At 47.3% G+C, this 57,671-nt stretch carries 51 protein-coding genes, 1 rRNA gene and 1 riboswitch (1 of these 53 running past the window's edge); of the genes, 43 read left to right on the forward strand and 9 right to left on the reverse strand.

The window, feature by feature from the left end; translation table 11 throughout:
- From rrf to purF, 17 genes are all read left to right on the forward strand, one after another.
- Positions 1–93: ribosomal RNA gene (gene rrf / locus ACFVRY_RS24680) — 5S ribosomal RNA — on the forward strand; the annotation flags it as partial.
- A gap of 271 nt (positions 94–364) precedes the next feature.
- A complete protein-coding gene (locus ACFVRY_RS24685) occupies positions 365–1,120 on the forward strand; it encodes an acyl-[acyl-carrier-protein] thioesterase (protein ID WP_387502932.1) in 756 nt (251 codons plus the stop codon).
- Positions 1,121–1,279: 159 nt separating this feature from the next.
- Entirely contained in the window at positions 1,280–3,418 is a 2,139-nt protein-coding gene (locus tag ACFVRY_RS24690) for a DNA topoisomerase III (RefSeq protein ID WP_387502933.1), read from the forward strand.
- A gap of 445 nt (positions 3,419–3,863) precedes the next feature.
- A complete protein-coding gene (locus ACFVRY_RS24695) occupies positions 3,864–4,298 on the forward strand; it encodes a MerR family transcriptional regulator (protein ID WP_387502934.1) in 435 nt (144 codons plus the stop codon).
- 257 nt (positions 4,299–4,555) lie between these two features.
- Positions 4,556–5,758, forward strand: coding sequence for an MFS transporter (locus ACFVRY_RS24700; RefSeq protein ID WP_387502935.1), 1,203 nt, complete (start codon positions 4,556–4,558; stop codon positions 5,756–5,758).
- Between the two features lie 240 nt (positions 5,759–5,998).
- A complete protein-coding gene (locus ACFVRY_RS24705) occupies positions 5,999–6,184 on the forward strand; it encodes a hypothetical protein (RefSeq protein ID WP_387502936.1) in 186 nt (61 codons plus the stop codon).
- Between the two features lie 39 nt (positions 6,185–6,223).
- Positions 6,224–6,409: a hypothetical protein gene (locus ACFVRY_RS24710; protein ID WP_387502937.1), complete on the forward strand. Its 186-nt coding sequence runs from the start codon at positions 6,224–6,226 to the stop codon at positions 6,407–6,409.
- A gap of 301 nt (positions 6,410–6,710) precedes the next feature.
- A complete protein-coding gene (locus ACFVRY_RS24715) occupies positions 6,711–6,974 on the forward strand; it encodes a DUF1294 domain-containing protein (RefSeq protein ID WP_387502938.1) in 264 nt (87 codons plus the stop codon).
- A gap of 53 nt (positions 6,975–7,027) precedes the next feature.
- The gene (locus ACFVRY_RS24720) at positions 7,028–7,462 is read left to right on the forward strand and encodes a universal stress protein (protein ID WP_387502939.1); all 435 of its coding nucleotides are present in this window, start codon (positions 7,028–7,030) and stop codon (positions 7,460–7,462) included.
- 245 nt (positions 7,463–7,707) lie between these two features.
- Positions 7,708–7,809: riboswitch (purine riboswitch) on the forward strand.
- A 218-nt stretch (positions 7,810–8,027) separates the two neighbouring features.
- Positions 8,028–8,513 (forward strand): 5-(carboxyamino)imidazole ribonucleotide mutase, encoded by a 486-nt coding sequence (gene purE / locus ACFVRY_RS24725; protein ID WP_387502940.1) that lies wholly within the window; start codon positions 8,028–8,030, stop codon positions 8,511–8,513.
- Complete coding sequence (gene purK / locus ACFVRY_RS24730; RefSeq protein ID WP_387502941.1) at positions 8,510–9,976, forward strand: 5-(carboxyamino)imidazole ribonucleotide synthase; 1,467 nt, start codon at positions 8,510–8,512, stop codon at positions 9,974–9,976. The genes purE and purK overlap by 4 nt, the downstream gene beginning before the upstream one ends.
- Before the next feature lie 5 nt (positions 9,977–9,981).
- Positions 9,982–11,277 carry an adenylosuccinate lyase gene (gene purB / locus ACFVRY_RS24735; RefSeq protein ID WP_387502942.1) on the forward strand — a complete coding sequence of 432 codons (1,296 nt, stop codon included), beginning with the start codon at positions 9,982–9,984 and terminating at the stop codon, positions 11,275–11,277.
- Positions 11,278–12,137: 860 nt separating this feature from the next.
- On the forward strand, positions 12,138–13,028 hold the full coding sequence (locus ACFVRY_RS24740) for a phosphoribosylaminoimidazolesuccinocarboxamide synthase (RefSeq protein ID WP_387502943.1): 891 nt from the start codon (positions 12,138–12,140) through the stop codon (positions 13,026–13,028).
- Between the two features lie 46 nt (positions 13,029–13,074).
- Entirely contained in the window at positions 13,075–13,320 is a 246-nt protein-coding gene (gene purS, locus ACFVRY_RS24745) for a phosphoribosylformylglycinamidine synthase subunit PurS (RefSeq protein ID WP_066379412.1), read from the forward strand.
- 5 nt (positions 13,321–13,325) lie between these two features.
- Positions 13,326–14,015, forward strand: coding sequence for a phosphoribosylformylglycinamidine synthase subunit PurQ (gene purQ / locus ACFVRY_RS24750; protein ID WP_387502944.1), 690 nt, complete (start codon positions 13,326–13,328; stop codon positions 14,013–14,015).
- Positions 13,993–16,239: a phosphoribosylformylglycinamidine synthase subunit PurL gene (purL, locus tag ACFVRY_RS24755; protein WP_066379417.1), complete on the forward strand. Its 2,247-nt coding sequence runs from the start codon at positions 13,993–13,995 to the stop codon at positions 16,237–16,239. The genes purQ and purL overlap by 23 nt, the downstream gene beginning before the upstream one ends.
- Positions 16,224–17,720 (forward strand): amidophosphoribosyltransferase, encoded by a 1,497-nt coding sequence (gene purF, locus ACFVRY_RS24760; protein ID WP_387502945.1) that lies wholly within the window; start codon positions 16,224–16,226, stop codon positions 17,718–17,720. The genes purL and purF overlap by 16 nt, the downstream gene beginning before the upstream one ends.
- Positions 17,721–17,887: 167 nt before the next feature.
- On the opposite strand, the gene ACFVRY_RS24765 is transcribed toward purF, so the two are convergent.
- Positions 17,888–18,085, reverse strand: a complete 198-nt coding sequence (locus ACFVRY_RS24765) for a hypothetical protein (RefSeq protein WP_387502946.1) — start codon at positions 18,083–18,085, stop codon at positions 17,888–17,890.
- Here ACFVRY_RS24765 and ACFVRY_RS24770 point away from each other — a divergent pair, their 5' ends adjacent.
- The 3 genes from ACFVRY_RS24770 (at position 18,086) to purN (ending at position 20,065) form a co-directional block, all read left to right on the forward strand.
- Complete coding sequence (locus ACFVRY_RS24770) at positions 18,086–18,238, forward strand: hypothetical protein (RefSeq protein WP_387502947.1); 153 nt, start codon at positions 18,086–18,088, stop codon at positions 18,236–18,238. It abuts the gene before it with no gap.
- 169 nt (positions 18,239–18,407) lie between these two features.
- Positions 18,408–19,448, forward strand: coding sequence for a phosphoribosylformylglycinamidine cyclo-ligase (gene purM / locus ACFVRY_RS24775; protein WP_387431510.1), 1,041 nt, complete (start codon positions 18,408–18,410; stop codon positions 19,446–19,448).
- Positions 19,448–20,065, forward strand: coding sequence for a phosphoribosylglycinamide formyltransferase (purN, locus tag ACFVRY_RS24780; RefSeq protein WP_387502948.1), 618 nt, complete (start codon positions 19,448–19,450; stop codon positions 20,063–20,065). The genes purM and purN overlap by 1 nt, the downstream gene beginning before the upstream one ends.
- Before the next feature lie 568 nt (positions 20,066–20,633).
- Here purN and ACFVRY_RS24785 read toward each other — a convergent pair.
- On the reverse strand, positions 20,634–20,765 hold the full coding sequence (locus ACFVRY_RS24785) for a hypothetical protein (protein WP_387502949.1): 132 nt from the start codon (positions 20,763–20,765) through the stop codon (positions 20,634–20,636).
- Between the two features lie 295 nt (positions 20,766–21,060).
- On the opposite strand from ACFVRY_RS24785, the gene purH reads away from it, so the two are divergent.
- From purH to ilvA, 4 genes are all read left to right on the forward strand, one after another.
- A complete protein-coding gene (purH, locus tag ACFVRY_RS24790; protein ID WP_387502950.1) occupies positions 21,061–22,608 on the forward strand; it encodes a bifunctional phosphoribosylaminoimidazolecarboxamide formyltransferase/IMP cyclohydrolase in 1,548 nt (515 codons plus the stop codon).
- A 26-nt stretch (positions 22,609–22,634) separates the two neighbouring features.
- Positions 22,635–23,900: a phosphoribosylamine--glycine ligase gene (gene purD / locus ACFVRY_RS24795; protein WP_387502951.1), complete on the forward strand. Its 1,266-nt coding sequence runs from the start codon at positions 22,635–22,637 to the stop codon at positions 23,898–23,900.
- 322 nt (positions 23,901–24,222) lie between these two features.
- Positions 24,223–25,539: an SEC-C metal-binding domain-containing protein gene (locus tag ACFVRY_RS24800; protein ID WP_387502952.1), complete on the forward strand. Its 1,317-nt coding sequence runs from the start codon at positions 24,223–24,225 to the stop codon at positions 25,537–25,539.
- 200 nt (positions 25,540–25,739) lie between these two features.
- Positions 25,740–27,002, forward strand: coding sequence for a threonine ammonia-lyase IlvA (ilvA, locus tag ACFVRY_RS24805; RefSeq protein ID WP_387502953.1), 1,263 nt, complete (start codon positions 25,740–25,742; stop codon positions 27,000–27,002).
- Between the two features lie 94 nt (positions 27,003–27,096).
- On the opposite strand, the gene ACFVRY_RS24810 is transcribed toward ilvA, so the two are convergent.
- Positions 27,097–28,047, reverse strand: a complete 951-nt coding sequence (locus tag ACFVRY_RS24810; protein ID WP_387502954.1) for a hypothetical protein — start codon at positions 28,045–28,047, stop codon at positions 27,097–27,099.
- A 39-nt stretch (positions 28,048–28,086) separates the two neighbouring features.
- The gene (locus ACFVRY_RS24815) at positions 28,087–28,749 is read right to left on the reverse strand and encodes a DUF1129 family protein (RefSeq protein WP_387502955.1); all 663 of its coding nucleotides are present in this window, start codon (positions 28,747–28,749) and stop codon (positions 28,087–28,089) included.
- Positions 28,750–28,931: 182 nt separating this feature from the next.
- On the opposite strand from ACFVRY_RS24815, the gene ACFVRY_RS24820 reads away from it, so the two are divergent.
- The 7 genes from ACFVRY_RS24820 to corA all read left to right on the forward strand — a co-directional run bounded on the left by ACFVRY_RS24820 (position 28,932) and on the right by corA (position 35,307).
- Positions 28,932–29,132: a hypothetical protein gene (locus tag ACFVRY_RS24820; protein ID WP_387502956.1), complete on the forward strand. Its 201-nt coding sequence runs from the start codon at positions 28,932–28,934 to the stop codon at positions 29,130–29,132.
- A gap of 175 nt (positions 29,133–29,307) precedes the next feature.
- On the forward strand, positions 29,308–30,138 hold the full coding sequence (locus ACFVRY_RS24825; RefSeq protein WP_066379456.1) for an alpha/beta hydrolase family protein: 831 nt from the start codon (positions 29,308–29,310) through the stop codon (positions 30,136–30,138).
- An 85-nt stretch (positions 30,139–30,223) separates the two neighbouring features.
- Positions 30,224–31,000 carry a DODA-type extradiol aromatic ring-opening family dioxygenase gene (locus ACFVRY_RS24830; RefSeq protein WP_387502957.1) on the forward strand — a complete coding sequence of 259 codons (777 nt, stop codon included), beginning with the start codon at positions 30,224–30,226 and terminating at the stop codon, positions 30,998–31,000.
- A 171-nt stretch (positions 31,001–31,171) separates the two neighbouring features.
- The gene (locus ACFVRY_RS24835) at positions 31,172–32,266 is read left to right on the forward strand and encodes a DUF3048 domain-containing protein (RefSeq protein ID WP_387502958.1); all 1,095 of its coding nucleotides are present in this window, start codon (positions 31,172–31,174) and stop codon (positions 32,264–32,266) included.
- A gap of 318 nt (positions 32,267–32,584) precedes the next feature.
- Positions 32,585–33,202 (forward strand): DUF47 domain-containing protein, encoded by a 618-nt coding sequence (locus ACFVRY_RS24840; RefSeq protein WP_175371699.1) that lies wholly within the window; start codon positions 32,585–32,587, stop codon positions 33,200–33,202.
- 18 nt (positions 33,203–33,220) lie between these two features.
- Positions 33,221–34,210: an inorganic phosphate transporter gene (locus ACFVRY_RS24845; RefSeq protein WP_387502959.1), complete on the forward strand. Its 990-nt coding sequence runs from the start codon at positions 33,221–33,223 to the stop codon at positions 34,208–34,210.
- A 137-nt stretch (positions 34,211–34,347) separates the two neighbouring features.
- Entirely contained in the window at positions 34,348–35,307 is a 960-nt protein-coding gene (corA, locus tag ACFVRY_RS24850; protein WP_387502960.1) for a magnesium/cobalt transporter CorA, read from the forward strand.
- A gap of 593 nt (positions 35,308–35,900) precedes the next feature.
- On the opposite strand, the gene ACFVRY_RS24855 is transcribed toward corA, so the two are convergent.
- The gene (locus tag ACFVRY_RS24855; RefSeq protein WP_387502961.1) at positions 35,901–36,461 is read right to left on the reverse strand and encodes a tyrosine protein kinase; all 561 of its coding nucleotides are present in this window, start codon (positions 36,459–36,461) and stop codon (positions 35,901–35,903) included.
- 361 nt (positions 36,462–36,822) lie between these two features.
- On the opposite strand from ACFVRY_RS24855, the gene ACFVRY_RS24860 reads away from it, so the two are divergent.
- The 9 genes from ACFVRY_RS24860 (at position 36,823) to ACFVRY_RS24900 (ending at position 50,277) form a co-directional block, all read left to right on the forward strand.
- Positions 36,823–37,113, forward strand: a complete 291-nt coding sequence (locus tag ACFVRY_RS24860) for a YerC/YecD family TrpR-related protein (protein ID WP_066379478.1) — start codon at positions 36,823–36,825, stop codon at positions 37,111–37,113.
- A 3-nt stretch (positions 37,114–37,116) separates the two neighbouring features.
- The gene (locus tag ACFVRY_RS24865) at positions 37,117–37,893 is read left to right on the forward strand and encodes a sirohydrochlorin chelatase (protein WP_387502962.1); all 777 of its coding nucleotides are present in this window, start codon (positions 37,117–37,119) and stop codon (positions 37,891–37,893) included.
- Between the two features lie 365 nt (positions 37,894–38,258).
- Positions 38,259–39,149, forward strand: coding sequence for a diacylglycerol kinase (locus ACFVRY_RS24870; RefSeq protein WP_387502963.1), 891 nt, complete (start codon positions 38,259–38,261; stop codon positions 39,147–39,149).
- A gap of 840 nt (positions 39,150–39,989) precedes the next feature.
- Positions 39,990–41,450, forward strand: coding sequence for a 23S rRNA (uracil(1939)-C(5))-methyltransferase RlmD (gene rlmD / locus ACFVRY_RS24875; protein WP_387502964.1), 1,461 nt, complete (start codon positions 39,990–39,992; stop codon positions 41,448–41,450).
- A 471-nt stretch (positions 41,451–41,921) separates the two neighbouring features.
- Entirely contained in the window at positions 41,922–44,144 is a 2,223-nt protein-coding gene (locus ACFVRY_RS24880) for a P-loop NTPase fold protein (protein WP_387502965.1), read from the forward strand.
- A gap of 746 nt (positions 44,145–44,890) precedes the next feature.
- Positions 44,891–46,495, forward strand: coding sequence for a Cys-Gln thioester bond-forming surface protein (locus ACFVRY_RS24885; protein WP_387502966.1), 1,605 nt, complete (start codon positions 44,891–44,893; stop codon positions 46,493–46,495).
- Positions 46,496–47,670: 1,175 nt separating this feature from the next.
- Positions 47,671–48,219 carry a hypothetical protein gene (locus ACFVRY_RS24890; protein ID WP_387502967.1) on the forward strand — a complete coding sequence of 183 codons (549 nt, stop codon included), beginning with the start codon at positions 47,671–47,673 and terminating at the stop codon, positions 48,217–48,219.
- Positions 48,220–48,587: 368 nt separating this feature from the next.
- Positions 48,588–49,577, forward strand: a complete 990-nt coding sequence (locus tag ACFVRY_RS24895) for a tRNA dihydrouridine synthase (RefSeq protein WP_387503066.1) — start codon at positions 48,588–48,590, stop codon at positions 49,575–49,577.
- Between the two features lie 130 nt (positions 49,578–49,707).
- Complete coding sequence (locus ACFVRY_RS24900) at positions 49,708–50,277, forward strand: SF0329 family protein (RefSeq protein ID WP_387502968.1); 570 nt, start codon at positions 49,708–49,710, stop codon at positions 50,275–50,277.
- Between the two features lie 62 nt (positions 50,278–50,339).
- On the opposite strand, the gene ACFVRY_RS24905 is transcribed toward ACFVRY_RS24900, so the two are convergent.
- Positions 50,340–50,594: a hypothetical protein gene (locus ACFVRY_RS24905; protein ID WP_387502969.1), complete on the reverse strand. Its 255-nt coding sequence runs from the start codon at positions 50,592–50,594 to the stop codon at positions 50,340–50,342.
- Positions 50,595–50,909: 315 nt separating this feature from the next.
- Here ACFVRY_RS24905 and ACFVRY_RS24910 point away from each other — a divergent pair, with 315 nt between their 5' ends.
- Entirely contained in the window at positions 50,910–53,165 is a 2,256-nt protein-coding gene (locus ACFVRY_RS24910; protein WP_387502970.1) for an Eco57I restriction-modification methylase domain-containing protein, read from the forward strand.
- Between the two features lie 40 nt (positions 53,166–53,205).
- Here the strand turns inward: ACFVRY_RS24910 and ACFVRY_RS24915 are convergent, their stop codons facing one another.
- The 3 genes from ACFVRY_RS24915 to ACFVRY_RS24925 all read right to left on the reverse strand — a co-directional run bounded on the left by ACFVRY_RS24915 (position 53,206) and on the right by ACFVRY_RS24925 (position 55,806).
- Positions 53,206–54,360 (reverse strand): hypothetical protein, encoded by a 1,155-nt coding sequence (locus ACFVRY_RS24915; protein ID WP_387502971.1) that lies wholly within the window; start codon positions 54,358–54,360, stop codon positions 53,206–53,208.
- A 151-nt stretch (positions 54,361–54,511) separates the two neighbouring features.
- Positions 54,512–54,856 (reverse strand): helix-turn-helix domain-containing protein, encoded by a 345-nt coding sequence (locus ACFVRY_RS24920; RefSeq protein ID WP_387502972.1) that lies wholly within the window; start codon positions 54,854–54,856, stop codon positions 54,512–54,514.
- Positions 54,857–55,440: 584 nt separating this feature from the next.
- Positions 55,441–55,806, reverse strand: a complete 366-nt coding sequence (locus ACFVRY_RS24925; RefSeq protein ID WP_387502973.1) for a hypothetical protein — start codon at positions 55,804–55,806, stop codon at positions 55,441–55,443.
- Positions 55,807–55,977: 171 nt separating this feature from the next.
- Between ACFVRY_RS24925 and ACFVRY_RS24930 the strand changes: the two genes are divergently transcribed.
- Positions 55,978–56,670 (forward strand): helix-turn-helix domain-containing protein, encoded by a 693-nt coding sequence (locus tag ACFVRY_RS24930; RefSeq protein ID WP_387502974.1) that lies wholly within the window; start codon positions 55,978–55,980, stop codon positions 56,668–56,670.
- Positions 56,671–57,039: 369 nt separating this feature from the next.
- Positions 57,040–57,671: the 5' portion of a class I SAM-dependent methyltransferase gene (locus tag ACFVRY_RS24935; RefSeq protein WP_387502975.1), read on the forward strand. It continues 91 nt past the right edge of the window; the window shows 632 of its 723 coding nt (coding positions 1–632); its start codon is at positions 57,040–57,042; its stop codon lies off the right edge, out of view.

A 57,671-nucleotide genomic window follows, 5' to 3' on the forward strand; every position in this document is an offset into this window, starting at 1 on the left:
CCACGCGTACCCATCCCGAACACGACCGTTAAGCCCTCCAGCGCCGATGGTACTTGGACCGAAGGGTCCTGGGAGAGTAGGACGCCGCCAAGCACATAAGTCCTTGTTGATAACTCAACAAGGATTTTTTTGTTGTCTAAAGATTTAATTTTTAGAAAAATTCATACAAAATCTGTACAAAAGTCTGTGGGTAAAGACAGGAAAAGTGTAAACTATTTAAAGTTACCCACATGTGGATAAGAGCATTTAAGTGTTTTTAAGTACTTTTTGGATGAGTACTCCCCAGATTATGTGGATAGGCAGGGGGATATGTGGATACTGCCTACAAAATCAGATAGATATTTTATATGAAAGAAGGATACCTATGGATAACTCTAACAAACTTGTGTGGATAGAGAAGCAGATTGTACATGCTAGCGATACGGACTATCGTTCTAATGCCAAGTTGTCCTTTATTCTGGATATGATGCAGCGTGCAGCAGATTCTGCGGTAAGCGGGTTAGGGGTTAGTTTGGAGAAATTGCTGGAAGCAGGGATGGCCTGGATGCTAATCACCCTGGATATTGATTTTCGATCCATGCCACGGCCGAATGACTCGCTATCCATTCGAACCTGGAGCAAGGGAACCAAAGGTGCTTTATGGCAGCGGGATTACCGGATTTTTGATAGCAGTGAGAATGAGATTGCGAGTGCGCGGTCCATTTGGGCTCTGGTTGATATCGAAAAACGTAAAATTCTCCGACCTTCAGCACTACCTGTTCCAGTGGAGCACTATGTAGGTGACTCAGTAGGAGAGATCCCGAGCAAAGTAGAGATTCCTGATGAGTTACCTATGCAGGAAGCCTACCGTTATCAAGTGAAATACAGTGGATTGGACAATAACGGGCATTTGAATAATGCCAGATACGGTGATTTATGTTGTGATGCGCTGTCTTTGGACGAATGGGATGGAAGAACGATTAAACGTTTCAGAATTACCTATTTGCAGGAGGCAACTTATGGACAAGAGATAACCATTTCTCGCTCTTCATTGTCAACGAAAGGAACGTTTGTTCAGGGGCATTCTGGAGATAAGATCTTATTCACTGCTTGTTTGATATTTGAAAGCGAAGAAAAATAGCCTGAAGTCAGAGCTTTTTTAAAAGGAAAGACCTAGTCTGATATAGATATGTTCCTTTGTAAATAAGAAAGATGTATACCCTTGCAGTAAATCCAGCCTGGCGTTATTCGCTCTCTTTCATTTAATGCTATAATAATTCCGTATGGAAAGGAGAGAGTTATGAAGGTACTGGTATTGGCGGAGAAGCCGTCTGTGGCGCGGGAAATCGCGCGGGTTATGGGATGTAAGGAGAAGCAAAAAAGTTATATTGAAGGACCTAAATATATAGTGACCTGGGCTTTGGGACATTTGGTTGGCCTGGCGGAGCCTGAGGATTACAACAATAAATTTGCGACCTGGGCTTTGGAGGATCTGCCGATCCTGCCCGAGAAGGCGAAGCTTAAGGTGCTACGGGAGACGAGCCAACAGTACAAGGCGGTACAGCATCTGATGAAACGCCAGGATGTTGGGGAACTGATTGTTGCTACTGACGCTGCGCGTGAAGGGGAGCTGTTGGCGCGTTGGATTATGAACATGGCTGGTTGGAAAAAGCCGTTCCGGCGCCTTTGGATCTCTTCGCAGACGGATAAGGCGATCAAGGAAGGGTTTGCTGCGCTGCGGCCAGGCAAGGATTTTGACCGGTTATATGAATCGGCACGTTGCCGGGCAGAAGCCGACTGGATGATTGGGCTGAATGTAACGCGGGCATTGACCTGCAAGTTCGGTGCACCACTATCGGCGGGACGGGTGCAAACACCATCACTCGGAATGATCATGGATCGGGAAAATGAAATTACCAGCTTCCGTTCGCAGGATTTTGAGACCTTGTCTGCTGATTTTGGGCATTTTCAGGCTGGCTGGCGGGCTAATGGCGGAGATGGACGGATATTTGATAAGGACAAGACAAAGGCCTTAAGCGAGAAGCTGACCGGACGGAACGGACGGATTACGAAGGTACAAAAAAGTGAAAAGAGCGAACCGCATCCACTCGCTTATGATCTGACGGAGCTGCAACGTGACGCAAACCGGAAGTTTGGCTTCTCAGCAAAGCAGACATCTAGTGTACTGCAACGTCTATATGAGCAACACAAGTTGGTGACATATCCGCGTACGGATAGCCGCTACCTCTCCTCTGATATGACGGGAACACTGAAGGAGCGTCTAGACAGTGTGGCTGTCGGACCTTATGCGACGTTGGCTCGTCCGTTGCTACGCAAACCACTGCCAATCACGAAACGGATTGTAGATGACAGCAAGGTGAGCGATCACCATGCGATTATTCCTACAGAGCAGACGGTACTGCTTAACGGGTTAAGCACGGAGGAACGAAAGCTGTACGATCTGATCGTACGGCGCTTTATTAGTCTGTTTTATCCACCGGCACGCTACGATGCTGTAGCAGTGACTGTACAGGTGGAGGGTGAGAGCTTCCACGTCAAAGGCACCACGGTAAAAGATGCCGGCTGGCGTGAGGTTTACGGCGGCGATATGAGTAACGACGACGAAGATGAGAATGCGGCGGATGAACCAGCCGCAAGCGGTGTTAAGCTGCCGGAGCTGCGCGAAGGCGAGACGGTTACGGTCCGGCGCTGCATGGTCAAAGCCGGACGGACTCAGCCGCCGAAACGGCACACGGAGGCGTCACTATTGACGCAAATGGAGAAGCACGGGCTGGGCACCCCAGCCACACGCGCCGACATTATCGAAAAGCTGGTCAGCTCGGATACGATCGAGCGCCAAGGGAATCAGCTGCATCCGACCGGAAAAGGAAAGCAGCTCATCGGGCTGGTATCGCCACAGCTGCGCACCCCGGATCTCACCGCCCGTTGGGAAGCGGAACTGGAGAAGATCGCCCGCGGTCAAGGCCGTCCTGAACCGTTCCTGCAAGGTATTCGCAGCATGGCACAGGAGCTTGTGTCCGGCGTGAAGACGAGTACAGCGGAATACAAGCCGCATAATGTCTCCAGCAGTCATTGCCCGGAATGCGGAACAAGACTCCTGGAGAAGAAAAGCAAACGGGGCAAGATGCTGATCTGTCCGGCAGACAGCTGTGGCTACACCCGTTCAGGAGAGAAGCGCTTGTCTAACCGCCGCTGTCCACAGTGTCATAAGAAAATGGAACTGAAAGAAGGCAAGGCGGGACTATACGTGCAATGTCTCGGCTGTGGTATTACAGAGACGATGGATAAAGACCACAAACATGTCAACAAGCGTGAGCAGCAGAAGCTGGTACAGCATTACAGCAAGCAGGAGAGCATCGGTTCAAACCTGGGTGAGCTGTTAAAGGCTGCACTGGAAGGTAAGAAAGGAAGCGAGTAGGGCCGCGTAACTTCGGATAGAAGGAGCGACGAGGTCAGTAATAGTAGCAAGTAGGGGATTTTGTTGTTTAAAATCTCGGGGGTAGCTAAAGGCTTCGCTACAGAGGGGGAAGCTGAAGGTCCAAATGTTATGAATCTAACGCTATGAATTGGTAAATTCCTGTTGGGGCATGGTAAGGGTCATTTCAGGTTAATTAATTTTTAAGTTCAGCTTATAAATAGGAAAGAAAGCAAATTACGAACAAAGCTGCTTGAATCAGAGCAGAAGGCAGAAGAAGGACTCGGTGCTGGTTGCCGAGTCTTTTTTTGTATGGTGCCTACAGAAGCTACTTATAATAAGGATAAACCATATATAAATTTGACGTTAACGTTAACATTATATATAATATAAGAGTAGTCAAAATAATCAAAAGCAATGCACTTATAGATTGGAGCAGGAGGCTGTTATGGGCTGGTTAAAGATTGAACAGGTCGCGCAGGAGACTGGGCTAACCAAACGAACCATCCGTTATTACGAAGAGATGGGACTACTGGCATCACCGCAGCGGAGCGAAAAGGGGACACGGCTATATACCGAAGAGGATATTGAGAGTCTCCGCAGGATTATGGATGCGAAGGAGGTTCTGGGCATCTCACTGGTGGATTTGCAACAGTTTGTAGTTTTTCATGATTTGCTGGAGAGCTATCGTAGCCATTACAAAGGGAGAGACGAAGTACCGGGCCGGAAGGAGAAGCTGATAGAACTGGAGCAAAAGCTAGGTGAACAGTTGGAAGCTCTGGACCGCAAGCTGGAAAAGATGACCTCCTTCCGCGCAGAGCTGGAGGATATGAGGCAGCGATCCAGGGAAGTACTGGAGCAACTGGGGTCACAGGAGAGTTGAGCCCATCCTAAGCCGAAAAAGAAGACATCATTCCGCGTAGAGCTGGAGGATATGAGGAAGCGATTCAGGGAAGTAATGGAGCGACTGGGATCACAGGAGAGTTGAGTCCCATCCTAAGCTGGAAAAGATGACATCATTCCGTGCGGAGCTGGAGGATATGAGAAAGCGATCCATAGATGTTCTGGGGCAATGGATGGGATTTAGGGATAGATATCAGGATCTAGACAGCTTGAGATCTACATTTGGAGGGAAAGAAAATGGGAATAAATTCGGAAGGTTTGCAGCGCAATGCCGGAAGATTGACTCAGCCACGGGCGGTTTGGGCCGTGGCTTTTGCTTGCGTAATTTCTTTTATGGGACTTGGGTTGGTGGACCCGATCTTGCCGGCCATCGGAAAGCAGTTGCATGCTACGCCGAGTCAGGTATCACTGCTGTTCTCCAGCTATAATCTAGTGACAGGCATCGCGATGTTGGTTACTGGTTTCATTTCCAGCCGGATCGGGATGAAATGGACGATGATGACGGGAACGGCATTGATTGTCTTATTCGCACTGATGGGTGGGATGTCGGGTAGCATTGAACAGCTTGTAGGCTTCAGAGCAGGCTGGGGGCTCGGCAATGCGTTGTTCATTGCCACGGCACTCTCGGCGATTGTAGGCCTGTCGGTGCGTGGCTCGGCCAAGGCGGTTATTTTATATGAAGCGGCCCTGGGGCTGGGGATTTCGGTCGGACCGCTACTGGGCGGTGAGCTCGGTTCGATTTCGTGGCGCGGGCCGTTCTTTGGAGTTGGTGCACTGATGGCAATTGCTTTTATATCCATAGGGTTGTTAATGCCGAGGGTTCCAAAACAGAAAAGCCGGGCTTCCCTGGCAGATCCTTTTAAGGCACTTAGACATCCGGGCTTACTAGTGCTGGCAATTACCGCGTTCTTATATAACTTCGGGTTCTTCACACTGATGGCGTACACGCCGTTTGTAATGAATTTGGATGAGCATGGTTTGGGTTATGTGTTCTTTGGCTGGGGCTTGCTGTTGGCCTTCACTTCGGTCTTTGTGGCCCCGCGTCTGCAAAAAAGGTTCGGGTCGATCCGCTCCATGTCTGCAGCTCTGCTGCTCTTTGCCCTTACACTGCTGGTCATGGGGATCTGGACCTCTTCACAAATTACGATGATTCTGGCAGTAATCATTGCAGGAGCTTTCCTCGGAACTAATAACACGCTTATAACAACGGCTGTTATGGAGGCGGCACCTGTAGAACGGTCCACGGCATCGGCTGCGTACAGTTTCGTACGTTTCATCGGCGGTGCATTAGCACCTTGGCTGGCCGGCAAGCTGGCGGAATGGTACAACCCGCATGTTCCTTTTTACGTTGGTGCATTATTTGTTGTAGTGGCGGTAGCTATCGTCATATTCGGACGCAATTATCTGACAAATGTGGATATGGCATCTGCCGGACACTGAGAGATTTGCTGTCGATAGAGTTTGATTAGCCCCATAATTTTCCAAACTGAAACCCGTGAGGGATGTGTTTTACTTAAGGGCCGAAGATGAACCCTGTGAAACACCAAGCCTTCGGACTATGAAGGATGGAGCAGGTGATGGTATGTCCGATCGGCAACAGGCAGATCAACTTGCATCGACAGGAACCTCACAGAGAGGTCGGAACAGCCGATTTTTCTTTTTGATTATTGTCTATTTTTATTGGATGATCAGTGGTTATATTGTCGATCATTGGGGCTGGGTGACCCGTTCCTGATCGGCGGTATTGTAGCTATCTTGGCCTACTCTTCGCGCTACGTTCGCCGGAGCAAAGGCTGGAACGAAGCGAGGGCGCTATACAGGCCAAGGATTTGGCACTTGTCATTCAAGGAGCTGCTGCTGGGCTAGTCGGCCTCAGGCGTTGAACTTTCTAAACGGGCTACGGCTATGTTTTTTTACCAGGCGGTGTATGCTGCAGGGATGTCGGCCGGATCGTTTGTAGCTGGCTGGATGAGCTCGACGTATGGTCTTGCAGGCGGTTTTTGGCTAGGAGGAATTGCAGCTATCTTGGCGGCAGTGCTGTCCTTGGTCTGGATCGAGGGGAAAGTGCCCGCGAAGAAGGTTTTGCGCTGAGAGATGGCTGGTAGAATGTTAGAACGTAAGAGCTGAATGCAGAGTAGAGGAACAGGGACGTAAGTATACCAGAATTTTCGGAACTCCAGAACTCCAGAACTCCAGAACTCCAGAACTCCAGAACTCTAGAACGGTAGAAGCATGAGAACTCAGAATGCTAGAACATGGAATGGTCGAAACATGAGGACATGGAAACCCGGGACACCGGAACGTCAGAACGCTGGTGCGGATTATTGGTTTTTTGTGAAAAGGGTAATATAATAAGAGGTAGATAGGTTGCAAGGAGGAGGGGCCGGAAAGAATGGTCAAATTGGTCATGTTGTGGTTTGTGGTGATTAATCTTATCGGGTACGTGGTCATGTCCGAGGACAAGAACAAAGCTCGTAAAAGGCGGGATCGGGTGCCGGAAAAGACCCTGTTTCTGCTGGCGGCCATGGGCGGAGCGCTAGGTGTGCTGATCGCAATGTACCGCAAACGCCACAAGACGCGACATCTGTCCTTTAGGATCGGAATTCCGCTGCTGTTGCTTCTGAATGCCCTGCTCTACAGCTATTTTCTAAGATGATGGCATTATGGGTCTCATGATTGCTATACAAAACAGAAAAAGAGGTGGCGTACATGTTATTCTCTAAAATTTTGCTCGCCTATGACGGTTCTAAGGCTTCCAATCAAGCATTGGAGCGCGCAATTGAACTGGCCAAGGTCACACCAGGTTCATCCCTGCATGTCGTACATGCGTTTGATTTCCCGCGCTTTTTCATCGGGGAAGCTCTCGCGCCTCTGCCGGCTTCAGTGAACAAGGAATATTATGATCTCGCGGTGCAGACAACAGAAGAAGTAAAGGGACGTCTTGAGGCGGAAGAACTGAATGCCCAAGTAGAGCTGCTGCAGGGTGCACCTGCGGAGGTCATTCTGAATTATGCCAAGGAGAACGGTGTGGATGTGATTGTTATCGGCAGTCGTGGACTTGGTGGGATACGTGAATTCGTTCTTGGAAGTGTCAGCCATAATGTCGTGCAGAGTGCGCGTATTCCAGTGCTGGTTGTCAAATAAATAGATTGCAGGGGAGGCCGCTGACGGCTTTCCCCTTTTTTGCGTAGAGCCCGTCCAGGCCGTCAAGAGACCACAAACCTGAAGGTTGAGACTATCCATTCCTGTTATCCTTTGTAAGAAAATATATCTGTTTTGCAGAACAATAGCCCTTTATTACGAAAAGAATGATACTCAAAAGCGAACGTTTCATCTTTTGTATTTTACAATGTTCGTGTTTAAGTTGACATGATGTGTAGGGCGTTGTTAAACTAAAGCTATGAACAGCTCGTATAAAGCCGGGGATATGGCCCGGAAGTTTCTACCCGGGAACCGTAAATTACCGGACTACGAGGAGATGTGATGAAGGATAGCAGCAGCACCCGGTCTGTATAACTGGCCGATGTTGTATGTGCTTTTCCCGCACCGGATGAAACGTCATTCAGGGACAGCGGGACCCGCCCTCATGTATTTCCTTGGCAGTCCGATCCTCCCGCAGCAAAATGCGTCTGGAAATCGGGCTTTTTTTTTCGGAATTGTGGAAAACTAGGTGTATCCATCATATTGTTACGGAAGGCAGGGTCAAATCATGTCTGTGCAAGTCGGTGTCATCATGGGCAGTACATCGGATTGGGAAACGATGGAGCACGCCTGTGCAGTGCTTGACGAACTGGAAATATCCTATGAGAAAAAGGTAGTGTCCGCGCATCGTACGCCGGACCTGATGTTCCAATATGCAGAGGAAGCAGTGGGGCGTGGCCTCCGCGTCATTATTGCAGGCGCAGGCGGAGCAGCGCATCTGCCGGGGATGGTGGCAGCGAAAACTGTACTGCCAGTCATCGGTGTGCCTGTGCAATCCAAGGCGCTAAACGGCTTGGATTCGCTGCTCTCGATCGTGCAGATGCCAGGCGGAATTCCGGTGGCGACAGTAGCGATCGGCCGTGCCGGAGCCGTGAATGCGGGCCTCCTGGCCGCGCAAATCATCGGCGCGTTCGATCCTGTGGTACAGGATCGAGTGCAGCTGCGGCGGGATGCCATTACCGCCGGAGTGCTGGAAAGCAGCGACAGCTTATGAGGCCGGAGGCACAGAAGCTGCCCGCTGCGGATGTGGCGGGCGGCGCGGGTTACGGCGGTGCCGCTCGTGGGCCGCTGGATGCTACAGCAGCGGGTAGTTCCAGTTCGGTAGCGGACGGTGGAACGGGGACGTCCGGATCGGTAGAGGCCGGTGGAGCTAGTTCGGTAGCGGACAGCGGAACAAACGCCGGAACAAACGCCGGAACAGGAACGTTTGGAGCGGCAGTAGCTAGCGGAACAGGGACGTCCGGATCGGCAGCGCCCCGGACACTGCTGCCGGGCGCGACCATTGGCGTGCTCGGCGGCGGCCAGCTTGGCCGCATGCTGGCGCTGGCCGGCAGCGCCATGGGCTACCGCTTCGTGGCGCTGGACCCTGCGCCGGATGCGCCCTGCGGGCAAGTGACGCCGCAGATTACAGCGGCGTACAACGACCGGGACGCGGCGCGTGAGCTGGCGCGCCGCTCCGATGTCATCACGTACGAGTTCGAGAACGTCGACGCAGGCGTAGCCGCGCTGCTGACGGAAGAATCGTACGTGCCACAGGGCAGTACGCTGCTGTATACGACACAGCACCGCCTACGTGAAAAAGCTGCGATCGAGGCTGCCGGCGTGCCGGTCGCCCCGTACCGCAAGGTGGGCAGCCTGGCCGAGCTTGAGGCCGCGGCTGCCGAACTCGGACTGCCCTGTGTGCTGAAGACAGCCACAGGGGGCTATGACGGCAAGGGACAAGCCGTCATCCGCGAGGCGGCCGAGCTCGAAGCGGCGTTCCGGCAGGTAGCGCCGGGAGCCGCAGTCACTGGAGCGCCCGCCGCTGAAGCGGGCGAATGGGCCGCAGCAGCCGTGCCGGAGCTGGTGCTGGAGAAATTCGTTGCTTTTCAATGCGAAATCTCCGTGGTTGCCGCCCGCAGCGCGTCTGGCGAGGTGAAGAGCTTCCCGCCTGCGGAGAATATCCACGTGAACAACGTCCTGCATCTCTCTATTGTGCCTGCAAGGGTACCAGAAGAGATTCAGCGCAGAGCCTGCGAGTTGGCGGAGAGATTGATCACCGGATTGAATGCTGTAGGCCTGCTAGCCGTGGAAATGTTTGTTACGGAAGATGGTGAGCTGTTCGTCAATGAGCTAGCACCAAGACCGCATAATTCCGGGCATTACACCATGGACGCCTGTGCGACCTCGCAGTTCGAACAGCATGTGCGGGCGATCACCAATCTACCGCTGGGAGACACGACGCTGCTGACCCCGGTGGTCATGGTCAATGTGCTCGGACAGCACCTGGAAGGTGCGGTAAGTACGGTTAGCGCTTATGATGAAATAGCGGGTAAGCTGGGTGTTATCCCCAAGCTTCATATATATGGCAAGACAGAGAGCAAAAATGGTCGTAAAATGGGCCATATCAACCTGCTTTGCAAGGACACCGGAGACGGGCTGTCCTGGGTAGAGCAATCTAACCTTTGGAGGAAATAAAAGATATGATCGAACGTTACAGCAGACCGGAAATGCGGGCCATTTGGACCGAAGAGAATAAATTCGCTGCATGGCTGGAAGTAGAATTGTGCGCGTGTGAAGCATGGGCCGAACTCGGCGTAATCCCGCATGAAGATGCGGCGAAGCTGCGTAAGGATGCCAAATTCGATATCGAACGCATTAATGAGATTGAGCTGGAAACCCGCCATGATGTGATCGCTTTTACCCGTGCTGTATCGGAGAGCCTTGGTGCGGAACGTAAATGGGTACATTACGGCCTGACTTCTACAGATGTCGTTGATACTGCGCTGGGATATCTTTTGCGCCAGGCTAATGAGATTCTGGAGAAGGACATTATTAACTTTATTGAGATTTTGAAAGACAAGGCGATTGCCTATAAAGATACCCCGATGATGGGCCGTACACATGGTGTACATGCCGAGCCAACTACTTTTGGTCTCAAAATGGCGCTTTGGTATGAGGAAATGAAACGGAACCTGGAGCGTTTCCGCCGCGCTGCTGATGGTGTGCAGTTCGGTAAAATCTCCGGTGCGGTTGGCACGTATGCCAACATCGACCCGTTTGTGGAAGAGTTTGTCTGTCGCAAGCTGGGCACTAGCCCGGCGCCAATCTCCACACAGACCCTGCAACGTGATCGTCATGCCGAGTACATGGCTGCACTGGCATTGGTTGCGACTTCGCTAGACAAGTTCGCCACTGAAATCCGCGCTTTGCAAAAGAGTGAAATCCGCGAGGTGGAAGAAGCTTTTGCCAAGGGACAAAAAGGCTCGTCGGCGATGCCGCACAAACGCAACCCAATCGGCTGCGAAAATATTTCCGGCCTGTCACGTGTGATCCGCGGTCATATGGTTACTGCTTATGAGAACGTGCCGCTCTGGCATGAGCGTGATATCTCCCACTCTTCTGTGGAGCGGATCATCCTGCCAGATGCGACCATGTTGCTGAACTACATGCTGAATCGTTTCGGAAACATCGTGAAGAACCTGACCGTCTTCCCGGAAAACATGAAGCGTAACATGAATCGCACCTTCGGTGTACCGTTCTCCGGCCGCATCCTGACGAAGCTGATCGACAAAGGCCTTAGCCGCGAGCAGGCATATGATACCGTACAACCACGCGCGATGCAGGCTTGGGAAGAGCAGACGCAGTTCCGCGATATCGTGGAAGCTACACCTGAGATTACGAATGTGCTCAGCCCGGAAGAAATTGAAGATGCCTTCAACCCTTCATGGCACTTGAAGCATGTGGATACCATTTTCCGCAAGCTGGAGCTTATTTAATCAAATAGAAGTTATATGGATCCAACTGCCAAGCAGCGGTAGGACGTACGTAGTGCGTAAGGTTTTATCTATGAGTAGCGGTGGAACTGACGTAGGATTTCATGGTTTGCTTGTTAAGTAGCAGTGTAGCGGACGCATTGCTAAGGTTTTGACTACCGAGTAGCAGTCCGATGAACGTAGGACTGGCGAGTAGCGGTGGAAATGACGTAGGACTTTATGGGTTACTTGTTAAGGCTGTTAGCATTAGCTTGATTTGCAATTAACGGCAATATTGTACCTTAGATCTCCTGTTTAGGGCTAAAAAGGGGATATAAGAGCATTTTTGTACCTTATTTTTAAGGATAAACCCTCCAAGAGGGGAATTTGGAAGATTTAAGGTACAAAAATGCCTTTAATCTGAAATTGCCCCCTGGTCGCTACAAATTAAGGTACAAAAATGCCGTTATTTATGCGTCGATCCTGCTTTGATTGCCGACACGGTGGCATTGATCACATTGAAGTCCAAACTAGAGTTCGAATTGAAGCGTAATCTTCTTCGCAGTGATACACATACCGGATTTTTGCGGGCGTGATTGGTGAATGGCGTAAGTAGGCTAAATATGATAAATAGCGTACATGGTCGTAAATAGCGTACATGGCCGTAAATGGTGTAAATAGCGAAATACCGTAAAACCGTAAAACCGTAAAACCGTAAAACCGTAAAACCGTAAAACCGTAAAACCGTAAAACCGTAAAACCGTAAATGCTAGTTACAAGAAGCAACGTAGCAGGAGATACTCTTTTTGCAAAGTTACTCTCTTCGCAAAATTACAAGCTTCACAAAGTTATAGAAGATCATTCGTTCATAGGGAGGAAAGATCATGACATCACCGGCGATATCCACAGCCGTGGAACTCATTAATGCGCCGCTGCTCTATAAAGGGAAGGTTCGTGAGCTGTACGATTTGGGGGACAACGTATTGATCGTCGTCACGGACCGCATCTCCGCGTTCGACTATGTGCTGGATCCGGCAGTGCCGGAGAAAGGTAATGTGCTTAACCGGCTGAGTGCTTTCTGGTTCGGCCAGACAAAGAGCTTGATCGAGAACCATGTGGTGCATATCGACGTGGATCAGCTTGGCGATATCGTCAAGGATCGGGAGGCTTTGCGCAACCGTGTTATGGTGGCCCGCAAGGCGGAACGTATCGACATCGAATGCGTGGTTCGGGGTTGCATCACCGGCGGTGGCTGGAGACAGTACCAGGAGACCGGAAAGGTCAACGGTATTGAGCTACCTACAGGTTTGCGCAAGAATGCGCTACTGGCGGAGCCGATTTTTACCCCGGCAGCCAAAAATGATGTCGGCCATGACGAGGACATTCCCTTCGAGAAGATGCAGGAACTGATCGGGGCAGAGCTGGCGCTGGAGCTGAAGGAGAAGAGCCTGAAGCTGTTCTCTTTTGCCAGAGAATATTGCGCCGAGCGGGGCATCATTCTCGCGGATTGCAAATTCGAGTTTGGCCTGCTGGATGGCAAGGTGATTCTGATCGACGAGATTTTTACACCGGATGCTTCACGCTTCTGGGCTAAGGACAATTACTTGCTTGATATTGAGATTGACAGTATGGATAAGGAGCCGGTACGTTCGTACCTCGCTTCCTCTTCCTGGGACAAAAATAGCACGCCTGACCCGCTTCCAAGTGAAGTGGTAGAGGAAACCACCCGCCGTTATCTGGATATTTATCATCGTCTTACCGGCAAGTCTCTATAGATGCTCTACGGTATGCCCACAAACTTTTAGGAGGAACTACAAGCGTATGTTAAAAGCAACGGTCTATGTCACCATTAAGAAAAGTGTGCTCGATCCCCAAGGGGTAGCAGTTCAGGGTGCGCTGCACTCAGTTGGCTTTCAGGAAGTAGAAAGTTTGCGTATCGGTAAATATATGGAGCTGACTTTGGATACAAATGACCGCGCTGAAGCGGAAGTACGCCTTAAAGATATGTGTGAAAAGCTGCTTGCCAACACGGTGATCGAGGATTACCGCTACGAATTGGAGGACTAAAAGTCATGAAATTTGCGGTACTTGTCTTTCCGGGCTCCAATTGTGATATTGACTGCTATAAAGCGGTAGAAGAAAGCCTCGGTGAACCGGTTGATTATGTGTGGCATACGGCGACGGACCTGTCGGCATATGATTGCATTCTCGTTCCAGGCGGCTTCTCTTATGGGGATTACCTGCGTTGCGGCGCCATTTCCAGATTTGCTCCTGTAATGGCTGAAGTGGCTAAAGCTGCTGAGCAAGGCAAATTCGTACTGGGTATCTGCAATGGATTCCAGATTCTTACTGAAGCTGGGCTATTGCCGGGCGCACTGCGCCGCAACGAGTCGATGAAGTTCCGCTGTCATGATACGGTGCTTAAGGTGGTTAACAATGGGACACCATTTACCGTGGATTATGCCGAAGGCGAAGAGATTGTTGTTCCAATCGCGCACGGCGAAGGCAACTATTACTGTGATGAAGAGACACTTGAGCAGTTGAAAGCGAACGATCAGATCGTATTCACATACAGCGACAATCCTAACGGTTCCGTGGCTGACATTGCAGGTGTTAGCAATATAGCAGGCAACGTGGTTGGCATGATGCCTCACCCTGAGCGCGCAGTCAACAGCCTGCTGGGCTCGGAAGATGGTAAACGGATGTTCACATCAATCTTGAAGACCTGGAGGGATCGTCATGGCGCAGCAAGTATCCGCTAAGGAACCGACCGCAGAACAGATCAAAGAGCAGAAAATTTACAGTCAATTCGGCGTGTCGGACAGCGAGTATGAGCTAATTACGTCCTTCATGGGCCGTTTGCCGAACTACACGGAAATCGGTGTATTCAGCGTAATGTGGTCCGAGCACTGTGCGTACAAGAACTCCAAACCGCTGCTCCGTCGTTTTCCGGTGACTGGACCGCGTGTCCTGATGGGACCGGGCGAAGGCGCGGGTATCGTAGATATCGGTGACAATCAGGCTGTTGTTTTCAAAATTGAAAGCCACAACCACCCTTCCGCGGTAGAACCTTACCAAGGTGCGGCAACAGGTGTGGGTGGTATCATTCGTGATATTTTCTCCATGGGTGCAAGGCCAGTAGCATTGATGAACTCCCTTCGTTTCGGAAAACTCGAAAGCGACCGGGTAAAATATTTGTTCGAGCATGTAGTATCTGGAATTGCAGGCTATGGTAACTGTATCGGCATTCCGACCGTCGGCGGCGAAATTATGTTCGACGACAGCTATGATGGTAACCCGCTCGTTAATGCAATGTGCGTTGGCTTGATCGACCATGATAAAATCCAGCGCGGTGTCGCTAAAGGTGTGGGTAACCCTGTCTTTTACGTAGGGCCTCCTACAGGCCGGGACGGCATTCACGGCGCAACCTTTGCTTCCGTCGAACTGAGTGAGGAATCTGAAGCTAAACGTACAGCTGTACAAGTAGGCGATCCGTTCATGGAGAAGCTGGTTATGGAATCCTGTCTGGAATTGATCGACAGCGGTATCGTACTCGGTATTCAAGATATGGGCGCGGCCGGTCTGACCTGCTCCAGTGCGGAAATGGCTAGTAAAGCAGGCAACGGTCTGGAGTTGTATTTGGATCAGGTGCCACAGCGTGAAGAAGGCATGACGCCTTATGAAATGATGCTGTCGGAATCCCAGGAGCGGATGCTGTTCGTAGTTGAGCCTAAGGATGAGGCGCAGGCCCAGGAGATTTTTGACCGTTGGGGCGTAATCTGCCGCAAAGTAGGTAAGGTTACGGATGACGGACGCCTGAAGCTGTACCATCACGGCGAAGTAGTTGGTGACATGCCAGTAACGGCGTTGGTAGATGAGTGTCCTGTGTATGACAAGCCATCTACAGTGCCTGCTTATTATGAAGAAAATGCAGCAGTAGATACGCTGCGTTATGAAGAAGTGACTGATCTGGGCGGCGCACTCCGCAGCATTCTTGGATCGCCAACCGTAGCAAGTAAAGCATGGGTGTATAACCAATACGACTACATGGTACGTACTAGTACAGCGGTTCGTCCTGGTTCGGATGCGGCAGTAGTGACAATTCAAGGTACACGCAAAGGTCTGGCGATGACAACGGACTGTAACGGCCGTTATGTCTATCTTGATCCTGAAGTAGGCGGACGTATTGCTGTCAGCGAAGCAGCGCGCAACATTGTTTGCTCCGGGGCAGAGCCGCTGGCCATTACAGATAATCTGAACTTCGGCAGTCCGGAGAAACCGGATATTTTCTGGCAGATGGAACGTGCCGTTGATGGTATGGCCGAAGCTTGCCGTGTGCTCGATACGCCGGTTATCGGCGGAAACGTCAGCTTGTACAACGAAAATGCTTCTGGTGCGATCTACCCGACACCTGTTGTTGGTATGGTGGGTCTGGTTGCGGATACTGACCATATTACGACCCAAGCGTTCAAGCAGGAAGGCGATGCGATCTTGTTGCTAGGTACGACCAAAGCAGAGCTTGGCGGCAGTGAGTTCCAATATGCGGTGCACGGTGTAACTGAAGGCCGTCCTCCGGAGCTGGATCTGGCAACCGAACGTAAATTGCTCGATAGCGTACTTGGCGCTATTCGCGGCGGACTCGTGCGTTCGGCGCATGACTTGTCCGAAGGCGGCCTGGCTGCTGCGCTGGCTGAGAGCTGTATTAGCGGTGGCATCGGTGCCAACGTGAACCTGTCAGCGAATGGACTTCGCCGTGATGTGGCGTTGTTCAGCGAGAGCCAATCACGGATTATTTTGACAGCAGCACCGGATCGGGCTGAAGAGCTGAAAGCTGCGATTGCTGCGGCTGGAGTTCCTGTAGAAGTCATCGGAACCGTTGGCGGAGACAGATTGCGTGTGAACTTGGACGACGTAGCCGCGCTTGATGAGCCGGTACCTGCGCTGAAGTCCGTTTGGGAGGATGCCATTCCATGTCTTATGAAATAAAGACCGGGAAAGAGCAGACGGAACCTATTCTGTGGACCGGCGACTTTTACAATGAAGGAACGGGCTCGGGAGATATTTTTGATACGTTAAAAGAAGAATGCGGCGTTTTCGGAGTCTTCGGACACCCGGAAGCTGCATCCATGTCCTATTACGGTCTGCATGCCTTGCAGCACCGTGGGGAAGAGAGCGCGGGCATTTGCGTGGCAGACGGACGCGATTTTAACTATCACCGCGGCATGGGATTGGTTAAAGAAGTATTCGACAAAGACAGAATTGCCTCGTTGGTTGGCGACATGTCCATCGGGCATGTCCGTTATTCCACCAGCGGTGACAGCCGATTGACCAACGCGCAGCCGCTTGTGTTCAAGTACCGTGACGGCGATCTGGCGATTGCCACGAACGGTAACATTGTTAACGAGCCACTGATCCGGCGTCAGTTGGAGCAAAGCGGATCAATCTTCCAGACCACGAGCGATACAGAGGTGCTTGCGCATCTTATTGCGCGCTCACCGAAGGATTTTGTCGAAGCGGCTAAGGATGCGCTGGAACAGCTTGTCGGCGGGTTTGCTTTTCTGCTGATGACCAACGACAAACTGCTTGTAGCTTCCGATTCGCACGGCTTGCGTCCGCTGGTGATGGGGCGTGTCGGTGAAGCTTATGTATTCGCTTCGGAGTCCTGCGCCTTGGAAACAATCGGTGCGCAGTTCGTTCGCGATATCGAGCCGGGAGAGCTGCTCGTACTTGATAAAGACGGTCTTCGCGAAGACCGCTTCACGGAGCCGAAGCGTAAGGCACTGTGCGCGATGGAGTACATTTACTTCGCGCGTCCAGATAGCGATCTGAACGGCTCGAACCTGCACGCTGCACGCAAGCGGATGGGCAGCCGGATGGCGCTGGAAGCTTTTGTTGATGCGGATATCGTCACCGGCGTGCCGGATTCCAGTATCTCGGCCGCTATCGGTTATGCTGAGCAAACGGGTATTCCGTATGAGCTTGGGCTGATCAAGAACAAGTACACGGGCCGCACATTTATACAGCCTAGCCAGGAACTGCGTGAGCAAGGCGTTAAGATGAAGCTGAGCGCCGTGCGCCGTGTCGTTGAAGGCCAGCGTGTCGTTATGATTGACGACTCTATCGTACGCGGCACGACCTCGCGCCGTATCGTCAATCTGCTGCGCGAAGCCGGAGCTGTTGAGGTACACGTGCGGATCACGTCGCCGCCGTTCAAGAATCCTTGCTTCTACGGCATTGATACGCCGGACCGCCGTGAACTCATAGCGTCGTATAAGACGATTGAGGAAATGTGTGAAGAGATCAACGCAGATTCCCTTGCGTTCCTCTCACCCGACGGGCTGATCAGTTCTATAGGTGGATATAATAGCAACGACTATAAAGGCGGGTTGTGCCTGTCCTGTTTTGATAATGATTACCCGACGCAGGTAGATTTCGGCGGGGCGGAGAAAGATGGATGCTCCTGCTAGGGTTGTCCATCCCCCTAAATCCCCCTTGCTAAGGGGGACCCCGGAGGGCGCTGCCCTCCGGCCACCCGAAAGCTTGGTGGTAGGTGTTTGGTTTTAACTTGCTAAGGGTGCTGTGGTGCGGATGCCCGCATTGTCCCTGTTTGCCTCCGGCAAATACGGGACAAGCTCTACGGCGTTCCGCCCCCTGGCGGCATGCTGCACGCCGGGGGATGGTTGGCGGCTTGGTTTCGCTCCAAGCGCCGAAGGGCTTGAAAAGCTAATCCCTGTTTGCTGCGCAAATGCGGTGCGCTTTTCTCGCCTAGTGAGGTGCTTGGCTTCGCCAAAGCACCGAGGGCTTGAAAAGCTATTCCCTGTTTGCTACGCAAATGCGGTATGCGCTTTTCTCGCCTAGTGAGGTGCTGGCTTCGCCAGAGCACCGAACCCTTGCTGCTGTGCAAGGTGCGTACTGCGGCTTGCGGCAGGGGTGGCCCGGTGGTTTGGAAGTCATGGAGAGGAATTTTGGAGCTGTAGAAGCGTAGCGTTCGCCTTTATGATTGGATTTCTACCGCGAATAGCGGTTTAAATCAGGAAATCCAATCATAACAGCGATCGGAAGTCCAAACATTCATCGGAATGACGCCTGAAAACCACCTCCTTCCCTGCCGCCCCGCAAACGCACACTAAATTATAAAGATGAGGTGTCCAATAGTGTCGGAAGCTTACAAGAACGCCGGAGTGGATATTGCGGCTGGCAATGAAGCGGTAGAACGCATGAAAAAGCACGTAAAACGCACGTTCCGTCCCGAGGTTATGACTGAGCTAGGCGGATTTGGCGCGCTTTTCGGCCTCAATAAAGATAAGTATGAGGAGCCAGTTCTGGTATCGGGAACAGATGGTGTAGGTACGAAGCTGAAAATCGCGTTCGCGGCGGATCGCCATGACACCATTGGTATTGATGCAGTGGCCATGTGCGTGAACGATATCGTGGTACAAGGCGCGGAGCCACTGTTCTTCCTCGATTATCTGGCCTGCGACAAGGTAGTACCTGAGAAGATTGAAGCTATCGTGGCAGGTATTGCAGAGGGCTGTCATCAAGCGGGTTGTGCCCTGATTGGCGGCGAGACAGCGGAAATGCCAGGTATGTACTCGGCTGGCGAGTATGACATCGCAGGCTTTACAGTTGGTATCGCCGACAAAGCCAAGCTGGTTACCGGAGCAACCATCGCGCCTGGAGATACAGTTATTGGACTGGCGTCGAGCGGAGTACACAGTAATGGATTCTCGCTGGTACGTAAGCTTTTGCTGGAAGAGGACGGATACGCGCTGGATGAGACGGTTGATGAACTGGGAGCACCGCTTGTAGATGTGCTGCTGGCACCGACCAAGATCTATGTGAAGCCTTTGCTATCGCTGCTTGAACAGCTTCCGGTGAAAGGGATGGCACATATTACTGGCGGTGGATTCATCGAGAACATTCCGCGTGTGCTGCCAGACGGTGTGAATGTGGAGATTAACTACGGTTCGTGGCCGATTCTGCCGATCTTCAACCTGCTGCAAAGCAAAGGGGACGTAACCAACCGTGATATGTTCACCACATTTAACATGGGTGTTGGTTTGGTCCTGGTTGTTGACGCTGCGAATGGTGAGCGGGCGCTTGAGCTGCTCAAAGCAAGCGGAGAAGAAGCTTACATCATCGGAACTGTGACCGAAGGAGAGCGCATCGTTACTTTTACGGGAGCTGAAGTATAATGCAATTGAACCGGATCGCCGTGTTTGCTTCAGGTCAGGGCAGCAACTTCGCTGCGCTGGCTGAAGCGCAAAAAGCAGGCAAGCTTGGCAGCGGGAGCATTGAACTGCTTGTCTCCGACAAGCCGGAATCAGGGGCGGCACAACGGGCAGTGGAGGAGGGTATTCCGACACTGCTCTTGCGTCCGAAAGATTTTGCCAGCCGGGAGCTGTACGAAGCAGAGATTGTAGCCGAACTTCAGCGCAGAGACATCGGGCTGATTGTGCTGGCCGGATATATGCGGCTTATTACCCCCGTTCTGCTTACGCCATATGCAGAGCGGATTATCAATATTCATCCTTCGCTGCTGCCGGCATTTGCCGGAATAGACGCGATTGGTCAGGCCCTGGATTACGGTGTGAAGCTGACGGGTGTGACGGTGCACTACGTCGATGGAGGCATGGATACCGGCCCGGTTATTGCCCAGCGGACGGTCGCTGTGGAGGATAACGATACGGCGGAGACTCTCGCAGAGCGGATTCATCAGGTAGAACATAGCTTGTATGCCGATGTAGTCGCTGCTTTTGCTGACGGACGAATCGAACTGGTGGGCAGAAAGACGATTATTCACGAAAAGTGAGTTTTTCGGACGCTGCAGTAGTTGCAGCAGCGGTTGCAACTTAGGACAAACTGAAAAGTAACATTGTGGAAAAAGGTTTGACGAATAGCGAAACAGTTCAGAGAAGTCTGCAGACAACAGTTGTGGGTAGGCGAATATACCCGCAACATCACGCCGAATACTCTATGCTCAAACCCTAGGTTCAACCTGAATGTATGACACCAAGCAACATATTGAGCTTACAGCGGCATTGTATGATATTTCTCGGGAAATATTGCACAAACGGCGAGTGATGTCGCATGGTCGGGGATGTAGGCTGATGGTTTAACAGGAATTCCTCCCGTTAATGCGCCTCATTTCTGTGATATGGACGATTTAAATGGAAAAACTCCCGTTAATAGGCTGGTTTGGGCAGCATTCGATGAAATCGGACGAAATAACAGGAGATTTTCCCGATAAATTGTCCGAAAAGGTGTGGATGGCTATATTAACAGGAAGAAATCCTTTTAATTGGTAGGTGGCCAGCGATTGAAGCTGTTATAACGACTGTTGTAGCTACTACTATTGAAGCTATGGTTATTGCGTGCGGTTAGCTGAGATCGTTCACCGTTGTAGCTATTGCTAATGGTAGCGACTCCAACGCTTGTGACATCGTAGCGGTGCTGCTGTTGGTGTAGCGAATAGCTAGTGCCGCAGCCATACAGCTATAGATTGATGCCATAGCGAGTACCTTAAAGCAACCGTCTCGACTGACACAAGCTAGCCATTGCCGCTATCGTTACTGACCGTTGCTAACTTGATAGTTACTCAAGTAACATCAGCCCGGTTCAGAAAGGCTTTTGTCTTGCCGGAAGCTGGCACAGCCAGCCTCAGCAGACTTTCATTCCCCATCAAGACAGCTATTCTCAGGTATTCAGATTCACTCCGTTTAGATTTTGGTCCCTTATTCTTTTCGTTTATCTTGGCTATTACGGCTTTATAAATTGCACGGAACATCCGGAGGAGGACTATTCAAAGTGAGTATCAAAAGAGCGCTGGTCAGCGTATCGGATAAACAGGGTATCGTGGATTTTTGCCGCGAGTTGTCTGCATTGGGCGTAGAAATCATCTCCACAGGTGGAACTAGCACACTTCTGGCTAAAGAAGGCGTGCCGGTCATCGGTATCTCCGATGTGACAGGATTCCCCGAAATTATGGACGGACGTGTCAAAACACTTCATCCAGCCGTACACAGCGGCCTGCTAGCTGTTCGCGACAATGACGAGCACACACGGCAAATGAGTGAGCTTGGTCTGGATTACATCGACCTCGTCGTGGTGAATCTGTATCCGTTCGCGGAGACGATTGCCAAGCCGGACGTAACATATGAGGACGCCATCGAGAACATTGATATCGGCGGGCCGACGATGCTGCGTTCTGCGGCGAAGAACCATGCTTTTGTCAGTGTGGTCGTGGATGCCAGCGACTATGCGGCGGTGCTTGAAGAGGTCCGTGCAGGTGGAGATACGACACTTGAGACTCGCAAACGTCTCGCGGCAAAAGTGTTCCGTCATACGGCGGCTTATGATGCCCTGATTTCCGATTATTTGTCAAATGTAACCGGTGATCCGCTGCCGGAGCGCTACACGGTAACTTACGAGAAGATCCAGGATCTGCGTTATGGCGAGAATCCGCACCAGAAGGCTGCTTTCTATCGCAAGCCATTGGCTTCACTGGATACGCTGACAGCGGCCGAGCAGTTGCACGGCAAAGAGCTGTCCTACAATAACATTAACGATGCCAACGCTGCGTTGCAAATCGTCAAGGAATTTGAAGAGCCGGCTGTCGTGGCGGTTAAGCATATGAACCCTTGCGGAGTGGGCGTAGGTGAGAGCGTATATGAGGCTTATCAAAAGGCCTACAACGCTGATCCAACCTCCATCTTTGGCGGTATTGTGGCCGCGAACCGTATTATTGATGCAGACACGGCTAATCTGCTGAAGGATATCTTCCTGGAGATTATTTTGGCGCCTGGCTTTACGGATGAAGCGCTCGAAATTCTGACCAAGAAGAAGAATATCCGTCTGCTGAAAATCGGTAATCTCAGTGCGGCGGCTGCGCGGACGAGTAGCTTTGTCGTGACCTCCATCGACGGTGGTATGGTGGTTCAGGAGAGTGACGTACACTCTATTAATCCAGATGAGTTGCAGGTCGTTACGGACCGTAAGCCTACGGAAGAAGAACTGAAGCAATTGCTGTTCGGGTGGAAAGTTGTTAAGCATGTGAAATCCAACGCCATCGTGCTGGCGGCTGATGATATGACGGTCGGTGTAGGCGCAGGCCAAATGAACCGTGTCGGTGCGGCGAAGATCGCGATTGAGCAAGCCGGAGAGAAATCCAAAGGCGCTATCTTGGCTTCCGATGCCTTTTTCCCAATGGGAGATACCCTGGAAATGGCTGCAAAAGCAGGAATTACGGCGGTTATTCAACCGGGCGGCTCCATCAAGGACGAAGAGTCCATCAAGGTTGCTAATGAGTATGGCATCGCTATGGTCTTCACTGGCGTCCGTCACTTCAAACACTAGAGCTGGCTTGGGAGGATTTCATTGTTATGGATATTTTAGTGGTTGGCGGCGGCGGCCGAGAGCATGCGATTATATGGAGCCTGTCCAAGAGCCCACGCGTCGGTAAAATCTATTGCGCCCCCGGCAATGCCGGGATTGCGCAGCTGGCGGAATGCGTGCCGATCGGCGTATTTGAGTTCGATCGGCTGACGGCTTTTGCGAAGGAGCAGGAGGTTGGTCTGGTCGTCATCGGGCCGGATGACCCGCTGGCTGGAGGGATTGTCGACGCTTTTGAAGCAGAAGGCATTCCGGTCTTCGGTCCGCGCCGCAATGCGGCAGAGATTGAAGGCAGCAAGACCTTCATGAAGGATCTGCTGCACAAGTACAATATTCCGACAGCGGCGTATGAGAAATTTGACGATTATGAAGCAGCTGCGGCCTATCTGCAAAAGCAGCCACTGCCGATAGTTATCAAGGCAGACGGACTGGCAGCGGGGAAAGGTGTAACTGTAGCCTACTCCAGAGAAGAAGCGGACAAGGCGCTGGCAGATATTATGGTCAGCAAAGTATTTGGTGAAGCAGGCGCTCAAGTTGTCATCGAGGAGTTCTTGGCTGGGCAGGAGATGTCCATTCTGGCCTTTGTGGACGGGGAGACGGTACGGCCGATGGCTGCCGCCCAGGATCACAAGCCGGTGTTCGATGGCGATAAGGGTCCTAATACAGGGGGAATGGGTACCTATTCCCCACTGCCGCATATTGATGAGGCCATTATCCGCGAAGCGGTGGAGAGTATCATTGAGCCTACGGCGAAAGCCATGGTAGCGGAAGGACGCCCATTCAGCGGGGTACTATTCGCAGGGCTGATGATTTCTCCGGACGGTAAGCCGAAGACGATCGAGTTCAATGCTCGCTTCGGTGATCCAGAGACCCAGGTGGTTCTGCCAAGGCTCAAGAGTGATTTGCTCGAAATCTTCCTGGCGGTAGTGGAAGGACGTCTGGCAGATATAGAGATTGAGTGGAGCGAGGAAGCAGCGGTATGTGTAGTGCTGGCTTCAGGCGGCTACCCGGGCTCTTATCCAAAGGGCGAAGTGATTACCGGCCTGGAAGAGGACGGGAAAGGTCTGGTCTTCCATGCGGGAACGGCCCGCGGCGAGGATGGAAGCTGGTTGACTAACGGAGGCCGTGTCCTGGGCGTCGTAGGACTGGGCGCGGATATTCGCGAGGCTCGCGAGGCGGCTTATGCCCGTGCCGAAGGGATCGTTTTTCCCGGAAAGCAAAGCCGCAGCGACATTGCGATGAAGGCGCTCGTCTAAGGAAAAAGGACTGTATCTAGCATTTTTTTGCGCTTTAAGTCCCAAAAAAGGACTGACAAGTCATAGAAAAAGTGCTATAATACAACACGTACGGGGGAAAATGTGCGGATATATACAGATAAAGGGGCCTTTCCGATCATGGAAAGGCCTTTTTTAAACATCAGCTTGTGCAAATTATGCTGTGCCGTTTTCTGGGGGTGCTTGAAATGTCATCTTACAGCACATATGATATAAAGGTTCCGTGCCGGAAACGACATACTATGGCATGCAGCAGTGCGCCTGAAGGCGTACATTCAGTCACAGATTTAAGGGGGAATTAGTTTTGAGTAAGGTTGGAAGAAATGACTTGTGCCCGTGCGGCAGCGGGAAGAAATATAAGAAGTGCTGTCTCGGTAAGGAGCAGGATGCAGTCGAATCCATACTGCGGCTCGTAACAACGGAACAAGCCGCGGCGCAGGAGATTTCGGCAGTTGCCCTGCAAACAGAACAACCGGCAGCAGCACAGCCCGCAGCACGCCCGGAGAACAAGCTTACCCTGGCCAAGCTTAGAAAAATGGTATCCCGTGACCTAAAATGGGAGCATCCGTCCCATGAGCAATTGGGGTTGCATCTCATAGAGAGCATGAGAAATGAATTCGACAAGGAGCTTATTCAAGAGGCGCTTGTCCTGTGGAATGGCTATTCTCGTCAGACCAAACCTGCGGTCAAGAAGATGGGTTCCTTCTGTGCAGCGATAGAATATTTGCTGTCTGAAGAGTACGGCTTCCTTCTCACCCAAGCGGAGCTGGCGATTAAATATGAGGTTACTGCGGCAACGATCTCACGTAAAGTGAAGGAAATGCTGAATTATATTGAAGAGTACGGTATGGGCGAAGCGCCTGACACATTGGCTGAACTGAGCAGCCTGGAGAGTCCGAAGGAGAAGGAACAGGCGCTACTGGCAAAAGTGATGGAAACCCCGTCGGCCAAACGCCGGGTACAGCTTGCACGTACGATTCTGGAAATTTATCCTGACAGTGCGGACGCTTATCTTGTTCTGGCTGAGGAATCTGAGGATGAGGAAGAGGCTCGTGCTTTTCTAAAAGCTGGGATGGCTGCCGGAGCACGCGAACTGGGCGAAGACTTTTTCAAGGAGAATAAAGGTTATTTCTGGGGGCTTGTAGAGACCCGGCCTTATATCCGTATCTGTAAGAGTTATGCTGATTCCTCTTGGTTCGGCGGAAATGCCGAAGAAGCGGTTAAGACGCTGGAGCACGTGCTGGAGCTGAATCCGGACGACAACACTGGTGCCCGTTATTTGTTGGTAGCAGCCTACCTCTACAACAATAAGCTGGGTAAGGCGGAGCAGATTCTTAAGCTATATGGTAAAAATGATGCCGCTGCTTCCTATGCCTATGGCCGTATGTTGCTGGAGTACAAGAAGAACGGGCTGACTGCCCAGCTAAAAATGTTGTACCGTGTTGCCCGTAATGTGAACAAGCATGTGCCAGAATATCTGCTGGGCACCAAGCGGCTGCCGCATAATCTCCCAGACTATGTTGGGAGAGGCGATGCCAATGAGGCGATCGAATATGTCATCGTGAATTCACGCCTTTGGACAAGCGTGCCGGATCTGCTGAAGTGGATGTTGAAGCAATAGTGTAAGAATGATCGCTGAGCTGCCCATGCTGGCGTTCAGCAACGTATAAGAAGAGGTGTCACGCAAGTCATGAACAGATGACTGCGGGACACCTCTTGTTGTGTTTTGTCCAAGAAAAACTGGCCTTGAAAAAAGTCTGAGGGAATAGTATGTTACAAGAAGCAAAACGATTAGACAGAGACAGTGAGGCGAGGAGAGTCATGAGAGAAGACGAAGACCGGATCTTAGGGATGGAAGATATTGTACGAGCACATCACGTGCTGCGAGAGGTCATTGTTCGTACGCCGTTGCAGCGTGATGCGGTACTGTCTGCCAAATATGATTGCGATGTGTACTTGAAGCGGGAGGATCTGCAAATTGTCCGCTCTTTCAAAATACGCGGGGCTTATAATATGATTCGTAGCCTGTCCCCAGAGGACAGAGAGAAAGGCATTGTCTGCGCCAGTGCAGGCAACCACGCCCAAGGTGTAGCTTACTCCTGCAAGGCGCTTGGAATTAAAGGCAAGGTCTATATGCCAAGCACCACACCAAGCCAGAAGGTGAAGCAGGTTCGTCGCTTTGGCGGGGAGTTCGTAGAGGTCATTCTGAAGGGGGATACCTTTGATGATGCCTATGATGAAGCTTTACAGGCCTGCATCGATTACGGGATGACGCTGATCCATCCGTTCGACGAGCCGAGAATTATTGCTGGTAACGGTACAATTGCTATGGAGGTTATGGAAAGTCTGGACAAGCCTGCCGACTTTATTTTCGTGACTATTGGCGGTGGTGGCCTAGCTGCTGGTGTCTCAACCTACGTCAAAACCGTTAGTCCCTCTACGAAGGTCATTGGCGTTGAGCCACTTGGTGCGGCTTCTATGAGTGAAGCCTTTAAGCAGGGAAAAGTGGTCACCCTGGATCACATCAACAAGTTCGTAGATGGTGCGGCTGTTAAGCGTGTAGGCGGATTGACGTTCGATATCTGTTCACGTTCCCTGGATGATGTTGTTATGGTGCCTGAAGGTAAGGCTTGTACGACGATTCTGGAATTATATAATGAAAATGCCATTGTTGTGGAGCCAGCAGGCTCCCTGCCTATCGCTGCGCTTGATCAGTATCGGGATCAAATCCGTGGCAAGACGGTGGTTTGTATCGTTAGCGGCGGCAATAATGATATTGACCGGATGCAGGAGATCAAGGAGCGGTCACTGATCCATGAAGGTCTCAAGCATTATTTCATGGTGAATTTCCCGCAGCGGGCCGGCGCACTCCGTGAATTCCTGGCAGAGGTGCTGGGTCCGGAAGACGATATCACTCGTTTTGAGTATACGAAGAAACATGACAAGGAGAACGGGCCTGCGCTGGTTGGCATTGAGCTGTCCAGTAAGGAATCATATGCCCCGCTGATCGAACGGATGCAGCAGAAGGGCATGGATTACACAGAAATCAACAAGGATATGAATTTGTTTAATATGTTAATTTAATTGGATACGGCTGAGACAGCTGTATAGATCATAAAAGGCCCGTCCCATTTTTGAATTGGGACGGGCCTTATTGTTTGATGTTGTTGTATACACGCTAAGTTAGAGGGACTTCCTTGGATCTGTACTGCTCTACCTTGTCGTCGAGCAGATAGCCGTTCTCTTTTAGCAGCTTCATGAAGCCTTCGAGCTTCTGCAAGAAGGGGCTATTATCAGGGTTCTTGGCCGATAACAGTCCGGCATAGGCCTTCTGTGCCTCCAGATCCATTTCGAGATTATCGTAATGGAATAGGGGCGTATTGTTCAGGCCGTAAAATGTGCTGGCGATGTACTTCGCGTATAGCTGCTTCGCCGCCGTAATCCGGTTTGACTTCGGATAGCTCTTGGTGAACTGCTCTGCCGCCAGAGCGCGGGCGGCTACCTCGGTCCAGGCAATGACCAGTCCGTTGTCCTTGGCAGAAGGCAGATCCGACTCCGCAGCCATCATCGTTAGATAATCGCTGATGTCGTTCGTGACATATACCTTGTATTTGCGATAGGCTCCATAATCAATTACAGGGAAGTAAGTACCTTCTGCCGTCTCCAGCTTATAGCCGCTCTCTCCAGCGGTCTCCAGCAATGTTCGCAGGGCAGGGTCTTTAATACTTTCAGCCAGCTTGACCATACTTACCTGAGATTTATATACGGTAGCTAACTGACGCTGCACATCACTTCTGCTGAACTTGTTCTCCCATGCCCCAAGAGCGGCCTTATGCAGGTTCTCAAGCTGCAAAGTCATCATTGTGGCCCGGTAAGAAGTCACTGCATACAAGTTGCTGTTCAAATATTTAATCGCCTGGGGAAGCTTGGACGATGACGAGAGCAGAGGCTGGGCAGCTTTGTATATAGCTTCTGAATGACTGTTGTCTGCGGCTGTTGTGGAAGTCTTGCTGGTGCTTTCCTGAGTGCCTGATCCGCTCCCCGCTGCATATGTAGATGCGGTGGGTATAGCTTGTATACCGATGGTAAGCGCAAGAACAGCTGCTAACAAATAGGGCTTCTTGTTCATATGTGCTTCCTCCTGTCTATTTGGAATGGAGTAAAAGACTTATTTTTTCAAGAACAGCACTTTCAAGCCGATCGCTCCGGCAGCGAAAATAATCAGGCTGATCCAAGGGGAAATCGAAAAGACGGGTAGCAACGTATCCAGGTACGTTCCGACAAATATCACTACAGCAGCTATTGCAATATAGATGCTCAGTCCCTTGAGGTCAAAACCCTTTGTCTGCGGTGTGTCGCTGTCAGACAAGGCAGCCATCCACTTCATAAACAATTCTATGACGACAATGGAGCCAATCCCTACAGCAATAAGGGTAAAGAGGCTGATCTGACTGAATATCCCCGATGAGCCGGTAGTCCATTGAAACAACAGGCCGAATGCGCCTAATACGCCGAAGAGGCAGGTCAGGGCCGCCCATGGAATCATTAGGTAGTAGTTCAGCTTACTTCTGGTGGGAGCCGCGGGTACACTCTCCACGATTTCTCTGAAATAGTCCTCGGGGTGTTCCCCGAAAATTTGTTTGGCGTTCCTGCCCTTGTTTTGTCCTTGAAGTAGCAGCTTGGCCGCTTCCAGGAGCAGTTCCTCTGCACGAAGAGCATCAACCCGGCTGGCCCGCATCGCGAGAATCATATCCTCAAAATACGAGCGGTTGAACGGTGTCATCTGCTCGCGAAGTGCGTTGTTTTCCTTAATCATATCTTTGACTTTCATCGGGTGGATATTACCTCCAATATCGTAAATCATGAGTACCTTAGCCTAAAGTATACGTTTGACAAGCGGGTCAGTGCAAGGAAATGCATTCCGGACTGTGATGCATAATCCTTATCAAAGCGTGAACACTGATAAGGTAATAGATCTGAACAAATATAGCACTTGGAAGGGCAGGCGAGGTTATGGAGCATGAGGATCAGAAGGAGCAGGACAGATTCATGGGCGATGGCTTCGAGCCTGAACCGACCCACGGCATGGTTGATTGGGGTGGCTCCGATGGCTTCAGTCTCTGGGACGCTGCGACGGAAACCCCTGATAACTGGATGAAGGATTGGGAAGGCAGACAGGAAACGCATGACATGTTCCACGACAGCTACGACTGACGAGCCCTTTCAGCAATGCTGGCCTCTTTTGTTCCCGGTGAACAAAAGAGGTCTTTTCCTTTTCTATTGACAATAATGTTGGATACCGTATAATAAGAATATAATTCATACTAAATTTATCGGAATTACAAAATATATCAGATACAGATATGTATTTTAGAAGGAGGACACGGCAATGGAACGCGCAATTGTAATCCGGCATAACCGGGAGGAACTAACCGCAAGCATTCATTATCCGACAAAAGAAAAAGGGACTACCGGGCGTTGCAAGGACCGGGTTCCTTTGGCGGTGATTTGCCATGGATTCGTAGGTAACCGGATTGGGGTGGACCGGATTTTTGTCAAAGCTGCCCGGGAACTGGCTCAGGACGGTTACATGGTTATCCGCTTTGACTATGCTGGCTGCGGCGAGAGCAGCGGGAATTACGGCAGCGAGGATATGGAGTCCATGATCGCCCAGACTCGTGCCGTACTGGATTACGGAATTAGTTCCGCAGATGTAGACCCACAGCGGGTAACGCTGATCGGACACAGTCTTGGCGGGGCGGTAGCCCTCTTAACGGGAATCCGTGATCGCCGGGTTAAGAACCTTGTCCTGTGGTCAGCGGTTGGCTACCCGTTCAATGACATTGTGAAGATCGTGGGCCGGGATGCGTATGATCAAGCGGTGAAGACTGGTTCGGCTGATCATGCCGGCTATTCCTTTACCCCTGTATATTTTAACTCCCTGGCGGCGTTCCAACCGTTCCAAGAGGCCGGCAAATTCAGCGGTGATGTGCTGGTCGTTCATGGAACTTCGGATGATGTTATTCCGGTAGACTACGCTTTTCTTTACCAAAAGCTATTCTGGACACGGCCGGAGGGCCGGTGCGATAAAGAAATTATTTTTCAGGGGGATCATACCTTCTCCACTGGCCCGGCGCAGGAGCAATTGCTTAAGCGGACTCGGGAATGGATGAACGAGCAGGAGCATCTGCAGGAGGAATGGCAGAACTGGATGATATAGAAAGCTCTTCTCTACTCGCCAAATAGGGGAAGAAGGGGTAAAATAAAGATGCAGGCCATATACTGGGTTAGGAGGTTGGCATCCTATGAAATTCCCCGCATTTTTTATCGCGCATGGTTCCCCGTTGCTTGCCCAGGAGGATAACGAATATACCCGGTTTCTGGAGCGACTCGGCCGTGATTTAGGAAAACCCCGCGCTATCGTTGTATTCACGGCGCATTGGGATAGTCCGGAACAGCTATTGACTGTGGATACTCAGCATGAGGCGAAGCACGACTTCTACGGATTTCCTGAGGAAATGTACTCGCTGACCTATCCGGCTCCGGGTGATCCTGAGCTGAGCCGTGAGATCTCGGAGTTGTTCAAGGCACAGAACCTGCCGCATCAGCCAGTGCTTGGCCGTGGACTGGATCATGGCGTATGGGTGATCCTGAAGAAGTTGTTTCCGCAGGCTGACATACCTGTAGTTGCGTTATCGGTAGACTCTCTGCGTTCCCCTAAGGAGCAATACAACATCGGACGCATGCTGGCCCCGCTGCGAGAGCAGGGTGTACTCATTATCGGCAGTGGCGGATTGGTGCATAACCTGAGATTGCTGAGAGAAGATGATCAGCCCGAAGCATGGGCGCAGGAATTCGATGCATGGGTCGCTAAAGGCCTCCAGTCTTGGGATCTCCCAGAGCTGTTCGCCTATGAGAAGAAAGCTCCTCATGCCCGAGAAGCTGTCCCCACCTATGGAAAAGAGCATTTTGTGCCTCTTTTTTATGTAATGGGAACCGCAGATGAGGGCAGACAGGCACAGCTAATGATCCAGGCTTATCAATACGGAACCCTTAGCCTGAATTGCTGGATGCTGGACTAGAATTGAATTGAATTGAATATATAACCTTGAGAATAAATGAATACAGGGTGCAGTCGGATTTTGCCGGCTGCACCCTTTTTGAATACTTTATAAATCCAAGTCAAACCAAGACAAAATGGACAGGCTGTGATTAAATGGAAGAAACGCTTGAAAGAGAGGAACTACCGCCTTATGATATTGAACCGTGCTTCTTCCCGTTTGCTGTGCAGTCTTCTTCTTGCTGGGGGGCTGTTGTCCGCTTGTGGAACCGAGGCTGCTCTGAATCAGCCGGTAGCAACTACTGAGTCTATCCCCGAGCCAACGGTGTCCAGTGAGCCTTCGCCATCTCCGGTACCTGTCGGAGGGCCAGTATCCGGCTTGACGGGACTGCAGGTCCCGGAGGAAACCGCGCTGCCGCGGCCCTTATCCATAATGATCAACAATGCACCAGCCGCCCGTCCACAATCGGGGGTAAGCGAGGCGGATATCTTGTATGAGGTGCTGGCTGAGGGTGGGATTACACGCTTGATCGGTGTGTTTCAGAGTCATACTGGTGTTGTTAAAATCGGCCCGATCCGCAGCATCCGGCCTTATCTTATTGATATCGGGGAGAGCCACGGGGGTGTGACCGTGCATGCGGGAGGTAGTCCTGACGCTTATGCTATTCTGCAGAGACAGAAGAAGGAAGACCTCGACGAAATCGGAAGGGCCGGGGCTTATTTCTGGCGGGACAAGGAGCGCAAAGCGCCGCATAATCTCTACAGCAACACTGCAAAGCTTAGGGAAGGGTCGGAAAAACTAGGATATGCGCAGGATACGCCAGTGCCTGGCTATCTTTTCAACAACTCTGATGCCCTGCCAACCGGAGGACAAGCCGCGCTTGAATTCAACGTGAATTTTCTACTGAAGAGCTATGATGTCGGGTATAAATATAATGCCGAGCGGGCGACATACCAGAGATGGGTGAACGGCAAGCCTCATCTGGATCTGAATAATGACCACCCTTTGGAAGCTGCGAATGTTGTCGTAATGGGGAGTGACCATAAGGTGCTGGATGATGTCGGCAGGCTTCAGGTCGATGTGGAGCTCGGAGGAGAGGCGCTGCTGTTCCAGCGAGGAGAAGTCATTCAAGGCCGCTGGTCGCGTAAGCCCGGTGATATCATTCGTTTTGTGAAGGACGGTAAGGAAGCCCTGATGTATCCAGGTGTCACACATATTCTGATTGCGCCCAATGCGCCGTCTTTCAGCAGTCATATTGTGTACCCGGAGGCAGAGAAAACAGCTTAGGGAATAAGTTGATTCGTGCAGGCGAACAGTAAGGGTATGCCTCAGCCACTAGGCAGGAAAGTTCAAGCTGCTTTAAAAAGCGCATAACAGGGCGATTTATCAATCCAGTATGTCCCATTATTTCCGTGAATGTAGAAATATTATATCTATTCATCGAATTTGTTATCACACTGTAAAAAAGTTGTCGTTTTTTACTTCTATCCCTTCCACTGTTATGTTAAGATAACAGAGTTGTCATTCATTTTCATGCTTTTTCATATGGATGACTTCGCGTTTAGACCGTTATTTTATGTAATTTATGTAAAGGGGTTTAAAATGATGAAGTTGAGAAAAAAGGACATATTCTTTGAAACGCTGGAAAACATGGCGGATACCATTGTCCAAGCTGCGGATTATTTTGCTCAAAATATTACTAATCTTCAGAATAACGTGGAGAGCTTTGCCGCAGAGATGAAGAAGTACGAATCGCAGTGTGATACTTACACGCACACCGTTATCAAAGAATTGAACAAAACGTTCATTACGCCTCTAGAACGCGACGACATTATGGACCTGATCACGAGCATGGACGATGTCATTGACGGTCTGGAAGCTTCAGCCTCACGTTTCTATATGTATAACTTGCTCGACGCGGATGAATATATTGTGCAATTTGCAGAAATTCTCCGTCAAAGCGCCTATGAAATTCAAAAAGCGGTTCACCTGCTGTCCCAGAAAAAGCTGCTGGCAATCCGTGAATATACCATTCGCCTGAACGATCTCGAGAACCAAGGCGATGAAGTGTTGCGTACTTGCACAAAAGTCCTGTTCGAAAAAGTGAAGGACCCGATTGAGCTAATCAAGCGCAAAGAGCTGTACGAACGGCTGGAGACGACGACCGATAAATGCGAGGACGTCGCCAACAAGCTGGAATCGATCATCATGCGTAACTCATAATAAGGGGCCTTCAAATATATGGATACATCATTATTGGTGCTTGGCGTCGTTGTATTTCTCGCGCTTGCGTTCGACTTTATCAACGGTTTCCACGATACGGCCAACGCAATCGCTACCTCTGTATCAACACGGGCGCTCCCGCCGCGTACAGCGATCATTTTAGCAGCTTCCATGAACTTCATCGGCGCCCTGATGTTTACCGGTGTCGCTAAGAAGATTGGCGGAAGTATCACGGACCCTACCCTGCTGGATAACGGGATTCAGGTCGTTATTGCCACACTTATCGCCGCGATTATCTGGAATTTGGTGACCTGGTGGTTTGGGATTCCGTCCTCCTCGTCCCATGCGCTAATCGGCGCTTTGGCTGGTGCAGTGTATATTGGAGCCGGTTCGGATCACATCAAATGGAACGGTTTTATCGAAATCGTGGAGGGCCTTATCTTCTCGCCACTGATTGCTTTTGTGATCGGTTATATTGTAATGACGATCCTCAAGTGGATCTTCGCCAAGCGTAGTCCGCATACCGTCAACAAAGGATTCCGGACGATGCAGATTATTACGGCTGCGCTGCAATCCTTCACACACGGTACGAATGATGCGCAAAAGGCGATGGGAATTATTACTTTTGCCCTAGTGACCTCAGGTCACTTAGACTCCATGGAAGTGCCACTCTGGGTTAAAATCGCTGCAGCGACAGCGATGGCGCTCGGAACCTCTGTGGGCGGCTGGAAGATTATCAAGACGATGGGCTCGAAGATTTTCAAAATCGAACCGATCAACGGTTTCGCAGCCGATATTTCAGCGGCTTCCGTTATTTTCTCGGCAACACTGCTGCATTTGCCTGTAAGTACCACTCACGCCATTACTTCGGCTATTCTCGGGGTTGGATCGGCCAAGCGTTTCTCCGCTGTAAAATGGGGTGTAGCTGGACGGATCGTAGTTACGTGGTTCATCACAATTCCTATCAGCGCAGTGCTGGCAGGACTGATCTTCAAAATCTTCTTCTAAAATCATAAGCAAGTGTTCATATAAGAGCCTGGTCGATATTGGTCGATTGGGCTCTTCTTTTTTGTAGTTGGGAGGAAGGCCATGAATGCGGTACAATGAAAAGAGAGGCCTGAGGACAGAACGGAGGATTTCATCATATGATACGTACGATGGCGGTGACCCATCAGGGCGAAGTGCTGACAGGGTTGCTGCTGCAAGAGATCCAAATGGCGGATTACGCCTGGATCTGGGTTGATTTTGCAACGCCTAGGGCAGAGGAGACGGCACTTCTAGATACTTATTTTCACTTTCATCCACTGGCGATTGAAGATTGTATGCATGTGCTGCAGCGCCCGAAGCTGGACTATTACGAGAATGCGCAGTTCTTCGTGCTGCATGCGTTAAATGAGCGCACATTGGAAGCAGAAGAGGTTGACCTGTTCCTCAGCAAAAACTTTCTGGTCTCCTATCATCATCAGGAGAAGACGGAGATGAATGAAGCCTGGGAGCAGGTGAAGCAGGAAATTCATAGCCGCAAAGGCTGGTCGGGCGGTCCCATGGCTGCAGCGTATACAGTGATGGACAAGCTGGTGGATAAATATTTTCCAAGTCTATATAGCATCGAGGACGAACTAGCGGATCTGGAGAGTATGGGCAGCAAGGAGTCGGTAGAGGAGTTAATGAGCCAGGTATTCGATGTCCGTGGGCGTCTATTGAAGCTGCGTCGGACCATTGTGCCCATGCGTGACCTGATGTATCGGATACTCAATTCACAGCATGTACAGAGCAATGGGGAGGAACGGATTTATTTTGGCGACATCTATGACCACCTGCTGAAGCTGACTGATATGATCGAGGTGGACCGTGAAATGACCGCTGATCTCCGGGATAGTTATATCTCGCTGAACTCCAACCGGATGAACTCTATTATGAAAACACTGACGGTCATCACTACTATCTTCATGCCGCTGACGCTGATCGCCGGGATTTATGGGATGAATTTCAAGATCATGCCCGAGTTGGAATGGAACTTCGGCTATTTCGCCGTCCTGCTGCTCATGGTAGTTCTTACTGTGGGGATGATCGCTTGGTTTAAGCGGAGTGGCTGGTTTAAATAGGTTATATAAGACGAACATAAGATTCTAACGTATGGCTCGGTCGTCACTTCGGTGGAATGTTTGGACTTACGGTCGCTGTTGTATCCAGATTTCTTTTTTATACGCCGCTTTTAGCGGATGAAATCTGGATACAGCTTAGACTTCCGATGCGAGCTTTCCTCCGGAAAGCTTTCAGGCGAACGCTTCGCTCCTACAGTTCCAAACTTCCCCCTTCGTTCCTCTTCACCTTTTGCACTTTCTTCTGTTCACCTTATATAGTTGGAGCAAATACAAAAGGCAGCAGCGTAAATGTTTTGAGACATTTACGCTGCTGCCTTATTTTGATAAAGTGTCGGAACTTGGCGAAACGGGTGGTACCCAATAGGCAAGGAGCTAAAGAGGCAGGGTTGCCGTAGAGATAGCGCAGAGAGTATAGAGGGTCAGAGACCAGCGATCACAGAAACCACAGAAACCACAGAAACCACAGAAACCACAGAAACCACAGAAACCACAGAAACCACAGAAACCACAGAAACCACAGAAACCATAAGGATTCAAGGTGGTTAATACTACGCAGCGAGCTGCCTGCGCCAGTCAACGATCAGTTATATCTGCTATTTACGACGGCGTTTGCGGGAGGGAGAGGAAGTGGCACGTTTGCTAGTGGAACGGGAAGATTTTTTACGGTTGCGGGAGGAAGACGACTTTTTTCTACGGCGGTTGGGTCTGTACAGAGCAGCATCCTCTTCAGCGGCTAGCGCTCCGGAGGACCCTTTTCCCTTGCCAAAAGACCCCATAACCAGCTTCACCATCGGGGCCATCTGCTGAAAGCTCGACATTACCTTCTGGACCTTGCCCATCGAATTCACGATTCCTTCAATGCCACCCATCCGGTCGACAAAGCCTTTGATCTGCTCCATGTTGGCCAGATTCCCCAGATTGCCCAGGTTGCCAAGCCCGCCGAGAAGTCCCCCTGCTTTGGTAGTGACCGCCTCGGCTGCTGGAGCCAGTGCCGCATCTGCAACCTCTGCTGCATCCAAACTGGGTAAGAACCCGGTGTCTCCTAGCTCTGGAGTCTGTACGTAGGGACTGATTCCAGGGTAGGTTGATGTATTCAGCGGATCAGCCAGCGAACGGTGACTCCGGCGGGAATGATTATAGTAATGCTCAGGCATAATATCACATTCCTTCGTTAGTGGTTTGCTATAATGTATGTCATGGGCGAACATAAGGTATAGACGAATGCCCGGATTACCGGGATAGGAGCGGAAAAGGGCGTATGCCTATATCACGGGTGTGGAAATGAAAAAACCGTGTCTACGCTTGATTTTGGGCGCTTTTGTAGTACTATAGGGATGGCGGTTTAACATCAGGGATGAAAAGGAGAGAGGGCCAGTTCCAAAAAAACATGTACACCTGGGGTGGACAATTGTCCGTCGATTTCGTTCTTTACAGCGTGAAACCGTTAATGCTTGAAAAAAGCGCTCCAGTACAATATAGTTAAAGGCAGAAGTCACAATAGGGGATGATTAATTAATGCAGCTGAAGAAGCTAAACGATAAAAGTGTGGATCAATTATTCGAGGCTATTTTAACTTTAAAAAATATGGAAGAGTGCTACATATTCTTTGACGATCTGTGCACGGTGAACGAGATTCAATCGCTGTCGCAGCGTCTTGAAGTAGCCCGCATGCTGGGCAAAGGCTCTACCTACAACCAGATTGAAGCAGAAACAGGAGCGAGCACAGCGACCATTTCGCGTGTCAAACGCTGCCTGAACTACGGCAATGATGGATATAAAATGACATTGGAACGTTTGGGACGCTAATTCGTGAGACCGGGCGTACTAATGATCAGTCACGGTTCACGCGACGATGCCTGGGTATCTATCGTGGATGAAGCCGTAAACGGTGTATCGCTGCGGGAAGACCTTCCCGTGGCGGTTTCTTTTTTGGAGCTGGTGCAAGGTCGTCTCATTCAAGACGGAATCAACGAACTGGAACAGGCAGGGGTCACGGATATCATGGTGGTACCCTTGTTTGTGTCGTCTGGAAGTACACATATTGATGAGATAGCGTATGCACTGGGAGCGAAGCCGGAGCCTGAACGAGAGACCGATCTGGAATGTTTCCAAGTGAGCGCCAAGGTTCACTTCGGCTATCCTGTAGATGATGACCCGGATATTGCCCTCATGATCTGGGACAAAATTCGCGAGCTCTCCAAGCAACCAGAGCAGGAAACGATCCTGCTGGTAGGGCATGGGAGTATGCATGACGGCTTCCGGCAGCGCTGGGAGCGGAGCATTGGTTCCCTGGCTCAACGTGTAGCCCAGATAAGCGGCGTTGCGGCGGCGGATTATGCGCTGCTGAACCCGGATAGTGTACGCAGCAAAGCGATGTATTGGCAGCAGCAGGGACACGAGGTGCTGGTGGCGCCGCTTTTTCTAAGCGAAGGCTACTTTACGAAGCGCGTGATTCCACAGCGGCTTGAGGGCGTAGGTTATCGCTACTCTGGACGCACGCTACTCCCACACCCCCTTTTTCCAAGATGGATTCAGCGGCAGGTGGAGGATTGGTTAGCGTCTGTGCGGGACTGTTCAGGGGAATAATGGGGCTGGGAGCGTTGGTGCTAGGTGTAGAACTGCTGATTGAGTGGCTCTAGCTCGCTAAATGGTGGTGAAAAGGCCTCTCGTTGCATACACATGTAAGATAGATATAATGAGGCTAATAAAAGGTACAGCTTGTATATCCGCTTATTTCGCAGCTGTGCTGTGGCTAGCATTTATAATGGAACTTCAGTTTTTCGAAAAATGCGGCAAGTGTATATGTATATAATAGGTTCTTCAGATGACGAGAGGTTTGTATTTGCTTTAGAGAAAATTTATGTTCGACGGTCGCCGACATTGATTGTAGGGCATTGAATTGGGTATAATCAGTTAGGTTATCTATTAAAAAAACAGGTGGCGTTCCGGTAATGAAAACTGCGAGATTGATTTATAATCCCACTTCTGGACGGGAAGAAATGAAGAAGAGACTCGCCGATATTCTGGACCGGCTGGATGTGGGCGGAATTGAAGCCTCCTGCCATGCAACGACAGGAGAAGGCGATGCAACAGCAGCTGCAGCAGACGCGGTTGAACGCGGCTATGATCTGATTATTGCAGCCGGCGGCGACGGCACGCTGAATGAAGTGATTAATGGTATGGCAGAGAAGCCTAATATTCCTCCGCTTGGCGTACTGCCACTAGGAACGACTAACGATTTTGCACGGGCGATGGGCATCCCAAAGAACTGGGAAGAATCCGTGGCTATGATTATCCGCCAGCAGTCGCGGCTGATTGATCTCGGTAAAGCCAATGATCGTTATTTCATCAATATCGCCGGCGGCGGAAGCCTGACCGAGCTGACATACGAAGTACCCAGCAGGCTGAAGACAATGATGGGCCAGCTTGCTTACTATTTAAAAGGTATTGAGAAGATGGCGAGTCTGTCTCCACAGGAGCTGATCATCCGCGCCAATGGCCAGAGCGTCATTCATGACGAGTTCATGCTCTTCCTGATCGCCAATACCAACTCGGTAGGCGGCTTCGAGAAGCTTGCTCCAGATGCCCGCATCGACGATGGTTTGTTTGACGTTATAGCGGTGAAGAAATGCAACCTAGCCGAGTTTATCCGCTTGGTCAGTCTGACCATTCGTGGCGAGCACTTGCAAGATAGACGGGTCGTTTACTTCCGCACCGATGCCATGGAAGTCACCTCCCCGGGGCATGTTCAACTCAATCTGGACGGCGAGCTAGGCGGTAGCTTGCCCGGACACTTCCGCATCCTGCCGCAGCATCTGCGGATTTTTGCGCAGAATAACTGAGGTAGCTAAGTGGAGTGGGAGCGGGCTATAGGCTATAGGCTATAGAGGGATTCCACTCGCTGTATCACTTAGCACTAACTCGAAGCTCAAAGCTCGAAGTTCAAAGCATTTATCTCGTTGTTGCCACAACCTTCATTAATGCCCACTCTTGCGCAGCCTGAGGGTTTGTTGATGAAATAGTGTGCATAACGTAGGTCGACTCTAAGAGCCGTTATGAGTTACGTGTGGATCTATACTTATAGTAACTATTCTAGTCGAGCTGAACGTATCGAATGGCCAAGTATGTGTAATAGTAGGCTGAATCGTTTGCAAATGGCTAACTATAAAAATTTAAACTGAGTGTTGTTAATGAACTACGCGCATGTTGGTGGAATGAGCATATGTTTATGGACTAAATGTGCGATGGCAAACTGAATGTTGCTGATGGAATACGCGTATGTTGTCTAAATGAATGTACGCTAATGGTAAAATGTTTGGTCGAACAAAACTAATACTCAACATCTGTGTGCTTCATACATCTAGAGTAGGTGAATAACGGGATTTATTCCCGTTAAAACCCTGCAAACTACTGTTTTCTGAGAAATAGCTGGAATAACTCCAGTTATTTCTGTACACATACCCGATTTCACAAGTTATACTCAATAATAACGGGAGCTTTTCCTGTTGTTATCTTCTCATATAAAGTTTAACGGAGCATTAACTGGAGGAATTCCAGTTGAAATTAATTTTACATGGCAGTGTATTGCCTCATCATGGGGCCGTCTTGCTCTAATCCATTTTGTATAACAGATATTTAGCGTCATTAATAATGAAGAACATGAAAGAAGTGAATGTGAACTAATGAGTAGACACCGCAGCGGCCGCAATACAAGCCGCCGGGACGGCACGGCCCAAGTGGCCGGACTGCCTGTGAACAAGAATGACGAGGTTATGCTCGATATCATCGGCATGACCCATGAAGGTGAAGGGGTAGGCCGCGTAGAGGGCTTTACCCTTTTTGTGCAGGGAGCTTTGCCCGGTGAGAAGGTTCGGGCAAAGGTGCTCAAAACCAAGAAGCAGTATGGCTACGCCAAGCTGCTGAAGATTGAACAAGCGAGCGGCGATCGCATCGCCCCGCCTTGCGAGATCTATGACATGTGCGGCGGCTGCCAGCTGCAGCACATGGATTACGCCGCTCAGTTGGCCTGGAAGCGCCAACTGGTGGTGGACAACCTGGAGCGGATTGGCAAGCTGCGGGTGGCTGGAGGGCGGAGCGAAGACGCTCATACTGGTGGCATTATCGTTCGTCCTACCCTGGGGATGGACGAGCCTTGGCGCTACCGCAACAAAGCCCAAGTGCCAATTGGCGACTCTGAGGGCGGCCTAGTTGGCGGTTTTTACGCTCGCGGTAGCCACCGGATTATCGACATGGAGACTTGTCTGATTCAGCATGATGAGAATGACAATGTTGTCCGTCAAGTTAAAGAAATCGGCCGTCGACTAGGGATTACAGCCTATGATGAAGAGACTGGCAAAGGTCTGCTTCGGCATGTGGTGGTAAGAGTGGCTTTTATCACCGGCGAAATGATGGTTGTTCTCGTCACTAATGGCGATCGCATTCCTCGTAAGGACGAGTGGATCGCAGAAATTCGCCGCGAACTGCCAGCTGTTACGAGCATATGCCAGAACGTAAACACCCGGCAGACGAATGTGATTTTTGGAGACGTAACCCGCACCCTGTGGGGCAGTGACGTCATTTACGACTATATCGGGGACGTGAAATTTGCCATCTCCGCACGCTCTTTTTACCAAGTTAACCCGGCGCAGACAGAGGTTCTATACGGCAAAACCGTAGAATACGCCGGACTGACCGGTAACGAGACTGTCATCGACGCCTACTGCGGCATCGGCACTATCTCCTTGTTCCTGGCTCAGCACGCCAAGCAGGTCTACGGTGTAGAGATTGTTCCTGAAGCTATCGAGGATGCGCGGGCTAATGCTCGCCTGAACGACATGAACAATGTAGTGTTCGAGGTAGGTGCGTCAGAAGATGTAATCCCGAACTGGAAAGAACAGGGCATCACGCCAGACGTCATCGTCGTCGATCCGCCGCGTAAAGGCTGCGACGTTCGGCTGCTGGAAACTATCATTGCGATGAAGCCAGAGAAAGTGGTGTATGTTTCGTGTAACCCTTCCACTTTGGCACGGGATCTCCGCGTGTTGGAGGATGGCGGGTATCATACGGTGGAAGTGCAGCCGGTGGATATGTTCCCGCATACGGTGCATGTGGAGTGTTGCTCACTGTTGGTCAGGAAAGACTAATAGTTGAGGCGTATTGGCGTATACAGCAACGGAGCGGGTAAAGTCCCACTAACCATATTTTCGATAAGGGCGGCTATAGACAGTCGTCCTTTCTTGTACCCCACCCCAGTGCCTGACGAAAAAGATATTGTGTCTCAGCAGAAGTTAAGGCTTTTCATACCAGCCTGAAATTTTACAAATACTCTTTTGTACGCACAAAGAAGCCCTAACATATTTCCGAATCTGTTGCTTTTTGTTGCCGTGGTGAAGTTTGCCCTTATATGTTCAGTAAAAAAATTACGAGACTCGATTGTACACACATACCTTAAAATCAAGCATTCGTTTCTTACAGCCTCAGCATAATTAAGTACATACGAAATTTTATAAAACGCTCGTGATTTACAGAAGATGGGAAGGTAAATGAAATGGAATGTCGAATTTAGTAATCTAAACAAGAATAGTTGTATTACTAAAAACGAAGGAAGAGAAAACGTGGAGATACTAGTTGACTATTATAAATTAAAAGATTCATCAGTTGACGATATTGATAATGCTAATTATCTTGATGAGCCTGATTCTAATATTAACCAATTTATGCAAGATCTAATCTACGCAACTCCTGCCTGTTATTTAATATCGGGATATAGGGGGGCAGGAAAATCTTCATTTATAAATAAATTAGATGGTATCATAAAACAAACAAACTCAAAAATGTGCTTTGTGAAGGTGAATATCCCCAAATACGAAGGCTATAATATCTTATTAAGAAAACTAATAAGATCAATATATATATCTATTGTTGATAAAAAAATGAATCTTAATAAAGAGGTTAAAGAGTTTTTAGAAACACTCTATTTAAAAACTTTCAACCAAGTGCAAGAAACAAAAAAAATAAGTACAAAAAGAGAAATTGCATCAACAACAACGATTGAATTTGATATTTTAAATTTTTTTAAGAAATTGTTTTCATCTTCTATAGTGGGTTTAGGATTATTGATAGTATATAAATTGTTTGATTTCGTATTTGAATTTAACTCAGCCGTTCAAAACGTTATTATAATATTTGTATCCATTTTTGTGCTGATCATTGGATCTATCAAGACATTTAATTTAAAGAAAGAAAATAAGTATAGTGACACTGATAGTAATGATATAGAAACGAAGACAATGTATGATGATGAAATCGCCGATCTTAGACTACAGGAATTACTGAATATGTTACAGCAGGAACAAGATCTGAAGTTAGTTTTTGTTTTTGATGAGCTTGATAAGCTGACTCCTGAAAAGGCGGACTCTTTAATTAGTGAAATAAAACCACTTTTATTATCAGGCAATGCGACGTATATATTAGTTACAGGACAAGATTTATATTATAATTATCAGTCCTCTCAATATAAGGATGATTCTATCCTGTCGAGCATTATTTCTAAAACACTACATATTTCTTTATTATCAACATTTGAACTTGCAGAAATTTTTAATAGTATTTTCAAAAACAAAAATACATTAAATAGTTCCCTAGTTTTAAAATATTTGGATTCCATTATTTTGCGCTCTAATCGAATACCGAGAAGATTTATTAAACTTATCAAGCAGGATATTATATGGAAGAATGATGAGAGTTTCTTAATAATTGACGCAAGGAAACAAGGTTATTTTGAAACTGATTCAAAGTTACTCGATATACTTCTTGAAGTAGAAAACAATTATATTTCACCGCAAGAATTCTCAGATGGGTTAAAAGATTTTTTTGTTATCCAACTTCATTTATGGATACAAAAAATGATGACTTTTGGAAAAACACCATTCACTGTAGACAATATTTATAATTATGAGAGAGATTATAAACAAGAAAATGTGCAAATCTTCAAGATTAATTTAGATATGTTAATTTTGATACTATTAGGTTTAATGGTCAGGGTTCGTTTACTTTCTTGTTCTCCTGTAGCTATTGAGAATAAGGAGATTAATCAATATGTATGGATAGAGGAAGTTGAGGTTAAATCTGATTCTTCTATCGAAACGGAGATTAATCCCGTTAATCACTCCCTCACAAATTCAATGGAGATCAATTATTTACAACAAGTTCTAACTCAAATATTATCCAACGAGTATGGTGGTGGCTCTAATTTCACAATCAAAGAGGCAATAATTTTTTTACTTGAAGAAAGAGTATTGGAACGCACCCCGAATATTATGAAGTTAACTTCGGAAGAATTTTGGGATTCACAAAATTCACAAGAAAGCAGTAATAAAAATAAATTCTTGACGCCAGTCATAGCTGTGGAAGTTATTACCTCTTTTGTTGGGTATATAGCTAAAAAGTATCTTTCAGAACATTATGATGTAGTCAGCAATATTAGTAATACTGGGTTTGATATTATTGCTCAATCTAATTCTAAAGACAAGTTGAATTTACTTATTGAAGTGAAGAATTATACTAAATTAAACCGACGAAATATTTCCGAGTTTTATGATCAGGCTAAAAAGCAATTAACTCTTCACAATAATAACTCTAGATTTAATGAAGAGTTCAAGGTCTTAATCTTTATTTTTGTGAAGAATGATCTTAACAGTAAGCAAAAATTAATTTCCCATTTTAAACAATTAGTAGATAAAGACTCTTTAGGGGACACATTTGAATTATTTATAGACTTTTTTGAACCACAACAGGTGAACGAATGGTTTGAAAATTTTACTCACAGAAATAATTGAAATACACGATAGTTTTAATTAGAAGTGACAAGAGAAATGCAACCTACTGAACATTATTTATTAGCGAATACTGCCACATCAAGGTTGTCCATTTTACGCAACCCACACATGTGGAGTCAGTTGCGTTGTTGGTAAGGAAGTAGTCGTGAACATCTTTTAAAGTTCTCCCAAGGCTTATAAAGTTCACCTAAAGCCTAAATAGTCGTCTCACCAGCCGAGCGAAACTCAGGTACCCACTCCTGTTTTCCTCGGCTTCTTTTGTCGTTGGAGCGGGTCGTATGACCCATCAATGCCTTGATAAATCAAGTTTTCCTCCGATTTCCACCCAAAGCACTTCCTCTAACTCCGTTCATTTCCCATGTTATTCCCCTGCTTTTTCAACTCGACTTTATTTGCCCGTGTTGAAACAGGGGAGTGGGGTGAGAGGCGTCCAAGCCAACTAAGGCAAGCCTTTGCGACAATTTGATGGGTGGCGTGAGAAGACTATTTGGATATTGCACAGCAGTAATTTAAAGCCACATTTACCTGCAGAACCCAAGCTTTATCGGCTTGGGTTCTTAATCTTTGTATCATTGGTAGTAGTAAGGCGGAGAATTGAACTAAGTGTTGGAGCAGCTATGCTACTAAAGAATCATATCCGATAAAAGCATTTATAAAACGACATCGATAACCGATACAAGTAAGAACAAAACACTTTCGAAAAGTGTTCTGTTCTTTACTATGATCATAGAAGGGAGAGACCTCAAATGAATAAAATAAAAGTGAAGCTAGCCATATTTCTGATTATTCTGCTAGGTTCGACCTCATTTCAATCTATCCAAGCAGCTCCTACAGTTGTTGAGAAGTTTGAGGTCGTAGATCATTGGTTTCCTAATGTGCGAATGTACCCTATCATTGTTTTAGCTGAAAATAATAACGGAGTTTATGAACGAAGGCCGAACGGAGCAGGTCTACCTGATGGTATTTTAGCTTATTGCTTTGACAGGTCGAGAGCATATCCACTTACGAAGTATCTTTCTGGTTATCGTGAAGGTGAAGAGTTCTTTTCACCACTTAAAGAAATTAACAACTACTCCATTAAAGGAAAGGTGATTAATGGGGATATGTTAAGAGCGATCCTGCTCAATGGTTTTCCAATGAAGAGTGTTGCAGACTTAGAAGCGGCCACTGGTATTACAGGTTTGGATGAAGACATGACTCTTTGGGCTACGCAATTTGCCATTTGGCATTACACTAATGGAGCGACTTTGAATAACTGGCGTAACCAGCATTATCCACCAACGCAAGCGGGAGAGGATTTGTTTAATTACTACATCAGTTTAGCGCCTATAGGGCCAACGTATACAGAAACGGATGTGGATGTATTTGATCAGCAATTATCATTTGATGCGAATGATAATCTTGTTGTATCGGTATCCTATAAAGCAACAGAAAAGAACTATGATGGAACTGTCATTTTACCATCAGTCCAGCTTGATCGTGCTACGGAGGCTAGATATCCAAATGCGACTGTAGTTGAATCAACATACAACAATGTAAGTCTTGATAGTAGAACAACCACGATTACAATCGCAAACGGCGATTATGATAATACGGCTTCGAATGTAGATATTGGACTCCAATTTATGCTGCGTCAATCTGTCAACGACGTGTTCATCACTTCGTCAGTGAGTTATGTCAATGATACTCAAGATTTAGGTGCGGTCGCAGTCAATGTATTGGATTTGCAAAGAAATGTGCTATTGAACTTTAAACTTCCCGTGCCGACAACGCCAACAGCAACGCCAGCACCAACAGCAACAGCAACAGCAACGCCAGCACCAACAGCAGCATCAACAGCAGCACCAACAGCAACAGCAGCACCAACAGCAACAGCAACACCAACAGCAACGCCAGCACCAATAGCAACACCAACGGCAACAGCAACGCCAGCACCAACAGCAACGCCAACAGAAGAACCAAAACGGATAGAAGAGCCAACGGCAACGCCGAAGCTGACTCCAACAGAAGAACCAAAACGGATAGAAGAGCCAACGGCAACGCCGAAGCTGACTCCAACAGAAGAACCAGAACGGGGAGAAGAGCCAACGGCAACGCCGACGCTGACTCCAACAGTAGAATCAGAATGGGTAGAAGAGCCAACGGCAACAGCAACGCCGACTCCAACAGAAAAACCAGAACGGGTAGAAGAACCAACACCAACGCCACTTGAACCGACAGACGTAAATGAAAAAATAACCGTCCTTCCTAAAACGGGTGAAGAAAGTAAAACTTTATTTTATATTGTAGGAGCGGTATTTATTGTCGCCGGTTTGTGGCTATTCAGAAGAGATAGCGTGGGTAGAGGTTGAGTAAATGATTTGCTTTGAAAAATGGCTGAAAGCTGCTCGAAAGAGGGCTGACCCTCCAGAGACACTCATTCTGCTGATTTGCCCTACTCTACTATGTCGGAACAGATTATTACGGGGATGGCTTCTCTCTCAAGGATCATCGCGACCTTGCTCGTCTGCTGGCGAATAACAAAAGCAAGGCGATGGGGCTACACAGCAAGGGAGAATAGCGTTCAAGAAGAGAACAGGTTCTAGTGGTCAGGTAAAAAATCGTTGTTTGCCACCTTGCATACTGTGCTCATTGCGGTTAAGGCCTGAAATATAAAAATGACCGAGACGGTTGTCAGTCAAGGCGAAGTCAATAAATGTATTATGCAGCGAAGTCAGGAGCTTTACAGAGTTACAGATTGATGACGAGTAAGCTCTACGAGAAGTGCTTCAGTACTTGATTGAACACATAGAGAATGAGTTGTGATTATGGAGTTATTATCAGCTATAAGAAAGTCACGTAATAATAAGTCGGGCTCAGGCGAATGAAGCGCTTGGGCCTTTTTTTTGAACCAGTGCAAAGCTCTAAAAGGGAGCGATGGCAGCATCTTGACGTGGAGGATTTCAGCGGCCAGCACGATTCGGGAACCTGCTTTTGCCGAGTATTCTTTTTTGGACCTGTTCATGCGAATAAACGTTTTTGTATAGTGAAGCGAAGTGGGCAGTGGATGGCAAGCTGGAGAATGATCCCCATTTTCTTAACCCGATCAGATACAATCAGATTGACGCTTCACAGTACGATGTTCATCTTTTTACACAGACTTTAATCCGTAAATTGGAATGAACAAGCCCTAAAGATCATTTTTAAGAATGCTTTAACGGCAAGCGTTGGCGTGTTTTAGTATGAAGCACCATAGCCGGATATCATCCCGTATACGGTGCATCTGGAGGTGGCTGTCTTTTAATAAAAACAAATAAATAATGGATTACTGCTTAAGTAAACTTCAGATATGGTATGCTTTGGAATTAAGGCATTTGTTGCAGAATTATATCATGTAGCCTCTTTGACATAGTGACGATTCTGTCTGCATATTTGTATCGCAAGAAAGAGTATTATTTATTGGCGATGCTGTAGGAGTGGATTATTATAATAATCGCTACAGCTATGAGTCAGGCAAAAGTTATAATCGAGAGGGGGATAAAAAAACATGAAAGAACCATCTGAACAGCTCATTGAAATGCTTGGCCAACCGTATAATCCCAAAAGTGTTCAAGCCTTGCTGCAGTCCTTCGGCGTCAAACGAATGCCAAGTCCAAATAGCTTTTTCAACGACGATATCATCTGGTCTGTAAAATCATCGATACGTATAGATCTTTATCGCGCGCCAAAAATAAATGATTTGACCGGGCTCCAATACACCAATCAAGATGGATGGATTATGGGTGCCATACATTTTCTTGCGCCCAGGTCAGATGATAGAATTAAAGCCCCGTTTCCCGGATACCTTCCCTCAGGAATCACGATGAGCTCAACCCCAGATGAGTCAATAGAGGCATATGGCCAACCTGGGCTGGATGAAGAATGTGAGTGGCCTGGATTTTCCGGGCGAATCTTGGCATGGCGCAAGCCGGGCATCAATATCGCAATTGAATATGAGGACAGTGAGAATGGTGTCCAGATGAGAAGCTACCAAGCCTGTCTAATTGGCTGTATAGGGGCTTGGCGGAATGATAATCCGGAGGTTTTTGCTCCCTGATCGTTGATTCCCCCGCAACTTCATGGGAAGAATAATGGGTATCTGTTACAGAATGGCTCCTCCCACTGCTTTTCAGTAAGTAAAAGTTAACTAATATGAAGCTAGGAAACGAAGGGACACAGGGGATACCCGAGTGTCTCTTTACTATCTGGGGCTGTTCTCAGAATAAGAATGGAATCCTATGTATTAACAGGAGTTTGTACACTCATTAGAACCAATTGTGATAAGATTACATCATTAGCGTTAACATATACCTTCGTTTGATCTGCGTTGCTTAAACATGCTATAAGTGAAGAACCAGGGGTATGAATAGTTATATATATTATTGCGGGATAAAGATTTATCTTGGCAGCTAGAGAGGGTTTAAGATAATGAATAATTTTTGGCGTGAATTACCACGGCCTTTTTTTATACTGGCGCCCATGGAAGATGTGACGGATGTTGTGTTTCGCCATGTTGTCAGTGAAGCAGCCCAGCCGGATGTGTTTTTTACGGAGTTTGCGAATACTGAGAGTTACTGTCACCCGGAGGGGAACCATGCTGTGCGCGGGCGTTTGACGTTTACAGAGGATGAACAGCCCATCGTAGCTCATATCTGGGGAGACAAGCCGGAATTCTTCCGTCAAATGAGTATCGGTATGGCGAAAGAAGGCTTCAAAGGCATAGATATTAACATGGGTTGTCCTGTAGCGAATGTAGCAGAGAACGGGAAGGGAAGCGGCCTGATCTGCCGTCCCGAGCTTGCTGCGGAGATTATCCAAGCAGCTAAAGCCGGCGGACTGCCCGTCAGCGTAAAAACAAGGCTCGGGTTCAGTGAGGTAGACGAATGGCGCGGCTGGTTAACCCATATTTTGAAGCAGGATATTGTGAATCTGTCCATTCATCTGCGCACAAGAGAGGAAATGAGCAAAGTAGATGCCCATTGGGAACTGATCCCGGAGATTAAGAAGCTTCGTGATGAGGTAGCACCAAATACACTTCTGACCATTAACGGGGATATCCCTGACCGTCAGACCGGTCTTAAGCTCGCTGAAGAGTACGGTGTGGATGGTATTATGATCGGGCGTGGTATTTTTCAGAATCCGTTTGCTTTTGAGAAGGAGCCGAAGGAGCACAGTAGTGAGGAACTGCTGGATCTGTTGCGGCTGCATCTGGATCTCCATGATCAATATTCGGGCCTTGTGTCACGTTCGTTCAGACCTCTTCAACGGTTCTTCAAAATCTATGTCCGCGGATTCCGCGGGGCAAGTGAATTAAGAAATACCTTGATGAACACCAAGTCAACAAGTGAAGTGCGTGCGCTGCTGAGTGAATTTGCAAGCAAAGCGCAGGATGCGGCGGAGGAACAAGAAGATTAAGCTACCTAAATGGTAGAAATCCGTGTGGAAATAGAAAAAAGACGTAAACAAATGAGGATCGGATGAATGGAGAGGGGGACAACCCGAAGCCATCCAGCCTTTCCTCTGTTTTTTATATGGAGGGGATCACATGTCCTGGAGCAAATTGAAGCAACAACTGGAGGGCTTTCTTAGTCCTGCGTTAGATGGAAGAGTAGAATACCGCGCACCGGGCTACCGTTACCTGCCTGATAAATCAGGGATTTGTTATATTACCGTAGATAAAAAGAACATCCTCAACATGAACGATAAAACGAACCCTATAAGGTGGTATCAAACAGAGCTGGAAATTAAGAATGATCCGGACATTCAAATTCCTATCACCAGTGACGAAATTGAAGCGGTCAGAAAAGATACCAAGGGGCCAGTGCCGGAAGACCGCCTAATAGTAATTGCCAGAGGTAGAAAAAGCTCAGAACATGCAAAAGAGCTTTTGTCAGCACAGGCTGCATTGAGCAAGTCCAATTTTACTGTTGTGGCTAATAAATTCCTAACTACTCCTATAGAGGAGAGTTTGGAGAGCAGTGAGATTCTATTGAATGTGTTGGCTTTGGTGGACAAAAGAGTTGGGAAAAAGCGGATTTTGGGTATGGCTGAGAAGGTGGAGTTGAAGCATCCGGTTGTGCAGTATTTTTATGAGCTGCGGCGTGATACATTGTGAAGTAATTATTTTTATGACTGCCGTCATTGTGGTCTGAGAGCTTCCAGGCCACGATCTCGTTATTAAATAGGCCCTGAATGGCCGACAAGTAATAAAATCGTGTACCGTCTGAGAGATAGATAATGTCGGTGACCAGCTTTTGCTGGACCAACGGCATGAAACTGGCGCTTCAGTCGATTGGGATAGACGATAGAAGGCGTGTAACTGGAGGATTTTCGCTTCTTTCGGATGATGGACAAAAGCGATAATTCCTTCATGAAACGCCATGCTTTTTTATGATTGACGAGATACCCTCCTTCCTTTAAAGTAGTCTTCATCCTGGGATAGGCTTGTGTCACCTCTTTCTTGAACGCTTCCGTATAAGTTTGATAGGTTTGTCCCTTTTTCGCATGAGAAAATTCCCTCCAAAGTGTACTTTAACCTCATGATATCATGTGGCCTTTTTGGAGTGTCTACTTGAAGGGGATAATACCAAAGTCAGGAACGAGGGCAACCTTTTCATTAATTAAAGTATCGGCATGGCTGACATAAAGTATTGAGAACTGTTGCTTAAAATACCTTCATGTCCCTAAAAAAATTGTGTGCTATAATTTTATAGCATAGTAAGGAGAGGATATGAATTGACAATAAAAGTGAATAAACTGGATAAAAAGGATTATATAATAATATTTCTTAAAAATTTCGAAGAATTTTGTAATATTTTTAAGAAAAGCCATATAAAGTATGAATATTCTTATTATTTTGATTTAAAAAGTGAGGATACAGAGTTCTTAGATGGAATAACCGGATTAAAAGATTATACTCCAGCAGAAAAAATGTTAGTTTTTCATTGTTACTTAGAGCTGGCCTCCTCATTATTATTTTTAAAAGCAATTAAGAATACGGAAATTTCTTTTGTACAGAAGATTAATAGCGAGTTAGCCTGTATTCCATTGGAATTTGCAGAGAGTATTTACCAAGAAATAGGAGATATTTTACCGAACGAAGCATCAAGTATATTAGAAAATCTATACCCTGCTCTTGTAAATAGTGTCTCGCGTAAAAGTTCAGGAATGGAGTACACACAACAATCAATTGTTAATTTTATGTTGGATGAAGTGGGATATATTTCGGATATTTTTGATAAGAAAGTATTGGATCCTAGCTGTGGATCAGGTGCTTTTTTAATTCCTATTGTAGCAAGGACTATATTAAGATATCAGGAGTTGAACTATTCTTCATCTACAATTATTAGAGCTCTTACTGAGCAAAAAATGATTGTCGGTGTTGATATCAATCCTGGGAATGTTCATTTATCAAAATTGAGATATCTGTTAGAACTAAAAGGATTAATGGATAATATAGAAGAGCATGTATTATTAGATTGTTATAAAAAAATTCCTGTTTATGTTGGGAATACTCTAACTACTCTATCTATTTTAGATGAGGTACCTGAGTATTTAATTGAGGGAAGTTATGATTTTGTAGTTGGAAATCCACCGTATATTAGATTGCAGAGATTACCAAAAGAATTTAGAGAGGATATAAAACATAATTTTGTGAGCGCAGTAGGCAGATTCGATTTGTATGTATGTTTTATTGAAAAGGCAATTCAGCTACTGAAACAAGAAGGGAAAATTGCTTACATTACAAGTAATAAATTCTTAACTACAAATTATGGAAGTGGAATTCGTAACTATCTCTCGAAAAATCTAAAAATAGAATCCCTTATAGATCTAAATGATACTAAGTATTTTGAAGCTGCAGTTTTACCAATTATAATTGTCGGTGAAAAAAAAGAGGTGAGTTCAAGCTATCAGTTTCCTTATATGAGCTTGAAAATAAATAATCATACTGAAAAACAGGGTGCTTTTATAAAAGATATCTTTGCAGAAATGACAAGAATTAAGAAGGTAGGTATTCCAGTTTCAGAAAGGTATACTATCAATAATAGCTTCAACAACATAAATGTTGAATTATCCTTCTCAAATGTAGAAAGTCCGAGAAAGGATGATTATTGGAATTTCGCATCAAAAAGTGATGAAACTCTTAAAAATTATCTAATGCAAATAGATCATTACGAATTAAAAGATATAGCTGATGTTTGTGTAGGAATAAAGACGACTGCTGATAGTGTCTTTGTCCATCCAATGACTAAAACATTTGTAGAGACTAAACAATTTGAAAATGAGCTTATTTACCCTCTACTGCAAAGCTTTAATATATCGAAATGGACAATAGATTGGGAACCTCAAAATCCAAAAGATAGGTACATCCTTTACCCGCATACAGCAAGAAACGGGAAAACAGTTGGAGTGGAAATAGACCAATATCCTAACTGCAAAGAGTATTTATTTGAAAATCGAGAACAATTAGAGGGCAGGTCCTATCTATCAGAATCTAAGAGCCGTAAATGGTATGAATGCTGGGTACCGCAGAAGCTAGATAAATTTTTAAAGCCTAAAATTGTTACAAAAGATATTGCTGAGAAGAATAGTTTCGCATTAGATATAGATGGTTACTTATGTCAAGGAAACACTTTTTTCATTAATATTAAAGATTCTTATCTTTCAAATAATGTATTTCCACCGGAAAGGCTGAATTTGTATTTGTTAGGTATTTTGAACTCAAATATTCTCGAATTTTTTCAGAAAACTATAAGTGGTTCTTTATATTCAAAAAAGGTTCGATATACTACTTCAAATTTAAATAGATGGATTATTCCTAAAATAGATAAAAACAACTTGGACACAGTTAATGAAATTATTGATATTGTGGAAGCTATTTTAAAACCAAATGGTAATAATATTGACTTAGAAGTTCTTCTCAATGAGGAAGTCAGCAAACTCTTTAAACTAACGGAACTCCAAAGAATACAGATTGCAGAATTTTTAATGATTAATAGTTAAAAGGGAACCGTTGGGGTATAGCTCAACGGTTCCCTTTTTATTAAATTCGCACTAACTCTCCATTTTCAATCGTAGTTACTTGCCCAATATTGCTTGTATAGAGCACCGATTCAGAAACATTTCTTTGACATTTATAGCTTTTCTCAGGAACAAAGTGATAATATTTTGGCAAGTCTTTTCCATACATTAAAATAATTCCTTCAATAATATTATCCTTGTTTACTAAAGCGAAAAGATATCTTACCATTTCGGCGGTATAGGGTAAGTCTCGAAGTGATACTTCTAGTGGTGAGAATTCTCCAAGGTCTACCGTTTGTTTTTTTTGAACTTTAACCTCCAATAACTGGTTTCTTATATCTGGAAACATTCCTTCCAGACTTGCTCCCAAATTGACCTTGTAACCTAAAGATGTAAGGGCTAGATACTCAAGGGATTGACCAGTTACCTTTGTTGCAGTTTCGTCTATCTTCCTGCCAAGCAATGCAGTCGATAATATCTCGCCTAAATCATTTATAGAATATAAAGTATTATTATTGGGAAGTCTCTTAAACAATTCGGTATCTGTACTAGCAGAGATTTGATTTGAAACTGTATTTTTGCTATTTAAATTGTCTAAAAGCTCATCCCCAATCCTTAACCGTGTAGGAGATTCATAGATTTCTCGTCTAACATTTGCATTAATTATCATCTGATGCTTGACAGTCGGTTTTCCAAATGGGCCAAACATGCCAGCTATCTCTGTTGGTGTTGCGATTGTTATACTCTCAATTATTTGAGTATTTCTATTAACCCAAACAATAGCAATTTTAATTTCGTCATAGGTAAAAAGTACACTGCCATCGCCACGAAAAACCAAAGGGTTATTTGGTATTGATGGATTATAATTCCATGGTTGCAGATTATACGATTTTGACCCATAAGGTGGGGTTGCGAGATATGAAATTAAAAGATGTCTTGATATTTTCGGAGTCCCTTTTTTATCCACTATGTATGATTCATTGTCTTTCCTTAGCTTTTTATCAAAGCACAAGCCTAATGAATGAGCTACCATCTTTCTCATATTTGAACCATCGGTTTTAGGTTTACCAGTTAAGATGAATTTCTCTCCAATGAGATGCCTGAGTCGTGGAGCAAGCTCCTGGACTGTATAAACATCATCTTTATTTTCGGGTAAATTTCCAGCATACTCCAGCATTATTGGATTACCTCTTTCTTATGTTCTAGTACTAAAGTGATACTAATAAAGGGGGTTATTCCTTCTGATGTGAGAAAGACGGTTGATGGTTACGTAGCAGTAATTAATGATTATGAACAATGACGAGATGCCCTTCCTAATCCAGAAACTTCTATTTCTCACCCTTGTCTAAACTCATAGCAGCGATCACTTCCCGGACCACACGAGTGAGCGCTGCTATTTCTTCTACGCTTTTGCTGCTTAGCAATGTAATATGTTCGTCCAGCACCTTGCGGCGTTCTGTCGCATCCTCAAAGCGAAAGAACTCTATAGCGGGAACCTCAAACGCTGCAATGATCTTCTCCAGTGTCTCTAACGAGATGTTTCGATCTCCTCGTTCTACACCGCCTATGTAGCTGTAGTGAAGCGAAGCTGCTTCGGCAAGATGTTCTTGTGTCCATCCTTTTGCTTTTCTAAGCTCGCGAATGCGATTGCCGACGCTTTCTGGTAAATTCATGGGATCACCTCTACATTAAGGTTAGAAGAGGGAAGTTAACCGTTACAGACCATTAAATGAAAAAAGATAATGAATAAAACTTTACTTATAAGTACTTTTTATGTTGTGCCTCTAAAAGATAAAATATACAATGATAGTACAAATGGATAAAAAGCGAGATTTACAGTTTCATCTCTCCATGCTTGGCCTTTCGAGAGAATAGGAATTGGGAACAGTTCCACAATCCGAAGGATTTGGCGATTTCGTACCAGTGTGTTCTTGAAATAGCTACACATATGTGATGTTCTCGAAGAGGACCACCACAAATTTTTGAATGAAGACCGTCGAACATGAAGCTAATGTTCCTGACGGTCCTTTTTATGTTCATCTAAATTATAGGATCCCAGAATTCTTTATTTCCAATGAATTTGAGTCTCATCTACTAAAAAACGACAAAAATCTACAACTTTTGACCTAACTGTCCGATATTTAGCATAGAGGGCTTAGTAAGGTCTGTGCGTTATGAGTTGTGGTTATCCGAGCCGAATTTGGCAAACGCCAATGAAAAAACCGCCATTTCGGGCGGTCTACTGGCTCATGAATATTTATGTTAATTCCGGAGCATCAAGGTAAGCATGTGCGTCTTCAACAGTATCGAAGAACTTGATGAATCCTCCAAACATTCTTTTCATTTGCATTCTATAAATGGAGCTAGTTGTAACAGAGGCCCAACTCTTTTCCGTTGAAAGTCCGTACTGTACGACAAGTTCATTTGAGGTGGATAGTTCTTGCGCTACATCTTGGGAGAGGACTTTGGCTTCGGATAAATCACCAATGGCGGTAAATCCAGGTTTTGTTTTTTTAAGGTTTTCGGTAAGTTCATCGACATATTGTTGAACATTATCCTTGGTAACCGAATAGATTTTGAGATAAAGCCTGTTCTTTTTTTCATCGTAATTGATTGTGAACATTATGTATTCCTCCTGATTGTCTTAAAATCAACTTAACTAAAGTATAGGTTATGAAAGATTAATCAATCCACGGACTATAAGTCACATAGATTGAATTTCTCCAAAAGTATTTCAAGAATACATAATCAAATCTTTATTTTACATATAGTAGAGCCTGTTGGAGGTTGTTGTATGGATATACTTGCTGAGTTTGGAAACAGGGTTAAGGAACTGCGGTTGCGTAGCGGAATCTCGCAAGAACTGCTGGCGCATCGCTCCGAACTGGATCGAACATATATAAGTGGGGTGGAACGTGGTATGCGTAACATCAGCTTAGTTAATATCGAGAAGATTGCAAACGGGTTGAGCGTCCCAATGAATTACTTGTTTTCAAGTGAGCGGTTTCCAAGCAACCCTGTTTTTTTAAAGAAAGATGTTGAAGTCCCAATTTCGGAACGATTCAAGTATCATTTGGACTGTGACCAAAAGTTACTTACTATCCAGATACAAGGATTACTGACCGGCGCAAATGTGGATTATGTATCGAAAATATGGAAAGGCATTGTCTCTAACTTTGCGGAGGGAGAATTAAGTGTTTTCGTTGATCACAGAGACATGAAAGCATCGGACGGGGAGCCTGTTGTTTTTTTTCCTGAAGTCATTGAGAAAGCGGTTCTGCTTCAACAGAGTGTGATCGCACGCAGCAAAAAGGCTATAGTATTATGTAATTCGGAATTCATGGTACATCAATTGAATTATATGACAACTAGAAGTGGGGTAGGGCATAAGACTAATCCCTTGTACGGCAAGGATAAGGAAATGTTAGGCCAGGCATATGAATTATTAGATGTTAACGGGAATGAGTTAATTAAACCTATGCAATAAACCGCCCGTGATGAACATATGCTCTTCCATGAATCCCTCGCCTTATAGCGACCGTGACGGAGCTACAAATCGTTCCAGTATCTGAGGATGAAGCACTAGTTCAAAATAAACTATCTGTCAAAGAATATTTACCGAACCCTCACTCATTGTAAGGGTTCTTTTAGCTATGTCCACGAGGTCAATTTCATAGGTTTGTTAAAAATTAAATTGAAAAAAATACAGATTCGGCAGGGTCCAATTATATGTAGGCCCACTTATATACTAAATATATGAATGAGTCAAAAAAATATATTATATCTATGATTAAAGACTGATTACAATAATAACAATACTTTACAGAGTATCTGATGAGAACGGAAGGGTGTTTGCATGAATAGAAAAGAGCGCGAAGGTGCTTCGCACGAAAGAGTGACAGATCGGCAGCTTCAGGATCAGTTGAACTATTATCGAGAACGAGCTCCGGAGTATGACGACTGGTGGCACCGTCGTGGCACATTTAATCATGGAGACGAAGTCAACCGGGTCTGGTTTGCTGAGATCAGCATGGTTAAGGATGCTTTTAAATCTGAGCACTTTGAAGGTGACTTTCTTGAACTTGCGGTGGGGACGGGTACTTGGAGTTGTCTGTTCTTAGAAGAAGCCCGGACACTGACAGTTGTAGACGGCTCCGAAGAAATGCTTTCGCATAATCCGGTAGTAGCTGAACCTAATGTGAGGACGATCATTGCTGACCTTTTCAGTTGGTCTCCTGATCAGCTGTATGATTCAGTTGCATTTACTTTTTGGATATCGCATTTACCAAGAGAAAGACTGAGGGACTTTTTCACCATGGTATCACGTTGTTTGAAGACCGGAGGAAAGATATTCTTTATCGATGACCGAGAAGTATCAGGAACCTGTGAGTCTCATGTAATGGGGGCATCTGGACAAACGATGGTTCGGAAACTTAACAATGGTGATCATGCCACTATAGTAAAGAATTTCTTTGGCGACAAGGAGAT

This window comes from Paenibacillus sp. NPDC057934 (genome assembly GCF_042887565.1).
Lineage (GTDB): Bacteria > Bacillota > Bacilli > Paenibacillales > Paenibacillaceae > Paenibacillus_AQ.

What these genes read in the sequence shown, in the direction of transcription:
- ACFVRY_RS24685 (WP_387502932.1), top strand. Translation starts at nt 365, where the DNA reads ATGGATAACTCTAACAAACTTGTGTGGATAGAGAAGCAGATTGTACAT.
- ACFVRY_RS24690 (WP_387502933.1), top strand. Translation starts at nt 1,280, where the DNA reads ATGAAGGTACTGGTATTGGCGGAGAAGCCGTCTGTGGCGCGGGAAATC.
- ACFVRY_RS24695 (WP_387502934.1), top strand. Translation starts at nt 3,864, where the DNA reads ATGGGCTGGTTAAAGATTGAACAGGTCGCGCAGGAGACTGGGCTAACC.
- ACFVRY_RS24700 (WP_387502935.1), top strand. Translation starts at nt 4,556, where the DNA reads ATGGGAATAAATTCGGAAGGTTTGCAGCGCAATGCCGGAAGATTGACT.
- ACFVRY_RS24710 (WP_387502937.1), top strand. Translation starts at nt 6,224, where the DNA reads ATGTTTTTTTACCAGGCGGTGTATGCTGCAGGGATGTCGGCCGGATCG.
- ACFVRY_RS24715 (WP_387502938.1), top strand. Translation starts at nt 6,711, where the DNA reads ATGGTCAAATTGGTCATGTTGTGGTTTGTGGTGATTAATCTTATCGGG.
- ACFVRY_RS24720 (WP_387502939.1), top strand. Translation starts at nt 7,028, where the DNA reads ATGTTATTCTCTAAAATTTTGCTCGCCTATGACGGTTCTAAGGCTTCC.
- purE (WP_387502940.1), top strand. Translation starts at nt 8,028, where the DNA reads ATGTCTGTGCAAGTCGGTGTCATCATGGGCAGTACATCGGATTGGGAA.
- purK (WP_387502941.1), top strand. Translation starts at nt 8,510, where the DNA reads ATGAGGCCGGAGGCACAGAAGCTGCCCGCTGCGGATGTGGCGGGCGGC.
- purB (WP_387502942.1), top strand. Translation starts at nt 9,982, where the DNA reads ATGATCGAACGTTACAGCAGACCGGAAATGCGGGCCATTTGGACCGAA.
- ACFVRY_RS24740 (WP_387502943.1), top strand. Translation starts at nt 12,138, where the DNA reads ATGACATCACCGGCGATATCCACAGCCGTGGAACTCATTAATGCGCCG.
- purS (WP_066379412.1), top strand. Translation starts at nt 13,075, where the DNA reads ATGTTAAAAGCAACGGTCTATGTCACCATTAAGAAAAGTGTGCTCGAT.
- purQ (WP_387502944.1), top strand. Translation starts at nt 13,326, where the DNA reads ATGAAATTTGCGGTACTTGTCTTTCCGGGCTCCAATTGTGATATTGAC.
- purL (WP_066379417.1), top strand. Translation starts at nt 13,993, where the DNA reads ATGGCGCAGCAAGTATCCGCTAAGGAACCGACCGCAGAACAGATCAAA.
- purF (WP_387502945.1), top strand. Translation starts at nt 16,224, where the DNA reads ATGTCTTATGAAATAAAGACCGGGAAAGAGCAGACGGAACCTATTCTG.
- ACFVRY_RS24770 (WP_387502947.1), top strand. Translation starts at nt 18,086, where the DNA reads ATGCGGTATGCGCTTTTCTCGCCTAGTGAGGTGCTGGCTTCGCCAGAG.
- purN (WP_387502948.1), top strand. Translation starts at nt 19,448, where the DNA reads ATGCAATTGAACCGGATCGCCGTGTTTGCTTCAGGTCAGGGCAGCAAC.
- ACFVRY_RS24785 (WP_387502949.1), bottom strand. Translation starts at nt 20,765, where the DNA reads ATGGCATCAATCTATAGCTGTATGGCTGCGGCACTAGCTATTCGCTAC.
- purD (WP_387502951.1), top strand. Translation starts at nt 22,635, where the DNA reads ATGGATATTTTAGTGGTTGGCGGCGGCGGCCGAGAGCATGCGATTATA.
- ilvA (WP_387502953.1), top strand. Translation starts at nt 25,740, where the DNA reads ATGAGAGAAGACGAAGACCGGATCTTAGGGATGGAAGATATTGTACGA.
- ACFVRY_RS24810 (WP_387502954.1), bottom strand. Translation starts at nt 28,047, where the DNA reads ATGAACAAGAAGCCCTATTTGTTAGCAGCTGTTCTTGCGCTTACCATC.
- ACFVRY_RS24815 (WP_387502955.1), bottom strand. Translation starts at nt 28,749, where the DNA reads ATGAAAGTCAAAGATATGATTAAGGAAAACAACGCACTTCGCGAGCAG.
- ACFVRY_RS24820 (WP_387502956.1), top strand. Translation starts at nt 28,932, where the DNA reads ATGGAGCATGAGGATCAGAAGGAGCAGGACAGATTCATGGGCGATGGC.
- ACFVRY_RS24825 (WP_066379456.1), top strand. Translation starts at nt 29,308, where the DNA reads ATGGAACGCGCAATTGTAATCCGGCATAACCGGGAGGAACTAACCGCA.
- ACFVRY_RS24830 (WP_387502957.1), top strand. Translation starts at nt 30,224, where the DNA reads ATGAAATTCCCCGCATTTTTTATCGCGCATGGTTCCCCGTTGCTTGCC.
- ACFVRY_RS24835 (WP_387502958.1), top strand. Translation starts at nt 31,172, where the DNA reads ATGATATTGAACCGTGCTTCTTCCCGTTTGCTGTGCAGTCTTCTTCTT.
- ACFVRY_RS24840 (WP_175371699.1), top strand. Translation starts at nt 32,585, where the DNA reads ATGAAGTTGAGAAAAAAGGACATATTCTTTGAAACGCTGGAAAACATG.
- ACFVRY_RS24845 (WP_387502959.1), top strand. Translation starts at nt 33,221, where the DNA reads ATGGATACATCATTATTGGTGCTTGGCGTCGTTGTATTTCTCGCGCTT.
- corA (WP_387502960.1), top strand. Translation starts at nt 34,348, where the DNA reads ATGATACGTACGATGGCGGTGACCCATCAGGGCGAAGTGCTGACAGGG.
- ACFVRY_RS24855 (WP_387502961.1), bottom strand. Translation starts at nt 36,461, where the DNA reads ATGCCTGAGCATTACTATAATCATTCCCGCCGGAGTCACCGTTCGCTG.
- ACFVRY_RS24860 (WP_066379478.1), top strand. Translation starts at nt 36,823, where the DNA reads ATGCAGCTGAAGAAGCTAAACGATAAAAGTGTGGATCAATTATTCGAG.
- ACFVRY_RS24870 (WP_387502963.1), top strand. Translation starts at nt 38,259, where the DNA reads ATGAAAACTGCGAGATTGATTTATAATCCCACTTCTGGACGGGAAGAA.
- rlmD (WP_387502964.1), top strand. Translation starts at nt 39,990, where the DNA reads ATGAGTAGACACCGCAGCGGCCGCAATACAAGCCGCCGGGACGGCACG.
- ACFVRY_RS24885 (WP_387502966.1), top strand. Translation starts at nt 44,891, where the DNA reads ATGAATAAAATAAAAGTGAAGCTAGCCATATTTCTGATTATTCTGCTA.
- ACFVRY_RS24890 (WP_387502967.1), top strand. Translation starts at nt 47,671, where the DNA reads ATGAAAGAACCATCTGAACAGCTCATTGAAATGCTTGGCCAACCGTAT.
- ACFVRY_RS24900 (WP_387502968.1), top strand. Translation starts at nt 49,708, where the DNA reads ATGTCCTGGAGCAAATTGAAGCAACAACTGGAGGGCTTTCTTAGTCCT.
- ACFVRY_RS24905 (WP_387502969.1), bottom strand. Translation starts at nt 50,594, where the DNA reads ATGAAGACTACTTTAAAGGAAGGAGGGTATCTCGTCAATCATAAAAAA.
- ACFVRY_RS24915 (WP_387502971.1), bottom strand. Translation starts at nt 54,360, where the DNA reads ATGCTGGAGTATGCTGGAAATTTACCCGAAAATAAAGATGATGTTTAT.
- ACFVRY_RS24920 (WP_387502972.1), bottom strand. Translation starts at nt 54,856, where the DNA reads ATGAATTTACCAGAAAGCGTCGGCAATCGCATTCGCGAGCTTAGAAAA.
- ACFVRY_RS24925 (WP_387502973.1), bottom strand. Translation starts at nt 55,806, where the DNA reads ATGTTCACAATCAATTACGATGAAAAAAAGAACAGGCTTTATCTCAAA.
- ACFVRY_RS24930 (WP_387502974.1), top strand. Translation starts at nt 55,978, where the DNA reads ATGGATATACTTGCTGAGTTTGGAAACAGGGTTAAGGAACTGCGGTTG.